Annotated in this window: 51 protein-coding genes and 3 tRNA genes; 2 read left to right on the forward strand and 52 right to left on the reverse strand. The window is 49.7% G+C overall.

Translation table 11 applies throughout. The features are described from left to right. Positions 1 to 90: 90 nt before the first annotated feature. The 37 genes from PHH49_00905 to PHH49_01085 form a co-directional block, all read right to left on the reverse strand. A complete protein-coding gene (locus PHH49_00905; protein MDD5487511.1) occupies positions 91 to 519 on the reverse strand; it encodes a hypothetical protein in 429 nt (142 codons plus the stop codon). A 116-nt stretch (positions 520 to 635) separates the two neighbouring features. Beyond that, positions 636 to 1547: a TIGR01212 family radical SAM protein gene (locus PHH49_00910; GenBank protein ID MDD5487512.1), complete on the reverse strand. Its 912-nt coding sequence runs from the start codon at positions 1545 to 1547 to the stop codon at positions 636 to 638. Positions 1548 to 1554: 7 nt separating this feature from the next. After that, positions 1555 to 3441: a tRNA uridine-5-carboxymethylaminomethyl(34) synthesis enzyme MnmG gene (gene mnmG, locus PHH49_00915; GenBank protein MDD5487513.1), complete on the reverse strand. Its 1887-nt coding sequence runs from the start codon at positions 3439 to 3441 to the stop codon at positions 1555 to 1557. Between the two features lie 78 nt (positions 3442 to 3519). Then, positions 3520 to 3714, reverse strand: a complete 195-nt coding sequence (locus tag PHH49_00920; GenBank protein ID MDD5487514.1) for a DUF6485 family protein — start codon at positions 3712 to 3714, stop codon at positions 3520 to 3522. A gap of 35 nt (positions 3715 to 3749) precedes the next feature. Then, the gene (locus PHH49_00925; protein MDD5487515.1) at positions 3750 to 7127 is read right to left on the reverse strand and encodes a homocysteine S-methyltransferase family protein; all 3378 of its coding nucleotides are present in this window, start codon (positions 7125 to 7127) and stop codon (positions 3750 to 3752) included. After that, on the reverse strand, positions 7124 to 7882 hold the full coding sequence (locus PHH49_00930; protein MDD5487516.1) for a tetratricopeptide repeat protein: 759 nt from the start codon (positions 7880 to 7882) through the stop codon (positions 7124 to 7126). The genes PHH49_00925 and PHH49_00930 overlap by 4 nt, the downstream gene beginning before the upstream one ends. Continuing rightward, entirely contained in the window at positions 7879 to 9726 is a 1848-nt protein-coding gene (locus PHH49_00935; GenBank protein MDD5487517.1) for a BatD family protein, read from the reverse strand. The genes PHH49_00930 and PHH49_00935 overlap by 4 nt, the downstream gene beginning before the upstream one ends. Positions 9727 to 9782: 56 nt before the next feature. Beyond that, the gene (locus PHH49_00940; GenBank protein MDD5487518.1) at positions 9783 to 10748 is read right to left on the reverse strand and encodes a tetratricopeptide repeat protein; all 966 of its coding nucleotides are present in this window, start codon (positions 10746 to 10748) and stop codon (positions 9783 to 9785) included. Between the two features lie 16 nt (positions 10749 to 10764). After that, on the reverse strand, positions 10765 to 11778 hold the full coding sequence (locus tag PHH49_00945; protein MDD5487519.1) for a VWA domain-containing protein: 1014 nt from the start codon (positions 11776 to 11778) through the stop codon (positions 10765 to 10767). A gap of 1 nt (position 11779) precedes the next feature. Continuing rightward, entirely contained in the window at positions 11780 to 12784 is a 1005-nt protein-coding gene (locus PHH49_00950; GenBank protein ID MDD5487520.1) for a VWA domain-containing protein, read from the reverse strand. Next, positions 12781 to 13746 carry a hypothetical protein gene (locus tag PHH49_00955; protein ID MDD5487521.1) on the reverse strand — a complete coding sequence of 322 codons (966 nt, stop codon included), beginning with the start codon at positions 13744 to 13746 and terminating at the stop codon, positions 12781 to 12783. The genes PHH49_00950 and PHH49_00955 overlap by 4 nt, the downstream gene beginning before the upstream one ends. A gap of 15 nt (positions 13747 to 13761) precedes the next feature. Beyond that, positions 13762 to 14646 (reverse strand): DUF58 domain-containing protein, encoded by an 885-nt coding sequence (locus PHH49_00960; GenBank protein ID MDD5487522.1) that lies wholly within the window; start codon positions 14644 to 14646, stop codon positions 13762 to 13764. 51 nt (positions 14647 to 14697) lie between these two features. Next, entirely contained in the window at positions 14698 to 15690 is a 993-nt protein-coding gene (locus tag PHH49_00965; protein MDD5487523.1) for a MoxR family ATPase, read from the reverse strand. Positions 15691 to 15796: 106 nt separating this feature from the next. Next, a complete protein-coding gene (locus tag PHH49_00970; GenBank protein MDD5487524.1) occupies positions 15797 to 17803 on the reverse strand; it encodes an ATP-dependent DNA helicase in 2007 nt (668 codons plus the stop codon). 95 nt (positions 17804 to 17898) lie between these two features. After that, positions 17899 to 18387: a nucleoside deaminase gene (locus PHH49_00975; GenBank protein MDD5487525.1), complete on the reverse strand. Its 489-nt coding sequence runs from the start codon at positions 18385 to 18387 to the stop codon at positions 17899 to 17901. Continuing rightward, the gene (locus tag PHH49_00980) at positions 18384 to 18761 is read right to left on the reverse strand and encodes a hypothetical protein (GenBank protein ID MDD5487526.1); all 378 of its coding nucleotides are present in this window, start codon (positions 18759 to 18761) and stop codon (positions 18384 to 18386) included. The genes PHH49_00975 and PHH49_00980 overlap by 4 nt, the downstream gene beginning before the upstream one ends. 16 nt (positions 18762 to 18777) lie before the next feature. Further along, positions 18778 to 18957, reverse strand: a complete 180-nt coding sequence (locus PHH49_00985) for a hypothetical protein (protein ID MDD5487527.1) — start codon at positions 18955 to 18957, stop codon at positions 18778 to 18780. A gap of 11 nt (positions 18958 to 18968) precedes the next feature. Beyond that, positions 18969 to 20648: a VWA domain-containing protein gene (locus PHH49_00990; GenBank protein ID MDD5487528.1), complete on the reverse strand. Its 1680-nt coding sequence runs from the start codon at positions 20646 to 20648 to the stop codon at positions 18969 to 18971. Further along, on the reverse strand, positions 20632 to 22986 hold the full coding sequence (locus tag PHH49_00995) for a tetratricopeptide repeat protein (GenBank protein MDD5487529.1): 2355 nt from the start codon (positions 22984 to 22986) through the stop codon (positions 20632 to 20634). The genes PHH49_00990 and PHH49_00995 overlap by 17 nt, the downstream gene beginning before the upstream one ends. After that, complete coding sequence (locus PHH49_01000; GenBank protein MDD5487530.1) at positions 22983 to 23411, reverse strand: biopolymer transporter ExbD; 429 nt, start codon at positions 23409 to 23411, stop codon at positions 22983 to 22985. Before PHH49_01000 ends, PHH49_00995 begins: the two co-directional genes overlap by 4 nt. Before the next feature lie 22 nt (positions 23412 to 23433). Continuing rightward, positions 23434 to 24180, reverse strand: a complete 747-nt coding sequence (locus PHH49_01005; GenBank protein MDD5487531.1) for a MotA/TolQ/ExbB proton channel family protein — start codon at positions 24178 to 24180, stop codon at positions 23434 to 23436. A gap of 141 nt (positions 24181 to 24321) precedes the next feature. Then, entirely contained in the window at positions 24322 to 25020 is a 699-nt protein-coding gene (locus PHH49_01010; GenBank protein MDD5487532.1) for a hypothetical protein, read from the reverse strand. Between the two features lie 24 nt (positions 25021 to 25044). Further along, positions 25045 to 26142, reverse strand: coding sequence for a radical SAM protein (locus PHH49_01015; GenBank protein ID MDD5487533.1), 1098 nt, complete (start codon positions 26140 to 26142; stop codon positions 25045 to 25047). Further along, positions 26129 to 26722 (reverse strand): Maf family protein, encoded by a 594-nt coding sequence (locus tag PHH49_01020; protein ID MDD5487534.1) that lies wholly within the window; start codon positions 26720 to 26722, stop codon positions 26129 to 26131. Before PHH49_01020 ends, PHH49_01015 begins: the two co-directional genes overlap by 14 nt. 13 nt (positions 26723 to 26735) lie before the next feature. Next, positions 26736 to 27731, reverse strand: a complete 996-nt coding sequence (dusB, locus tag PHH49_01025) for a tRNA dihydrouridine synthase DusB (GenBank protein ID MDD5487535.1) — start codon at positions 27729 to 27731, stop codon at positions 26736 to 26738. Positions 27732 to 27768: 37 nt separating this feature from the next. After that, positions 27769 to 28263 (reverse strand): NYN domain-containing protein, encoded by a 495-nt coding sequence (locus PHH49_01030; GenBank protein MDD5487536.1) that lies wholly within the window; start codon positions 28261 to 28263, stop codon positions 27769 to 27771. Further along, positions 28260 to 28562, reverse strand: a complete 303-nt coding sequence (locus PHH49_01035) for a metalloregulator ArsR/SmtB family transcription factor (protein MDD5487537.1) — start codon at positions 28560 to 28562, stop codon at positions 28260 to 28262. The genes PHH49_01030 and PHH49_01035 overlap by 4 nt, the downstream gene beginning before the upstream one ends. 24 nt (positions 28563 to 28586) lie before the next feature. Then, entirely contained in the window at positions 28587 to 29243 is a 657-nt protein-coding gene (locus tag PHH49_01040) for a DnaJ domain-containing protein (protein ID MDD5487538.1), read from the reverse strand. Between the two features lie 12 nt (positions 29244 to 29255). Beyond that, entirely contained in the window at positions 29256 to 31862 is a 2607-nt protein-coding gene (gene clpB, locus PHH49_01045) for an ATP-dependent chaperone ClpB (protein MDD5487539.1), read from the reverse strand. 109 nt (positions 31863 to 31971) lie between these two features. After that, entirely contained in the window at positions 31972 to 32526 is a 555-nt protein-coding gene (locus PHH49_01050; GenBank protein MDD5487540.1) for a hypothetical protein, read from the reverse strand. 1 nt (position 32527) lies between these two features. Then, on the reverse strand, positions 32528 to 34999 hold the full coding sequence (locus tag PHH49_01055) for an AAA family ATPase (protein MDD5487541.1): 2472 nt from the start codon (positions 34997 to 34999) through the stop codon (positions 32528 to 32530). 45 nt (positions 35000 to 35044) lie between these two features. Further along, on the reverse strand, positions 35045 to 35230 hold the full coding sequence (locus tag PHH49_01060; protein MDD5487542.1) for a hypothetical protein: 186 nt from the start codon (positions 35228 to 35230) through the stop codon (positions 35045 to 35047). A 101-nt stretch (positions 35231 to 35331) separates the two neighbouring features. Beyond that, complete coding sequence (locus tag PHH49_01065) at positions 35332 to 36288, reverse strand: AEC family transporter (GenBank protein MDD5487543.1); 957 nt, start codon at positions 36286 to 36288, stop codon at positions 35332 to 35334. A gap of 25 nt (positions 36289 to 36313) precedes the next feature. Beyond that, positions 36314 to 37603 (reverse strand): glucose-6-phosphate isomerase, encoded by a 1290-nt coding sequence (locus PHH49_01070; GenBank protein ID MDD5487544.1) that lies wholly within the window; start codon positions 37601 to 37603, stop codon positions 36314 to 36316. A gap of 25 nt (positions 37604 to 37628) precedes the next feature. Continuing rightward, positions 37629 to 38420 (reverse strand): polysaccharide deacetylase family protein, encoded by a 792-nt coding sequence (locus PHH49_01075; protein MDD5487545.1) that lies wholly within the window; start codon positions 38418 to 38420, stop codon positions 37629 to 37631. A 36-nt stretch (positions 38421 to 38456) separates the two neighbouring features. Beyond that, positions 38457 to 38642 carry a ferredoxin gene (locus PHH49_01080; GenBank protein ID MDD5487546.1) on the reverse strand — a complete coding sequence of 62 codons (186 nt, stop codon included), beginning with the start codon at positions 38640 to 38642 and terminating at the stop codon, positions 38457 to 38459. A gap of 64 nt (positions 38643 to 38706) precedes the next feature. Next, positions 38707 to 39114, reverse strand: coding sequence for a DoxX family protein (locus tag PHH49_01085; protein ID MDD5487547.1), 408 nt, complete (start codon positions 39112 to 39114; stop codon positions 38707 to 38709). 113 nt (positions 39115 to 39227) lie between these two features. On the opposite strand from PHH49_01085, the gene PHH49_01090 reads away from it, so the two are divergent. Then, on the forward strand, positions 39228 to 39893 hold the full coding sequence (locus PHH49_01090; protein ID MDD5487548.1) for a phosphoribosyltransferase family protein: 666 nt from the start codon (positions 39228 to 39230) through the stop codon (positions 39891 to 39893). On the opposite strand, the gene PHH49_01095 is transcribed toward PHH49_01090, so the two are convergent. From PHH49_01095 to PHH49_01165, 15 genes are all read right to left on the reverse strand, one after another. After that, positions 39894 to 40985: an LptF/LptG family permease gene (locus tag PHH49_01095; protein ID MDD5487549.1), complete on the reverse strand. Its 1092-nt coding sequence runs from the start codon at positions 40983 to 40985 to the stop codon at positions 39894 to 39896. A gap of 15 nt (positions 40986 to 41000) precedes the next feature. After that, positions 41001 to 42095: an LptF/LptG family permease gene (locus PHH49_01100; protein MDD5487550.1), complete on the reverse strand. Its 1095-nt coding sequence runs from the start codon at positions 42093 to 42095 to the stop codon at positions 41001 to 41003. Between the two features lie 53 nt (positions 42096 to 42148). Next, on the reverse strand, positions 42149 to 43132 hold the full coding sequence (gene pfkA, locus PHH49_01105) for a 6-phosphofructokinase (GenBank protein ID MDD5487551.1): 984 nt from the start codon (positions 43130 to 43132) through the stop codon (positions 42149 to 42151). A gap of 42 nt (positions 43133 to 43174) precedes the next feature. Next, positions 43175 to 44578, reverse strand: coding sequence for an adenosylhomocysteinase (gene ahcY, locus PHH49_01110; GenBank protein MDD5487552.1), 1404 nt, complete (start codon positions 44576 to 44578; stop codon positions 43175 to 43177). 21 nt (positions 44579 to 44599) lie between these two features. Continuing rightward, positions 44600 to 45745 carry a methionine adenosyltransferase gene (gene metK, locus PHH49_01115; protein MDD5487553.1) on the reverse strand — a complete coding sequence of 382 codons (1146 nt, stop codon included), beginning with the start codon at positions 45743 to 45745 and terminating at the stop codon, positions 44600 to 44602. A gap of 45 nt (positions 45746 to 45790) precedes the next feature. Continuing rightward, positions 45791 to 46543 carry a nucleotidyltransferase family protein gene (locus tag PHH49_01120; GenBank protein ID MDD5487554.1) on the reverse strand — a complete coding sequence of 251 codons (753 nt, stop codon included), beginning with the start codon at positions 46541 to 46543 and terminating at the stop codon, positions 45791 to 45793. 27 nt (positions 46544 to 46570) lie between these two features. Beyond that, positions 46571 to 48409, reverse strand: a complete 1839-nt coding sequence (gene ptsP, locus PHH49_01125; protein MDD5487555.1) for a phosphoenolpyruvate--protein phosphotransferase — start codon at positions 48407 to 48409, stop codon at positions 46571 to 46573. Between the two features lie 8 nt (positions 48410 to 48417). Beyond that, a complete protein-coding gene (locus PHH49_01130) occupies positions 48418 to 48690 on the reverse strand; it encodes an HPr family phosphocarrier protein (protein ID MDD5487556.1) in 273 nt (90 codons plus the stop codon). Position 48691: 1 nt separating this feature from the next. Continuing rightward, on the reverse strand, positions 48692 to 50719 hold the full coding sequence (locus tag PHH49_01135) for a DUF1926 domain-containing protein (protein MDD5487557.1): 2028 nt from the start codon (positions 50717 to 50719) through the stop codon (positions 48692 to 48694). Position 50720: 1 nt separating this feature from the next. Further along, a complete protein-coding gene (locus PHH49_01140) occupies positions 50721 to 51947 on the reverse strand; it encodes a YvcK family protein (GenBank protein ID MDD5487558.1) in 1227 nt (408 codons plus the stop codon). An 86-nt stretch (positions 51948 to 52033) separates the two neighbouring features. Continuing rightward, positions 52034 to 52504 (reverse strand): PTS sugar transporter subunit IIA, encoded by a 471-nt coding sequence (locus PHH49_01145; protein MDD5487559.1) that lies wholly within the window; start codon positions 52502 to 52504, stop codon positions 52034 to 52036. Between the two features lie 119 nt (positions 52505 to 52623). After that, positions 52624 to 52699 (reverse strand) — tRNA-Gly (locus tag PHH49_01150). A gap of 36 nt (positions 52700 to 52735) precedes the next feature. After that, positions 52736 to 52811, reverse strand: a tRNA-Lys gene (locus PHH49_01155). A 100-nt stretch (positions 52812 to 52911) separates the two neighbouring features. Further along, the gene (locus PHH49_01160) at positions 52912 to 53838 is read right to left on the reverse strand and encodes a glycoside hydrolase family 130 protein (GenBank protein MDD5487560.1); all 927 of its coding nucleotides are present in this window, start codon (positions 53836 to 53838) and stop codon (positions 52912 to 52914) included. Between the two features lie 108 nt (positions 53839 to 53946). Then, entirely contained in the window at positions 53947 to 55599 is a 1653-nt protein-coding gene (locus PHH49_01165; protein ID MDD5487561.1) for an NAD+ synthase, read from the reverse strand. Positions 55600 to 55773: 174 nt separating this feature from the next. Here PHH49_01165 and PHH49_01170 point away from each other — a divergent pair. Next, a tRNA-Arg gene (locus tag PHH49_01170) sits at positions 55774 to 55850 on the forward strand. Positions 55851 to 56163 lie beyond the last annotated feature (313 nt).

Raw genomic sequence — 56163 nt, forward strand, 5'->3', positions numbered from 1 at the left:
TTTTCCTTGCCTTCCCGGCTTTTTTAAAAAAAAGTAGGGAGCCTTCTCAGGGCAGGCTCCCTACTTACGGAAATAAGACCATATTTTGTATCAGTTGCCTTTAACGCCTTCTTTCAATCCTTCTTTATACCCGTCGGTATAACCTTTCTTATATCCATTAGAGTATCCGGCCTCATAACCATCGGAATAAGCGTTACTGGGCTCTCTGTAGGTCTGTTGTTGCTGGTACACAGGCTGCTGTTGCTGGTATGCGGGCTGCTGTTGCTGGTACGCGGGTTGGCTGCTCTTAGGCTCTTCCGTAAGACTGTCCAGAAGAGCTCCGCCAAGTATATTCACTCCCGCTCCCACCAACGCTCCCGTTCCAGCGTTACCTCCACCAGCAGCGCTTCCCGCGGCACCAGCGCCGGCACCAAGAAGCCCCTGTTTAAGGATATCCCTGCTGTCCGTAAAAGCCTCCTGACTGAACAACGTTAACGCGAATAATATCAACACTAAACAAATAAGAGACTTTCTCCCCATAAACTACCCTCCTTTAAGACCTGTAAGACCCATGGCTATTATACCTGTTTGGACATAACTATATTATCAAAAAAGCTCCATACGGGCAACTTAAAATGATTTGCGCCCCTACCCGGCTAGCACAGGATACCCTGACGTGTCCCCCTGTTCCTGAACTCACTGTTTATACGCTCTATCACACCGGATTTATCGTCAACCCACGTCGGAGCGATCAGGTATCCCTTCTTTACGTCCGGGGCGAGCCTCAAAACAACGATATCGGGTCTTGTTCTTTCAAGAAAATCGCACACTGACAAAGCGTATTCATCTTTCTCCATGATGTGTACGCGTCCTTCAATATAATCTTTCTCCATAGGTGACCCTTTAAGCACATGTAACACATGCAATTTTATACCGTTCACCGGCAATGTGGATAACTGCCCGGCTGTGGCCATAATATCTTCCCTGGACTCCCCCGGCAGCCCCAGGATGACATGTACACCTGTGTTTATGCCGCGTTCGGCCGTTCTTATTATGGCAGTGGCGGCCTGCGCGAAATCGTGACCCCGATTGATCCGGCCGAGGGTCCTGTCATGGGACGTCTGCACGCCGTATTCCAGCCACACATCATAATCTTTCAAGTATCCGGCGATAAGGTCCAGTTTCTCCTCATCCACACAATCCGGCCGTGTAGAAATGGACAGCCCCACTATGTCCTTGTAAGGCCTTATCACGTCATATATCCCTTTCAATTCACGCACAGGAGCGTTAGTATTACTGGCGTTCTGGAAATAGGCGATGAATTTGATCGAGCCATACTTCGCTTTCATCCTGGAAATGGACAGTTCTATCTGACCTGAAAGGCTCAGTTCCGTGGTAGCGAACTCACTGTAGCCGGATTCATTACAGAAACTGCATCCTTTGCCGTCAGCCGATCTGTGTGGACATTCCAATCCGGCGTTAAGCCCGATCTTCCGCACTTTTGTTCCGAATCTTTTTTTCAGGTAACTGTTGAAGGAGTAATAATACATGGCGGTGGCCGCGCGCACTCGCGACCTATCCTCCGTTCCTGTTCTTTTTCGAGCTCATCCCCCGCGTCTTCAGCATGATCATGAGGATAGAAACAGCCGCGGGTGTTACTCCGGATATACGCGATGCCTGCCCCAGAGAACGTGGTCTTATAGTTGACAGTTTCTCCCTTATCTCGTTCGAAAGTCCCTGAACGGAACCGTAATCCAGGTCAGGGGGCAGCAAAACGGTCTCCAGCTCGGAGAACCTCCGTATACGGGTATTCTCCCGGTCAATGTATCCCCGGTACTTAATATCCACCTCAAGAGCTACTTTTTCATAATATGAGAGCGCCGGCTCTCCGTCAGAAACACGGCATACGTCATCATAACCAACTCCCGGCCTTTTCAACAGGTCATATAGCGATATCCTGCATTCCGGTGACGCCTGTCCTTTTTCCGAAAGGAACATCTTGAGCTTATCATCGGGTAACACGTATGCGGTTCTTAGTCTTTCTTTTTCCTTTTCCACTTTTTCCCGGCGGGCTTCTACCCGATCCATATATGCTGCCGGGACCAGCCCCAATCGCGCGCCGACAGGTGAAAGACGTTCATCAGCGTTATCCTCCCGTACCGTTATGCGGTATTCCACACGCGAAGTGAACATTCTGTAAGGTTCTTTTGTCCCCTTGGTAACGAGATCATCTATCAATACCCCAATATACGCCTGGGAGCGTTCAAGCACCAGTGGCCCGCGGCCCAAGACCTTTAGCGCGGCGTTTATCCCGGCCATAAGGCCCAAAGCGGCCGCTTCCTCATATCCGGTGGTGCCATTTATCTGGCCGGCCATAAAAAGTCCGGGAACAAGCTTTGTCTCAAGCGAGGACAGAAGCTGTGTCGGGTCCACATAATCATATTCGATACCATACGCCGGCCTTATCATCCTGGCGTTCTCGAGTCCTTTTATACTGTGTAGCATGAGTTCCTGCGCGTCTACCGGAAGGCTCGTGGATATTCCATTTGGGTAGTACTCATCGACCCCGAGACCTTCAGGCTCGATGAAAACAATATGTGAATCCCTGTCCGGGAACCTTACCACCTTGTCCTCTATGGACGGACAATACCTCACCCCGGTGGACTTGATCTTGCCAGAATATAAGGGGGACCTGTCCAGGCTTTCCCGTATTATCCTATGCGTATCACCATTCGTTCGCGTCATGTAACAAGGTCTCTGCGGAAGAACTACCGTATCGGTCGAGAACGAGAACGGGACCACGTCCTTATCCGGGTCCTGCCGCTGCATCCGCGAAAGATCCAGACTTTTTCCGTCAAGGCGAGCAGGCGTACCGGTCTTGAAGGAATGGACCATGAAACCGTATCGCCGTAGTTCGTCAGAAAGCCCCATCGACGGCGCTTCTCCTATCCTTCCTCCCGGAAAATGTTCCAACCCTATGTGTATCAACGCGTTCATGAACGTTCCCGGTGTCAGAACAACGCTCTTCGCCCTCACTTCCCCGCCTGAACGTGTGACCACACCCCCGCACACGCCATCGTCAACGATCACACCGACGACTTCATCTTCAATGACATCAAGCCTTTTCTGGGAAAGTACATGTTCTCGCATGTAGCGGTTATAAAGTTCCCTGTCTATCTGCATACGGGAAGACCTTGCGGCGTACCCTTTGGAAGAATTAAGCATCCTGAATTGTATACAACTAGCGTCCGCGGCTTTGCCCATCTCTCCACCAAGGGCGTCTACCTCTTTGACCAATTGCCCTTTGCCAACGCCCCCTATCGACGGGTTGCAGGAAGTATACCCTATCTTTTCACGGCTGAACGTCAAAAGAAGGGTATCCGCCCCCAAACGCGCCGAGACAAGCGCCGCCTCACATCCGGCATGCCCGCCACCGACCACTATAACATCATATAACCCCATACATACCTCGAAGAACAAAACGGGTTCCGGGACCAGGCACCGTACACCTACCGCGGATCTCCTTGTTCACTTTATTTTTCAGCCCTTATACATCCTGATAAAATTCTCGATACTGCGATCATACGTTTTTTCCGCCGCAGCGTCAAAGTAACAGGCGGGAAGCTCTCCGTTCTTCCTGTGGTAATGGACACATTCACAACACATACCCTTCCTGGAGCACGGATCATAAGAACAGTTACATATATCAAGATTCCTGTCTTTATTGCATTGCATGATCAAGCCTCCTTAACTTAACGTTCCCGGCAAGTTCAATACTCGGCTTTCGGATTATGCACGATAATGGCTGTGGTAGATTGTTCCGGCACCATCAGACAAGCTTCGGTAAGGTGTATATCCAGGTTCCTCTCTATCTCCAGGAGTTTGAATATCTTCTTCTGGTCTTCCAGCTCCGGCCACAAAGCATATCCCGGGCTGTACCGCCTCCCTTGATCTTCGGACAATCCCAGTTCCTTCCTAATCCGGCTATGCACATATTCCGCCAGAGCCTCCGCCAGATGTACGCTCATCCCATGGAGAAGAAAAGACCTGGTACCATCACCGGAATCCTGCATGGCCTTTATGGCCTCGCTGATCTTACTCCCGAGAGTGACGGCCTGGAAAGCGACTATATCCCGCGGGTGGAAATATCCCGCTATTGACCTGCCTCCAGCTACACTAAAATCGATTTTTTCCGCCGGTCGTCCCAGGCCGTCCATGACATCCATAACAGTACCGTTAACGACACATTCAAAGTAGCCGTAGACGGCCTTCATATCAAGCCACCCCTTGCGCACGCTCTCTTCTTTAAGCTCTTTGAGCATGGAACGGTATTCCTTGTCCAAAAGTTCATTTCTCCTGCCCTTGTCCGCCAGATAACTCCCCCAAGCCGCGTTAAATACCATTTTCTCATCGAGATACGTGAACACTTCGTCCAGGGGTATGTTCGCCAATACCCGTGTGCCATAGAACGGTGGTTCCGGGATATCGTTCCCGGTCAGGACTTCGGGGGCCTTCTTTCCCTCAACCTCGGCGCGAGGCACACCTGTTGATGGTACCGTAGTCGACCTTCCCGGGCTAGTGCGCCCCTTTACGTCCGCGGAAAGCTCCATGCCCCCGTCCATCAAAGCCCGTACGATACGAAGTCCCGTAAAGGCGTCCCTCGAGTAAAAAACCCCACCCGGGTACCTGGTGCCGTCGCTCAGGACCTCTATCTCCCTGGCGAACTTTTCGTTTGTCGGAGCGCCCCCGATCATGACCGGATAATGCAAACCAGCGTCATGCATAGCCTGGACACATGTACGCATATAACGCGCTGTGGACACAAGAAGCGCGCTAAGACCTACGGCGTCCACTTTGTTCTTTACTGCCTCCCTTATTATGACATCGACAGGGACTTGTTTTCCCAGGTCGATCACGGTAAAACCATTATTCTCAAGTATCATCTTCACCAGGTTCTTACCGATATCGTGCACGTCCCCGAAAACCGTGGCCAGAAGTATCTTCCCCTTTTCCCCGGACGTGCCTTTCGGCATATACACCTTAAGGTGTTCTATGGCCTTCCTCATGACCTCCGCGGATTGGAGAACGAACGGAAGCACGGTGTCCCCGCGGTCCAAGGCCTCACCAACCTTTCTCATAGCTTCCATAAGCGTACCGTTCAAGATCTCCTCGGCACTTTTTTCCTTTAACGCTTCTTCGAGAGCGGGTATGATATTTACCTTGTCCCTGTCAAAGACGCATTTTTCTACGGATACCCGACAGGCAAGATCGGAAGAGGATACTGATCTTTCGGATCCCTTCCTATCCTGGTAACGCTCTAGTAACCTCTGCAAGGCGTCTTCCTTCTTCATGAAGATGAGGTCCTCGCAAATAGCGGCATCGTCCTTATCGATATCTTCGTACTTTACGTATTCCATGGGGTTGACAATAGCGTAATCCAGCCCCGCCTGGACCGCATGGTGAAGGAATACCATATTAAGCTTTTTCCGCGCCTCTTTAGGGAGCCCAAATGATATGTTGCTGACACCTAATATGGTAGCGGCTCCGGGACACTTCTTTTTAAAGACCCTTATCGCCTCGATAGTATCCATAGCGGAACTCGCGTATTCTTTTTCTCCCGTCCCCAGCGTGAACGTCAAGAGATCATAAAGCAGCCTACGGGGATGTATCCCGTGTCCGTTGACCGCCATATCATACAACCTCGAAGCCACGGATACTTTCTTCTCCACGGTCTTTGCCATACCATCTTTGTCGATGGACAGGTTAACGACAAAGGCACCGTGCTTCTGGGCCAGGCTAAAAACACGATCCGCTCTCCCCCCTCCATCCTCAAGGTTCACGGAATTTATAAAAGCCGTGCCGGGATACGATTCGAGCGCACCCTTAAGGACATCCTCATCCGTCGAATCTATCATAAGCGGTGTATCCACGCTTTCGGCAAGACGCTTTACTATGCGAGAAGCGTCTTCTTTTTCCGTATCCCGCTCGGTAAGCACGGCGCATACATCCAATATATCGGCGCCGGACCTTTCCTGCGACTTGCCAAGTTCGACCAGCCCGTCCATATCCTTCTCAATGAACATCCTTTTGGCGGCTTTCGAGCCCTGGGTATTTATCCTTTCCCCGACTTTTATAGGCCGATCCATCATGTCAACATCATAGCCACGGTAGGACCCCGCGCAGAACACGCGTGTCCGCGTATCCTTCGGTTTACGTCTTTTCAACTCTTTGCGAATGGCCTTTATGTGAAGCGGGGTCGTTCCACAACACCCGCCTATCAGGTCTATCCTGTACTTTTCGAGGAATCCCGCCAATATCGCGGCCATCTCGTCCGGGCCAAGAGGATAAACAGTACACCCGTCACGTTCCACGGGCAGGCCCGCGTTCGGTATACATGATATACTTACCGGACAGTTGTCGCTGAGGAACTTGATATGCGATTCCATTTCCACCGGCCCCGTACTACAGTTTATACCTACTGACGCTGCTCCGAGAGCGCTCATTACGGCCATGACCGCGGACACCTCGGTACCCAGCAGCATCCGCCCGTTGTTCGACAACGTACATTGCGCCAATATCGGAAGGTCTTTCCTCCTATCGCTCAATGCCGTGCGTATCCCAGCATAAGCGGCCTTCATCTCCAGGAGGTCCTGGGATGTCTCGATAAGAACGGCATCCGCGCCACCGTCAATTATTCCCCGGGCCTGTTCGGCAAAAACTTCCGCCAGCCGCGCGTAACTGATGTTCCCTATTGTCGGATCACTCGACGATGGGAGTTTGCCCGTCGGTCCGATAGACCCTACGACAAACCTGCCATGGGAAGGCGACGAATGTTCATCTGCGGCTTTACGCGCCAGAAGCGTGGCGCTCCTATTTATATCATAAACTTCTTTTTCCAGGCCATAATCGGCGAGCTTAAGGTAGTTGGCCCCGAAAGTGTTGGTTTCCACAGCGTCGGCCCCTGACGCGAAATAATCATTATGTATACGGGATACCAACCCGGGGCTGGATATTGAAAGATAGTCCATACACCCGGTCCTTCCTCCGAACATGGCCTCATCCAGCCCGATCGAAGCCGCGTATGTGCCGAACGCCCCATCCAGGAGAATGATCTCTCTCCTCATCTTATCCGCGAACGTAATGCTCATTTTTTTAATACTCTTTCTACCGCGGAGTCTTTTATCCACGCGGATTTCCCGTCAGAACGCCTTGCCCTGACCCATCCGTCCTTACTGTTGATTATATTCACCTTCATACCTTCGTTCAGGGTGAAGAATTTGGTGGCCGAATCAAATGGCCCGTATAGCGCCTCTACCGCCGGGACCATGACAATAGCGGACGTTCTCTCGTTCACCGCTTTATGCCAGGCCAGGAAGACATTAAAAACAAGTATTATGGAGAAACATATCAAAATTGTCCTGTGATATCGTGTAACCATCCTCCCCGTTACACCTATAGCCAAAAGAACAAGGATCACTATCATGGAAACGGACGCCACAATGGTCATCTGGTCCACGCTTAATGTTCTCTCATACACCCGTAAAGGCGTCCAGTTCCACACTCCTTTTTCCGGCACTACCTTAGCTTTTATATCGGACCTGGCGAACCTGTAATTTGCTCGTATATCAGCATCTCTTGGATCCAACGCTAACGCCCTCTCATAGTTAAGGATGGCCTTGCCCAGATTTCCCGATTTGAAATATGCCCCCGCCAGGTTGTAATATATGTTAGGGCTTTTCTTCCCGGAGGACAGTATCTTCTCGTATCCGGCTATCGCCCCGGACCAATCAGCCTGTTCATACTTATCGTTAGCGGACGAGAAAAGTTCGGCCGTTGTCTCCGCCAGGCCTCTACCGGCGGTCAACATCAAAATAGCCAGAGATAGTACGATCATCTTCTTCATATCTTTATCTTCTCCAGATATACCAGTAATTTTTTGGTTTTTTCAAGTGTTTCCCGGCCATCCTTTTTATCCGGATCGAACGCCGCGTATCTGGCCATTTCGCACTTGGCTAGCACCTCTCCGAGCATGGATATTATTTCGCCACCCTTTTGAGTTCCTTCCACCCTGGCCCTCACGGCATCGACCGTTACATTACCCTTAGGCAGGTCAAGCTTACCCGACACGTATTCTCCAAGCGCCTTGGTAAGAGTATCATAGAACAACTCCATATCGCCTTTCTTCAGATAGGATTCGGCTTTCGAGATACCTTTCTTGGCTTTTCCCGGGGCCTTGGTAAAACGGGCATATTTCTTGTCGGTACGCATTTTCTCGCTTTTGCGGTATGCCCCAAAAAATATACCGAACAGGACAAGCACAAGTAAGTGCCCGGGCAAAAATAATGGGTTCCTGTATAGATATCCGCCTATCGGGCTTACTTCCCCGGTATCATCCTTGATATGTATGATATCCTGCCCTATTTTTTCCTGCGGGTAGAATACCTGTTCTTTACCCGAAAGCGTTACCATCTTTACACTGTTCTCGGTCCCGGACGGTTTCATTACCGAGATCGGGAAAGGTCCCTTCTTTATGGTCTTGTATCTGCCTGAAGCGGGATTAAAAAAGCTGAAAGAGACCTCGGGTATTTCAGTTACTTTGTCGCTCTTAGGTATTATTACTTGTTCGTATACTTTCTTGTTCGTTTCCCTGGAAACATCCGGTTCATATGTCTTAAGGTCGTCCGTAATGTTAACACTGGGAGAAGTGACCGTATCCATGTTCCCGGAACCGGAGATAATGGTCTTTAATACCACGGGATCCCCGACATTGACTTTGATGGGATCTATGGACGCATCCATATCGAAATACCCTACAGCGCCCTTAAAGTCCAACGGCTTACCTTCAGACGGGAAAGGTAATACCGACACATTAAGCCCTTTCGACTCGAGTTCCACTGGATAAACATCATATCCGCCAAAAGCACTATCGAAGAAATCGTCATTAAAAACGCTCATGCCGAACAGGGAGGATCTTCTGCGCGAGACCTGTTTCCTCACCAGCATTTTGCAATTAAGCCTGGCCGGACCGATCTCATATTCCCCTTCTTTTATGGCGAAGATGTTCTGCCTGAAAACAAGTACTTCATATCTACGTCCGCCCACTGTCTCCTGGGTCCTTTGCGGCTCATTGAAATCCTCCCCGGAAAAACCTTCATGAGCATAAGCCGGGAATTCTATATCCCTCAGGCCCACTCCATCCACGTAAAGTTTTATGGTGAGTATCGCCGATTCGTTGACATAAAGGCTGTTCTTGTCTATGCTCATGGAAAGGAATATATTATCACCGGTATAAGCGGGTACGGAGGTAGCGTCCGGGACACTGGACATCGGGGGTTGTCCGGCCTGCTGGGTCACGGCGGGTTTACCCGTTATGGAGAGGTCGAGCGCCGGAGCTTCATATACCTTACCTCCCTGTTCGGCCCGGAACGGGCCTATTTTATAAGTGCCTTCCCTGCGTGGAAAGACCAGATACGTATGTGTGATCGATCGTGACATCTTCCCGTTCACAATGGTCATGCTGGTGGTCGGTCCTATGTACTTTATGTTAAGACCATCCACCTGCGGGATATCAGGCGCGTCCACATCCTGCGCTCCCCTGAACTCCAGGTAAAGGTATAGGGGGTTACCGACCGAAGCCGTGCTTCTCTCTATCCTGGCGTTGAAGGCCATTCCCTCTTGTGCCCATCCCGGCAGGACATGGCCCAACAGAAAAACGAATATCAGCGATAATAACCGTGCTTTTTTCATCACACCTCTTGATCCACCGTAAGTATTCTCCTATCCAAGACCCTCTTATATCATCGCTACCAATCCCTGACGACCGGAGGGCTCCCGGACCTGCGTGCTTTCTTTTCCTCCGCCCGCATCCTGGACTCTTCTTCTTCCTGTGACCTGAGCAGCATCTCGGCCTCGTCCCTGGTCATCCTGCCTTCGGACCCAAATCCTTCCGAGGACTGCTCTTGCTGGTCTTGCCCGTTATCATTACCCGACCCAGCTCCGGGCTGGGGGCCTTCTTCTTCATCCCGGTTTTCCTCATTTTTATTCTGCTGTTGCCCACCGGACTGTCGCTGGTCTTCCTGGTCCTTCTGCTGTTGCTGGTCCTGCTGATCCTGCTGCTCTTCCTGGTCCTTCTGCTGTTGCTGGTCCTGCTGATCCTTCTGCTTTTCCTGGTTCTTCTGCTGTTGCTGGTCCTGCTGATCGTTCTGCTTTTCCTGGTTCTTCTTCTGTTGCTGGTCCTGCTGATCCTGCTGCTTTTCCTGGTCCTTCTGCTGTTGCTGATCCTGTTGCTGGCTCTCTAACGTTTCTATTTTTTTACGTGTATACTCAAAATTGAATTTAGCGTCCATATCCTCCGGAGCCAGTTCAACAGCTCTTTTAAAATATTCCAGGGATTCCTTATACCCGGCTATAGCCTTTGCCGGCGAGCTTTTTTCGGCCTTCTCCGCCTGGCGATATCGTGAATTTCCTATGTTGTATATAGCCTTGTCCTCTATCTTTTCATCTCCGGCTGACATGGATCCAAGGAACGCTTTTTCCGCCTCCCCGTATTTACCCTCTTTATACAAGACCGCGCCACGGTTGTACTCTATACCAGGCTGGTCCTTCCCGCTTGAAATAGCTTTATCGTATTCCTTGAGCGCTTCTTCATATTTCTCATCTTTATATAACCGGTCAGCCCTGCCCAGATCACCGCCGGCAAAACACAACCCCGCGTGCATACACACCATAAGCGCGCACAGGTATATGGTGGACGTAATAGACCTTCTCATTTTACCCTCTATATCTTCAATTGACGATGTTTTTTCTTCTGTCTCCCAGGAACACCTCTATCAAAAGCAGGAACCCGGCGATAAATAACGGCAGCTGGAACCTTTCATAATAGCGTTTTTCCATCCTACTCTTGAATTCCTCTTTTTCAAGCCCGGCAAGTTTTTTCTCGTATATAAGGTCCAGCCCGAACTCCGCCCCGGTAGCTCTTACATACATACCTCCCGTCTGAAGGGCTATTGACTGAAGCACGTCCTCCCTGAGACGGGTCTTGACCACATTACCTTCCATATCCTTAAGAAAAGATGTCTTGCCCGTACCCGCGTCCCGGACAGGAACAAGTTCCCCTTCTTCCGAGCCGATACCCACACAATATATGTTGATCCCGGCCACCTTGGCTTTTTGCACGGCTTTATCGACACCACCCTCAAGGTCCTCTCCGTCGGTTATGATTATCAGTATCTTATTCTCTTTTTTCTCCTTCTCATAACTTTCGATGGCTTTATATATCGCCTCCGAGATGGATGTTCCCCCCATCGGTATCGTATCTACACTTATATCATCAAGCGCCAGCAGGAACCCGTCATAGTCAATGGTCAAAGGGCATTGAAGAAAAGCCGACCCTGAAAAAGCTATAAGCCCCAACCTGTCACCCTTGAGTTTCTTGACCATATCCTTGACAGCCAGTTTGGCACGCTCCAACCGGTTAGGCCTTACGTCTTCAGCGAGCATACTTTTCGAGGTATCCAGCGCTATTATTATATCTATGCCCTGTTTTTTCACTTCCTTCCATTCGAATCCCCATTGGGGACGCATAAGCGCCATCGCGATGAAAAATAACGCGGCAAGTTTTATGATATCCTTTCTTTTCCGGCGCGAATTGTCATATGAAGCGGCTATTTCAGCTAAAAGACCTTTTTCGGCGAAACGTTCCAGCGTGCTCTTCCTGCGGCCGGAAGAAAGAATAAAGAACACCGCTACCGCCGGTAACAGCCATAAAAGAACACTCATTTGCGGCGCGCCGAACATCATGTTAAGGTAACCTCCTGAATAAAGTATCGGACAATATTATCTCCGCCAGGAAGAGCGCCAAAGCCGGGACCAGTAGATACGGGAACAACTCCTTGAAAATGTTGAACCCGGTCTCTTCTATCGGGGTCTTCTCCAGCTTATCTATCTCATCATATATGCGTTCCAGTGATTCCGTATCGGTCGCCCTGTAATATTTACCGCCGGTAACATCCGCTATTTCCCCGAGAAGCTCTTCATCTATCTCGACCTCCATAGGTCGTAAGACCGTATTCCCGAACCTGTCTTCCACAGGATAGGGGGCCATCCCCCTGGTCCCGGCGCCTATCGTGTACACCCTGACACCTAATGCCTTGGCGGCTTCAGCGGCTACCATCGGGGATATTGTCCCGGCGTTGTTCCGTCCATCGGTAAGCAATATCACGATCTTCTGCTTTGTCTTGGTATCCTTCAACCGGTTAAGCGCGGCGCTTATAGCCGAACCTATCGCGGTACCGTCCTTCATCATGCCTATCTGTACCCTGTCCAGGTTCTCCTCAAGCCAATTATGGTCGAGTGTAAGAGGACAGACCGTGTACGCCAGGCCCGCGAAAGCGACCAGGCCTATCCTGTCGTTCGGCCTTCTCTGCACAAAAGAATCAACTACCTTTTTGACCACTTCAAGCCGGTCAACCCGGCGCTTGTTGATCTCGAAATCCATAGCGCGCATACTCGTTGAGGTATCCACCGCCAGCACGATATCGATACCTTCCACGTATATATGTGTCTCTTCCAGTATGGTTTGGGGCCGGGAACCGGCGGCTAGCACAAGTATTATGGCCAGGAGTCTGAGATGCCGGACCTTAGCGCTTAATCTGCTCCTCAGCGTGGGCTTTATCCCGCCGATCACCGTGTTGTTGGAGAACCTGATAAAGCTCCTTTTCCCGGAACGCATATGGTCAAGCACCAGATACAGGGCTATGACCGGGGGTATGGATAAAAGGACAAGGGGAGAAGCCAGACGCATCATGCCGTTCCCCTTTCTTCTTCCTCACCCTTTTTTGTCTGGTCCACAAGGTCCATGGCTGACTTGAAACTGTCTATTATATCGATAGGCCTAGGGGCGAATTTCGCGAACTTTACCATATCACAATGCGAAAGGAACTCCTTTAGAAGACGCTTGTGTTCCGGGAACAGGTCATCCGTATTTTTCAAGAATGAAAGGAACTCTTCCGTTGTCATTTCAGGGGCCTTGTACGAGAAACGCGCCTCCAGGTACCGCCTTATTATATCGGATAACTCGGTATAATATTCGTCCACGAATCCCTTCGATGGAAGCTCCTTTGCTTTCAGTTCCTCCAGCCTCTTATACGCTCTCTCATGCGGAGGCATGATATTGTCCAAACTGGCCTCACGCAATACGACCCGGAAGCGCCTTATTGCTGCGCGTAGCGCCAATGCCGCGAGTACTGATACAACGAGCAATACCGATACAAGAAGAAAATAGTTCCTGAACACGATAAGTCCCTTGATATCCCGTATATCCTTGCTGTCCGGCAGTAGTGTGGTCTGGACATCAATATCCAGACCGGCGGATGAGGTCTCATTCCACTTGTCAGCACCCTTTGCCCGGTATCTTACTTTTACGGAAGGGATATGGTACTTACCCGCGGCAAAGCTCCTGAGCACATAAACATATCCGGGGACTTTGCCCCATAAAGGACCTTCTTTTTCCGGATATGCCCTTACGAGCTCCATACCTTCCGGCATACCAATCTTCTCGGGGAATTCCACATCCATCTTTTTCCCTCCGGGAAAGAAGACCTCGAGCCTGACATCGTCCCCGATGAATATATCCTCTTTCGAGAGCCTGACATCAAGATCCGTACCGGTCTTCCCCTGGCAAAAAGATATCCCGCAGCATAAAACGACCAACAGGCTCATGACCCCGCGTATAATGGCTTTACTACTCAGGCTTCCTATTTTTATCACGCTTACATACCTCTTTTATCGTCTGATAAACCGTTTTTCACGTGTCCTGAAAAACCTTATCAAAGGCTCAACATACGACCTGTCCGTGGACAACTCTATGTGGTCCACGTTCACCGACCTGAAAAGCCGGCGCGCGCGCTCCCTTATCTCACGGTTCTCCCTGCGGAACATATCCCTGACAGCGGGCGAAGACGTGTCTACGACCGCCCTTAGTCCGGTTTCGGCGTCCCGGAGCTCCAACAAGCCCGCGTTCGTAAGCTCGGCTTCCGACGGGTCTTCTACCGTAACGGCTATTACATCATGTTTTTTATTGGTTATCGAAAGTGTTTTCCGGAAATCATCTGAGTAGAAATCAGACACAAGAAAGACTATCGCCCGCCGGTGAGCCACTTTATTAAGATGGTTCAGGACCTTGTTTATATCGGTATGGGTCCCTGCTGGTCTATTATGCAATGCCTCCCTTATCACACGAAGCACGTGTTTCATTCCCTTACGGGGCGGCACGAACTTTTCGACCCTGTCCGTGAACGTGAGCATACCTACCTTGTCGTTGTTCTTTATGGCGGAGAATGCTATGACCGAACAAAGTTCCGCGGCAAGCTCACTTTTCATGCGTCCCCTTGTCCCGAACCGGCAGGACATGGACACATCAAGAAGGATCATTATGGTAAGTTCCCTCTCCTCCACGAATTTCTTGATATAAGGATGCCCCATGCGCGCCGTGACGTTCCAGTCTATTGAACGTATCTCGTCTCCCGGAGTGTATTCCCTGACCTCGTCGAACTCCATCCCCACGCCCTTGAACACACTCTGGTACTGACCAGCGAACACATCCGTTACTTTTCTCGAGGTAGTTATCTGTATCCGTCTTATCTTGCGTATGGTCTCTTTAGGTATCATAATGAGCTCCCCGCGCAAAAATGATCACTTTATGGTCCGATACGCGGACCGTTATGGTACTTCTATCTCGTCGAATATCTTTTTTACTATGTCTTCCGCGGTCTTGTCTTCCGCTTCGGCCTCATAACTCGGTATGACCCTGTGGCGCAGGACATCCGGCCCTATCGACTTAACATCCTGTGGGGTCACATATCCCCTGCGCTGCACGAAAGCGTAAGCTTTTGCCGCTATAGCCAGGTTTATACTGGCTCTCGGCGAAGCACCGTAATCGATCAGTCCCTCAAGGTCCTTGATCCCGTATTCGCCCGGGGTACGGGTAGCGAAGACTATATCAACGATGTATCTTTCTATTTTTTCGTCCATATATATCTCATTCACTACCTTTCTGGCCTCAAGTATCCTTTCCGGCGATACTACGGGCTTTACGTCTATATGCCTGTCCGTGTTGGCCATCCGTTTGAGTATCTTATGCTCCTCCTCTTTGGAGGGGTAGCCGATATTTATCTTCAGCATGAACCTGTCTACCTGGGCCTCGGGCAAGGGATATGTACCCTCCTGCTCTATCGGGTTCTGTGTGGCCAGCACCAGGAAAGGTTCTTCAAGTTTGTACGTGTTCTCACCTATGGTCACCTGCTTTTCCTGCATAGCTTCCAGAAGTGCGCTTTGGACTTTCGCGGGCGCCCTGTTTATCTCATCGGCAAGTATTATGTTAGAGAATATAGGGCCTTTTTTAGTGGTGAAAGTACCGTCCTTGGGACTATAGACCAATGTACCGATAAGGTCCGCGGGCAAAAGGTCCGGCGTGAATTGGAGTCTCTGGAACTTTGTGCTTATGGCGGAGGACAGCACCCTCACCGAGAGGGTCTTGGCCAGTCCAGGGACCCCTTCTATCAATACATGGCCGTTGGCGAGAAGCCCGACCATTAACCTCTGTATGAGGTAATCCTGTCCGACTATCACTTTACGTATCTCGGCAAGTAGTTCATCAACAAAAAGACTTTCATTCTGTACTTTTTCGTTTATTGCTGTTATGCCCTGGGACATCTCAACCTCCTTGCTTATATTTTTACAGTATAATATTGATACTATACAACAAATAAAAACCTTTTTCAAGAAGACGTGTTAACGACTATTTTTATTTACGTTAATATTATTGAGAGAAGAAGTTACGGACTTCAGAGGCATCCCGTACCAGCCGGCAACCGGGTATGCCGTTAAGGAACCTCGACCCATAAGGCCGGGTAAGTATCCTCGGATCCAACACGACCACTACACCACGATCACTCTCCGACCTTATCAACCGTCCAAAGCCTTGCTTGAACATCATTACAGCCCTGGGGACCTGATAAGCGTAAAAAGGGTCCTGCCCTTCCTGCCTGATACGATCCATCCGGGCAAGAGCGACAGGCTCATTAGGAACGGGGAACGGCAAACGGGTCAGGACGACACATTCCAACGCTCTTCCGGGGACATCCACCCCTTGCCAGAAAGTCGAAGTTCCCATCAAGATCGAGTCCCTTACCTGCTTGAACACGTCGAGCAATACATATCGCGGCAGTTCGCCTTGTTTAAGTATCTTTACGTCCTCCCTCTCCTCCCTTATGGCGCCTGAAATCTGGTTCAGCATTTCATAACTCGTAAAGAGTACGAACATCCTCCCCTTCAATATGTCATAGATCTCCAGGACATGGTCCTTGACCTGTTCCCGAAATTTTCCGGCGGCGTCATTCGGGTCACTGATATTCCGCGGAACATATAAAAGCACCTGGTTCTCGTGGTCGAACGGGGAGTTCAATACAAGTTCCGCCGCGTCGCTTATCCCCAATCTTGAGCGGATAAACCCGAAATCGGCCTTTCCGTGACCATCCGGGCTCGTAAGTGTTGCTGATGTAAGGACCACGGGCGCTACCCTGCTAAAAAAAGCCCTTTCCATCTCTTCGCCCACATCGATCGGAGCACTTCTGAAAAAAACCTCTATAACGCCTTTTTTTTCGCGTGTTTCGGCCCAATACACATGTCTTATGTCCTCCTGGCCCGTTATGAACACCATATCCGTGGCCAGTCCGGCGCACTCCGCGCTGAGCGCGCTCGCCCTTTCAGGCATTTCTTCCAGAAAAGATATCCTGGCGCTATCCCTCCCATAAAATATCATGTCACAGGCCCGCCTTAATCCGTCGGCAAGGTCGACAAGACCGTCACGTAACTCACTAACGCTGAACATCTCAGGAGAGAACGAATATGGCCCGCTTCCCCTGCCGGTGAACATGCCGGCCGCGTGCGCGAAGAAACGTTCCGCGTATTTTTCCGTCATGGCCAGGCCCTCTTCAAGCTCCGTCACGTTCTCGAAAGAGTCTTTTAATATCCCCTTGCCTTCCTTGATGAAGTTCTTTATCTCCTTGAATAACCGTTCTGCGGTAACGCTTCCGGTACTGTGTGAAAAATGTGATGTGGCTACATCTTCCAGCATATGGGCCTCATCAAAGACCAGGGCATCATATTCGGGAAGTATCCTGCCGGACGCGGCATCATCGGAAAAGACCAGGGCGTGATTAGCCACCAGTATATGGGAATTCTCCTGCTCTATCCTGGCTTTTCGATAAGAACAGGAATCAGCGAACTGGCAGGCCCTCTGATGGCAGAGGCCGGACACCCGGCAAAATTCCGCCCAGACAGATGTGGTCGGCTGAAAGTCCAGGTCAGTTACCAGGCCGGAACGGGTATGTCTGGCCCACTCGATTATTCTTTCGGCTTCCTCCCTCTTTTTTCTGGACCTTGAGAACCTTGAACCGTCATATCCCTGGACTCTTCTGGCGCAGACATAGTTCTCTGATCCCATACATAAAGCGTACCGCAGGCGATCATTTATCGTATCCCTGAGAAAAGGCAGGTCTTTGACATATAACTGTGCCTGCAAGGCCTTCGTATATGTAGACACCACTACTTTTTTATTCTCACGTACGGCCCACTCCGTAAAAGGCACAAGATATGCCAGGCTCTTCCCGACCCCGGTACCAGCTTCCACTATCAGGTTATTCCCGAGCGATATCGCCTCTTCTATGGCGGACGCCATTTCCAGCTGTTGAGGCCTTAACTGGTAATTCTTCAAGGATCCGGACAGGGACCCTTTTTCGGAAAATACGGATTCACTATAATTCATTGGTTTCTTTCAGCAAGACATACGGAACATGTTCCAAAATATTAATGGGCCGATGATAACACTTTCCGGGATACGGTTCAGGGGCGTTTGACGGCTCAATATACGATCGTCCCCGGGGTGTTCTTCCATTCCACCAGTATAGCCATGCATTCTTCCCGCATGAAACCCGGTTCGATACGGACGGGTGAAAGACCTTTTTCCTTCATGTGCATCGACGATATACACAATTCATTGAAACCCAGCTTCTTCACGTCCTCTATGTCTGTCCCATAAACAAGGCGTTCTATCCTGGCCCAGTGTATGGCCGCGAAACACATTGGACATGGTTCGGTCGTGGAATATATGACACATCCGGACAGGTCGTGGCTACCTATTTCCCCGGCGGCCAGGGATATCGCGTTGATCTCGGCGTGCCGTGTAGGGTCTTTTTGCTCAAGTACGGAGTTATGCGCGGAAGCTATGATCTTCCCGTCCTTTACCAGTACCGCGCCGAAAGGCCCGCCACTGCCACCTCTTATCCCATTAAGCGCTTCCTGTATCGCCACATTCATGGCTTTGTGGTCATCCACTTCGTTCCTTCTCATTTCTCCAGTTTGCTCCTTATATCCTTAAGCACTTTATCTATCCTGTCTATTCTCCACTCAAGGGACGACAATATCCAGAACTGGAAATGGTTGAGCCTCATATAAGATTCCAGGAAGTATACGAGCTTTAGCGACAAGAGCAATATGCCAAGCTCTATCATGAAAAAACGTATCTTGCCGCCGTACAATATCGATAGGGCGAATATCACGAGTACAAGGGTTATGAATATTACGTTTATCAGGCGGGCCCGGTCCGAAGGAACGCCCCCGATCTTTCCTATTATCTTCCTTACGTTCTCTTTCTCCTGCTCAAAACTGCGTATAGCGTCTTCCAGCTCCGTTTCCTGGTCCGTCTTGCTGTAATGTTCTTTCATGATGTCCTTCCATTCCTTATTTTGTTTTTTTCTCGGTCGTGGACACGTCGTGTTTCTTATCGTTCTCGGTGGCCACAAGGACAGTGGCCGCGGCCCCCGCCCCGGCCAGGAACCAGAGCGGAGCGCATCCCGCGCTTGTCATGACATATGAAATAAGGACCAAACCTCCCACGAATATCCTTGCTCTCGTCACCATTATCCCCTTTCTCAGTCCTTCCCCGTATCGTCGAGGTCATAGGAAGTATTTATCCCGAATCTTTCGCAAAGTGCGCTTATCTCGTTCTTGAGCCCTACCGGATCCCCCAGCCCCATGCTATCCCGGCTTATGAGGTAATATATCCTGCGAAAAGCCCATTGCCTGGCGATATCCTTATCCCCCGGGGAAGCGTCTTTCAACGATTTGGCGAAAATGAACTCTTTCGTCGCGCCTTTTATCTCTCCCAGTAGCTGCATGGAAAATATGTCCTCTTCCCCGTAGCGGCCATATATGGCGAACGGCTTTCCCATGTAAAAATCAGTAAGATATTTCGGGAAGATCTCATCTTGACGCAGGCCGTTGGACCTATAACGTACGTTTATCAGCAGCGGGTCCTTGATCTCCCTGTAGAACCCCACAAAAGCCGTGTCAATGTCGGCGTTCGACGACGCGAATCCGCTCCAGGCCCTGTTCTGGTAAGATATGAACTCCAGAAGATATCGATTGACCCGGCTGCCGCCGCCGAAACAGAAAATCGGTCTTTTCATATCGTTAGACCGCGTTATCTCCTGTATGATATTACGCGAATCGACAAGACCTGTCGTGGGTCGTCCGTCGCTTATAAGTATAACATATGATGGAACGGACCGCATTGGTTCCTGTGTAATATCCAGAAGGGCCCTTTCCACATTGGTCTGCCCGGTGGATTCCAGGTCCCTTATGAACGACCTGGCGCTTTCGACCGTCCTTTCCGTACACCTTAACGGGGTCTCACTGAACTTTATCACGTTGCCCTTGAACGATAATATGTTGAACGTATCTCCCGGATTGAATATCTGGATAGCGTTCCATAGCCCTTTTTTTATCTCCGCTAGTTTCTGCTCGGTTATGCTCTTCGAAGAATCAACAAGGAAAAGCACTTCTTTTGGCATGACCTGCAGGTCCCCTGTCCTTTTTACGTTTATAAGAACGCGGAAAAAATTCTCTCCCGTACCCGGGTCATGATACGTCTTGAGGTCAACGTCAAGATACGGGCTTATGTCCCCGTAATCCCCTATACGCGACGGCCCCTTGCTGGCGGACACTTCTTTGGATACAGGATCGGGAGAGGTCTTTAGCAGTGGCTCCGGCAATGGTGTGGACATGCCTTTCCCCGGGGGAGAAATGCTTGAGATCTCCGATGATCTGAGCTCACCTGGGACCCCGTCTTCCCCTGCCGGGGCTTTTACCATGCCTCCTGAGACAAATTCACCGGCAATATGTCTTCTTTCCGATGTTATGCGTCTACTGGACTTCTTGGCCTCGGCCTTTATCACGTCCGGCAATTCCATCTTTCTGCTCAAACTTCCCGACACATCCTCCCTGTCGGCCGCCTTCATTTCATGCTTTTTCTTTTCTATGGCCTCACCCTCCAACTTCGCCACTGGCATGACCTTCTCGAACAGTACTTCATCGATACCTGTTGTCTCATGCGACATCTTAATGGCAGGCTGGGTATCATCTTCTTCCCGCGCTATGGAAATATCCCCGGCGCGGCCCTCCAATCCGCGGATACGGAAAAGTTTCTGCGACGCGATGATCGCGTGTTTAACCCCGGCAAGTCTTATATACGGGCTTACCGCCACGAATATGACGTGCAGCAGTATGGACGCTATCAAGGCAAGATAAAGGGTCCTAGTTCTTCTTGTCATCTATCTCTTCTATTCTCTTCTTTGCGTTGGAGGAAAAAGAGCTGTCCGGATATCTACCTATCAGCTCCTTCAGCACTTTCACCGCCTCTACCTCGTCACCCGCTTCATAAAAAGCTTCCCCTGCCCGGAACAAGGCTTCCGAGCATAGTCCCTTATCTTCGTACAATATGGCCACCATCATGTAGTTTTTCGCGGCTTCCCTGTTATCCTTCTTAGCGGCGTATATCCTTCCCATTTCGAACCGTACGAGCGCCCCGGTCTTGTTGTCCCTGTCCGATGTAAGGGCTTTCTCGAGCTCTACAATGGCCTTGTCCATTTCCCCCTTATTGTACAGGGCCTTACCCATGCCGAGATAAGCTCGCCCGGCATATGGCGTACCTTCACCTTTTTCGGATATATCCTTATATAGCTTGAACGCCTTGTCATTCTCCCCGGAACACAGGAATACCTGGGCCCTTAGGTAAGCTATACCCGTATCGGAGGCCCGTCCCGGATATTCTTCTACGAGCCTGTCCAGGGCCGTCATGGCCTTTTCCCGATCACATTCTTCGGCGTAAAATTCCGCCACCCACTGGTATATGCCTTCAGGCATCCTGTACGCGGTCCGGGTGGAGATCAGCCCATAATACACGTCTGCCGCCCCGGCATGGTCACCTTCCTGGAAAAGGGAATACGCCTTTGCTTCGGCGGCCTTGTCCGCCAGGTCGGATGTATCCTTTATCGTATCGAAATTCTCTACCGACAGGGCCCATTCCTTCTTTGCTTGATACGCTTTCCCCATAGCGTACATGACCGCGTCGCCGACCCGGGTATCGGGATACTCCGCCAGGAGCCCCTTGTAACACTCTATGCTCTTGTCATATTCCTGGGCACCTAGATACGCTTTGCCCATCTGGTAAAGCACGTTCTCCCGGAGAGGACTGTCCTTGTACCTGTTCAAAAAATCCTCACAATCCCGCGCGGCGTCATTAAAAAGCTCGAGGGAGATCTTCTCTTCCACCGATCTCAATATAGCCACAGGCGCTCTTTCTTCCGATGGGTCGTTCTTGGCGAAAAGATCCAGGTATTTCGTGGCTTTTTCATGGTCATTGAGCTCGGAAGATAACCACCCGGCCTCATAAAGCGCGTCGCCATAATACCTGCTGGATGGATATCCCGATAACACTTTCTCGAAACTCGAGAGAGCTTCTTTCTTGTCCCCTTTCCGGGTAAGGATCTTACCCTTGAGATACAATGCCTCACTCAAGTCCTCATCCCCTGTCCCAGGAAAACTCCCGACCTTCAACAGGGCTTCCGGGTCTTTATCCATGCGATAAAGGACCCATGCCAGATCTAGCGTAGATCTTTTGCCGGACACGGTCTCGGGATATTCCTTTTCGTTCTTCGAGAAAAAACGCGCCGCCTCCACGTACCTGTCATCGTTGAAACAGCTCACGCCAGCCGCGTAGATCATTTTTGAGCGGATGTCCCTGTCTGAAACCCTGTCAAGGGCGCCATCAACGAACGCCGCTGTCTCAGCCCCATTACCTTCCCGGCTGATACAGGAAACCAAGCCCAAAGCCGCCCTGTCAAGGACCGTGGGCGGCATTTCCTCCCCCTCCATAAGTTCGTTATATATCTGTCCGGCCAGGGAAGTCTTGTCCATCGCGTAATACGCCCCGGCAGCGTAGAGTTTGGCCTGGTATTTAGACTCGCTTTCGGGAAAAAGTCCCGCTGCCGATAGATAAGCCTCCGCCTCTTTCCCGTATTCTTTCCTTCCGTCGTATATCCCTCCCAGGGACATGTATGCATATGGAGCATATTCACTGTCTCCGTACCTTGACACAAAACCTTCTAGGGCCGTCATGGCCTTTTCGGTCTTTCCCTGTTTATCATATCCGGACGCGAGATAGAACCTGGCGGACTCTTCGACATCATCCTCCTCTCCCGAAGATATGAGGCGTGAGAATACCCTTTCGGAATCCGCGTAATCCCCCTTCATGTAGTATGACTGCCCCTTACGCAGGACCATTTCCCTTGAGAACGCGCTCCCAGGGCTGGCGTTCAGGATCTCGTCACAATATGACAGGGTCTCGTCATATTGCCCGGACAGAAAATAGCTCTCTACGATCCTGTACTCGGCCAGATCCTTGTGGGCCGACCCCGGATATTCCGACAAGAACCCCTTATACCCTTCTATGGCCATATCATACATGCCCCGAGAGAAAAGACCGTTAGCGAAATCCAGTTCCTCCACCTCGTTCCCTGCCCTGTCGCCCGCGGCATAACCCGTGTATTGCGCCATGACCGGGAACAAAAAGATCGCGGCCACCAGATACAGTCGTCCTATTCTTCTCATTTCTTGTCCTTTTCACGTATAGTAGCGAAAGAAACGTTCCATATCCCGCTGGAAGCGCAAATGTCCAATACTTTTATGACGTCCTTATGAAGAGTGTCCCTGTCCGCCCTGATTATCACGGGCTGGTTCTTATAAAGCTCCGCCACCCGTACCAGCATGTCCCGGAGCGCGGCGTGGTCCAGCTCCCTCTGGTTAACGACTATCGTGCCATCCTGACGTATGTTTATTATTATTTCACCTGCCGTACGTTTCATATCCGTGGACTTTTCGGCGACCGGTACGGTGATGTTTATCTCACTCTCAAGCTGGTAAAATACCGACGCGGACATGAAAAAGATGAGAAGAAGGAATACGATATCTATGAGCGGAGCCATTTGTATCTGGGGGCCCGTCTGCTTTGCTTCCTTTACGGACGAAAGATCCATCTATGTCTCCTTTTCTGCCGTATCAGCGTTTAATGTTCTTCTTTACCAGAAGGTGGTACAGGTCTCCTGACACGTCTTCAAGCCGGGCTATGACCCCTTGGACCTTTCCCCTGAAAAAAGAATAAAAGATCATCGACGGTATCGCTATCATAAGTCCCGCGGCTGTGGTAACCATAGCTTTTGATATCCCGCTGGCAAGTAGTATGGGTTTAACTGACCCGGTCTGGAACGCGATAACATTGAAAGCCTGTATCATACCTATGACCGTACCCAGGAGGCCCACCATGGGAGCTATAGACGCTATATCTGCCAGGTAACTTATCTTCTGCCACAGGTCTTCCACGGCCCGCCGGCCCGCGTCCTGTATGGCCTCTTTTATTATAGGCTCTTCCTTTCCTACACGGGTAAGTCCCGCCAGAAGCACATCCGATATAAGGTTGTTATTATTCTCGCATATCATCTTTGCCTCCTGGAACCCGCTCCTTTCGATGACCGATACGGTCTTCTCGAAAAATGTGTCCGGGATAAGTTTTTCTTTCTTGATCATTACCGTGTAATATATGATGAGCCCGACCGCGGCTATCGATAAAAATCCCAGCACCACCATCACCCATCCCCCGGACTGGATTATCTGCCACAAGGTCATCCCGTTCTCCGCGTCGGACGCGTCGGGGATATATTGCGAGACGGCTCCCTGGGCTGTTGCTTCCATTGTCATTATTACGTTCATTAAGCAGAAAAATACGGCGGTTCTCTTACGGATATTCATCCCCTGACCTCCTGTTTGATCTTTGGCGGGATACATAACAAGGCAAAAAGACATATCATGGTCATGCAGTCCTTCCTGGTATATTTCATAGAATTATACATTTTTGTAAGGCTATGTGTAAAGGAATAACTGGCTCATGTATCATACGAAGATCACAGTGCCGGCGTCAAAAAGCGGCGCGCTATGGACCTCAAGGCTGATGACCCCGGCCCGGGAGAACATTTCCTTGATGCGGAGGCCGTCAGGGTGGGTCAGGAGGTCCCCCGCGATAAAGACCCTGCCGTCCGGGAGCGTTCCACTGGCGCCTCCGATCAGACCATACTTCTCTCCAGGCAGTTCTACCCCGCCCGCGGATACCAACCCGGCCGTAATGCCCCTTTTTTGGGCCTCAAGGTATATTCCTTTATCCGAAGTCACTATATGCCGGTCGTCAAGGACAAGAGTGGAACATCTCGCGTACCCCTGAGGTACATGTACGAAGTCCAACCCCGCTTCCAGGCCGAGTTCTTTTATTACCGGGTCCGTGTGTTCCAGGTTGTGGAACATGAACCTCCCTATCTTTACCGCGTTATATGAACATGTGCGGGGATACTTCCCGTCAGGCACCTTGCTCCCAGGGACCGTCCTTATCCCGTTACGCCTGAAAATATCCGTATATGTGTGGTCTATACCCGGGGCGTGTACAACAAGGTCTTCCCTTAACTTGAAAAAGAATATATCCGGGTGCCCGGATATTGAGGCATAGACCGTTTCCCTGCCAAATGCTTTTGACGAAGAGAACTCTACGGGGTCGACATCCGGCAGCCCGGCGGACATCCCGGAAATATAAACTCCCGGCATACGTTCGTCATATAGCGCTTTCATTCAACGCAGGCCTTTCATAAGTCCTTCCGGGAGCACAGCCGATGCCAGGTGTTCCCGGTCCAGACAACGTGTGCCGTTACGGCCCACAATGTTCATGGACCCTCTCGCTAAAGAGGGATCTTTTCTGAGCGTGACCCCTTTATCCGAGACAAGGCTTTTCAGCACAGCCGCGTTCTGGCCCATATATCCGTATAGATAAGGCTCATCCGACGGGTTGAAGCATAATTCGTGTATGTCGGGCATCTCCTTGAACGTGTATCTCAAGGCATATCCATATAGTAGACTTTCAGCCTTGGCCCTGAACGACTCATGGAACGGTCCAGCGACAAGCTCCGCCCCGGAAAGCAGGTCCTCTGAAGGGTGCAGGCCGCATCTTATCACTTTCATCCCGCTCGCCTCGAAAAAGAGAATAAGGTGCGCCGCCCGCATGACCGCCTCATCTTCGGGCAATGGGCAGTAAGAACCTTCCCTGAACAGCCTTTCCATCTCTGTACCTTTTATCACTACGGCCGGATATATACGGACTTCATCCGCCCCGGCCTTACGGGCATATACAGCGGAATGGTATTCTTCTTCCCTTCCGCTCTCGGGAAGTCCCAGCATCAATTGATGGGTAAGGCCAAGTCCCGCTTTTTTCACGATCTTTGAGGCGACTTCCGAATCATGCGCGGTATGGCCTCTCTGGCATGCCTTGAGGACCCTGTCCGACATTGACTGCACTCCAAGCTCCACGCGTATTACTCCCATGTTCCCGAGAAACGAGGTCTTTCCCTCATCTATATTGTCCGGGCGGGTGGAAACCCTTATGCCTTTTATCCTTCCGCTGTCCAAAAAACCCTTAACACTGACCAGGAGGTGTTCCTGCAGGTCTACCGGCAGAGCGGTGAACGTCCCACCGAAAAAACCTACCTCTATCCAGGCATCGCGTTCTCTTATCGTGGACAGGTATTTTTCCACTACGGCAGGTATATCAGGGACCTTTGTCTCTTCCTGACCCGATATCTTGTCCTGGTCACAAAAAATACACTTACACGGGCATCCCTTATGCGGGATAAAGAACGGGATCGTGTATCGTTTTTTCCGTCTATCGCTCGACATACTCAAGGATATCCTCGCCTATTTTGCCGAACAACTCACGCAGCTTTATCATTGGCAGTCCCAGGACATTGAAAAAGGACCCTTTTATGTCATCGAAAAGCATGGACCCTGCCCCTTCTATAGTGAACCCTCCGGCCTTATCATACGGGCCTAGTATATCGAAGAACATATCCGCATCCTTTTTATTCAATTTTACGGTGCGTATGGTGGTCCTTTCAACCCCTGACGCCATCTTACCGGTCGTAGTATCCATTACACACAGGCCGGTATACACATCCACGCGCCTGCCGGAGAAACCAAGGAGAAGTCTCTTGGCTTCCACCTTGTTCCCGGGTTTTCCGATAAGCCTGTCTCCACACACCACAAGTGTATCCGCCCCGATGACCACAGTACCGTGGGCCATACTCGAAGCTACGGCTTTTGTCTTCCTCTTTGCGTTCTCGATAACTATCTTTCTGACCCCGGATGCTTTCCCGGATATTTCCGGCACATGGCTCGGAACGACCCTACACCTGATACCGCACTCCGACAATATGTTCTTCCGCCGCTTCGAGGCGGATGCCAGGACTATTTTTCTCATTCTCCTCCAGTGATCATTGTTCTTTTATATACAGTTTCCGGCCATCCAGGGATAATGCCTCCAGGAACCCACGCAAAGCTTCCTTCCCCGGGGATATCCGGCCGTATCTTTTCATGACAAAGTCAATGTTCTTATACCGCCTGAGGTACCAGGTAATGTATTTGTACATGCGGCTCTTCGCCAGGGCGCTGTCATAATGTTCCAGGGACAGGAGGTAATGCTCGGCTATGATATTCTTCAGTTTCCTGAACCCGGGATCGGGTCTTTCCTCTTTACCGGATAGAACGCGCCTTATGTCATCGAATATCCATGGCTTTCCTAATGCCCCTCGCGCTACATATACCCCGTCGCACCCCGTCAATGATATGGTTTCCATCGCGCTCTGGGCCGAAAAGATGTTTCCACTCGCGAAAACCGGGATAGACACCGCCTCCTTGACCTCTTTCACAATATTGTGGTCGGCACCCCCCCGGTACATCTGCTCCCTGGTCCGTGGATGCACACATATGGCCCTGGCACCGGCTTCCTCCACCATACGCGCGACCTTAAGGTAGTTCATCTCTGATGGGCCCCATCCGCTCCTGATCTTCACCGTGACCGGGATGTTGACCGCGCCGACCACATGTCCCACCATTTTCGCCAGTTTTTCCGGCTCCTTAAGAAGCGCTGACCCTTTCCCCCCTTTTATGACCTTGCGCGCGGGACATCCTGCGTTTATATCTATCACGGGAAAGCCCTTCTCCTCGCACAATCTGGCCACATCCACCATTTTTGTTATATCCTGCCCGACAAGCTGGACCCCGATCGGCCTGTCTTCCGGCAGTATATCCAGCATCTTGAATGATTTTTTGTTCCGGTATACTATGCCGTTCACGTCTATCATCTCAGTAAAGGCGAATTTACAACCGTATTTGCGTGATATCAAACGGAAAGGTACATCCGTGATCCCGGACATGGGCGCCAATACGGCTTTTGCTTTTATCATCTCGCTGATAATGTTCTTTTTCACTCTTACCGGTCTTCCTTTTCGGCCCGTGGCCACGGATTCACAGACCCAGTTCCTTTTTCATCGCCCTGTTAATGTCTTCCCGGGCCTTACTGCTTATCCTCTTACCTTCCACTGGCGGCCCCTGTTCCTTTCGCTTTATGCGCGAATATAGCTCTTCGACAGACAGCCTGTTGGCGCCGTATACACGTGAGTGATTTATTATATAGTTGTCATTAGATACTACCGTAACGTTCCCGGTCGAAGAGTGTCTCCTGATCATCTCGATCACCTTATCGTCGCCTTTGCCCGTGGACGAAAAGACAGAAACCCCTCCGCTGGACATGTTCATCCGGTCAAGGTATCTGTACCGGTCATCCCCGTCAAAGACCACTTTCACCTGATGGATATCGCCCCTTGACCCCGCGAATTCACGACTAAGCCTGACAACAGCGTTCCTCGCCCCTTCCAGGTCTTTTTCGGCCATACGGCGCGTTGCATGTAAGGCATGTATCACGTTATAACCGTCAACCACCAGGGTGTTCTTCTTCTTCACTTTTCTTTTTCTCCATCCCTTACGATATCTATACGCATCTTCCGTATCACGTTCCCGAAAACATCGTTGATGATCTCACGGCGCACATAATAGTATATATGTTTGCCCTGTTTCCGGTAATCGACCAGGTCGCAGTTCTTAAGTATATGAAGGTGGTGTGATATGGTAGGCTGGGATATATTGAACTCGGCACATATATCATTTACGCTCTTCTCGTCCGCCCCCAGCATATCCAGTATCTCCTGCCTGGTCTTATCCGCAAGCGCTTTGAATATCTTCACGAGATCATATTCCGTCATATCCACGCCCCTTTTCGAAGTACATCACTTGATCGCTATCCTGACTATAAGATCCCCCTTGTGCCTGCAACACGGACATTCCTTCCCCTGTCCCCGTAGCCTCATCTTCTGTCCCGCCTTTGTCCCCGGAGGTATGGATAATGTTATGTTCTTTCCGCTGGACATCTTGAATTTCGCCTCCCCGCCTTTTTTGGCCAGGTCCGACGGTATCGGAAGGTCCGCCATAACATCACTGTCGAACTCCTCCCTGCCGCCGGAAAACCCCCGGGCATTCGCCGCGCCACCGCCTGAGTAGAAGAACGTCCTTGTCTGTCCGCCGCGACGCCGAGACCCGGAAGAGAATATATCCCCGAAAATATCACTGAAAATGGAATCCGACGAAAAACCGCCTCCCTGCGAAAAATGCCTGGAAAATTCGGAGAAATCAAACCCCTGTGAAGAGGAAAAATTTCCCGTATAGGCACCCATTTTCCTGAGCTGGTCGTATTCTTTCCGCCGTTTAGGATCCCCCAACGCGTAATATGCTTCTGAAATGCTTTTGAACCTCTCCTCAGCCTGCTTATCACCCGGGTTCTTGTCTGGATGGTATTTCAGCGCGAGTTTCCTGTACACCTTTTTTATCTCGGCGTCACTCGCCTTCTCGTCCACCCCAAGCACTTTGTAATAATCTTCTGAGCTCATGCAACGTCTCCTTTATGAAGCGTTCTCCCTCTTATGTTCGAAAGTGAACACCGCTCTTTTCACATCGTACCCTATATGCAATTCGTCGCCGTCCTTTATGTTCCCGCTCAACATCTCGAGCGCTATTCTATCCTGTATCTCTCTTTGTATCAACCGTTTTAACGGACGTGCCCCGTTATCCGGGTCATACCCGCGTAACGCCAGTTCTTTTTTTGCCTCCAGATCGAAGAACGCCTTAATGTCCCTTCCAGCCAACCGCTGGACCACTGTATGTAGCTCGAGATCCACGATATTAAGTATGTCCTCTTCCGAAAGTTTATTGAAGATCACCACCTCGTCCAGACGGTTAAGGAATTCCGGTCTGAAATGCTTCTTGAGCTGTTCCATGACCGACCTTTCAATATCCGCCTGGGAGTTGCTTTTATCGGAATAATACTGCCATCCTATATTGGACGTCATTATGATGATAGCGTTCTTGAAATCCACCAAATGGCCTTGATTATCGGTCAATCTGCCGTCATCCAGTATCTGCAACAAGACATTGAAAACATCATGATGGGCCTTTTCTATCTCATCCAGGAGAATAACACAATATGGACGTCTTCTGACCTTTTCCGTCAGCTGTCCGCCTTCCTCGTACCCCACATATCCCGGAGGCGCCCCAATAAGCCGTGAGACCGAATGCTTTTCCATATATTCCGACATATCTATCCTTATCATAGCCTCGGTATCGTTGAAAAGGAACCATGCCAGTGTCCTGGCCATATGTGTTTTTCCTACCCCCGTAGGCCCCAGGAAGATGAAGGACCCTATGGGCTTGTCGGGATCGGCCAACCCGCTCCTGGAACGCCTCACAGCGTTGGATATCCTGTTTACAGCGTCGTCCTGGCCTATGATCCTTTCTTTCAGGGCATCTTCCATATGTACGAGCTTTTCCACCTCTGATTCCAGGAGCTTGGAGACCGGTATGCCCGTCCACTGAGCGACCACCCGGGCTATATCCTCGCCATCCACTTCCTCCTTTAGCATAATATTATCTTTCTGTACTTTCGCCAAGGTCTCCGTCTCGTCCTTGAGTTCTTTTTCAAGGGTTACAAGTGTCCCGTACCTTATTTCGGACACTTTTGCCAGGTTGTTCTCTTTTTCCGCGGCGGACTCCTGCGCTTTTGCCAGATCTATCTGTTCTTTTACCCTCCTTATCCGGCTGATGCTCTCCTTTTCTTTCTCCCAGTGTTTTTTCTTGATAGCCAGATCATCTCTGAGCCGGGTAAGTTCGTTATTAACGGCGTCTATCTTGTTCTGCCCACCGGAGCTTTTTTTCTCTTTTTTGAGCGCCTGAGCCTCTATCTCAAGCTGCATTATCCGGCGTTGTATCTGGTCTATTTCCGTAGGAACGCTATCGATCTCTATGCGGAGCTTGGACGCGGCCTCGTCCACCAGGTCTATCGCTTTATCCGGCAGGAACCTCGATGTTATATACCTGTCGGAAAGCTTAGCGGCCGCTACGATCGCCGAATCGGCTATTCGTACACCATGGTGGACCTCATATTTCTCCTTCAGCCCGCGCAATATCGCTATCGTATTATCTACTGACGGTTCTCCGATGAATATCTGCTGGAACCTTCGCTCGAGGGCCTTATCTTTCTCCACATACTTCCTGTATTCATCAAGCGTTGTGGCCCCTATACACCTGAGTTCTCCACGCGCCAGGGCGGGTTTAAGCATATTCGACGCGTCCATAGCCCCTTCGGCCCCACCGGCACCCACCAGCGTATGCAGTTCATCAATGAAAAGAATGACCTCTCCCTCTTTCCTTTTTATCTCGCTCAAGACCGCTTTTAGCCTGTCTTCGAACTCTCCCCGGAACTTTGCCCCCGCTATCAAAGCGCCTAGGTCAAGCGCGATTATCCTTTTATCCCTGAGCTTGGTCGGCACATCCCCGGAGGATATCCTGCTGGCAAGACCCTCTACCACGGCCGTCTTGCCGGTACCGGGGTCACCTATAAGAACAGGGTTGTTCTTGGTCCTGCGTGAAAGAACATGTATCATACGGCGTATTTCCTCGTCCCTTCCTATGACCGGGTCAAGTTTCCCGAGATCGGCAAGTTCTACCAGGTCCCGGCCATATTTTTCCAGGGCCTGGTATTTACCTTCAGGGTCCTCATCATTCACCGTATGCCCACCTCTTATCGACTCGAGGGTCCTGAGTACATTATCCCGTGTGATATGGAATGATGCCAACAGGCCAGAGATACCCGATGGCGCGTTTTCCACAATGGCCAGGAGCAAATGCTCCACGCTTACATAGGCGTCCTTCATTTTTCCAGCTTCTTTCTCCGCTGAAGAAATCACCTCATTCATCTCCCTTGAAAAATACGGTTGGGAAGCGGCTCCACTTATACGTGGTTTACCCGCTAGGAGACTGTCCAGCTCTTTCCTTATGTTATATGGATCGCTCCCTATCTTACTTATAACGCTAACACAGGTCCCTGTATCATCGCTCAAAAGCGCGTATAATAGATGCTCCGGACCTACTTCCTGGTGTCCTCTTTCGACCGCTTCATTCAGCGCACCCCTGAGCGCTTCCTGGGCTTTTACCGTGAATTTATCCGTTTTCATATATATCTTCCCCTTTCTAGAATATATAGACATATTTACATCTATCTATATGATACATCAAAAAACGCTTTTTGTCAATACGATCTCGAAAATATCAGGAAAGAGGTCTTTAGTGGTTCTTGCTGAAGCAATCCCTCATGAACACTTTTACTATACGATCATTGACCATGGAAATGCTGTCATTCTGGCCCATCTCTTTGGAGGTAACGGTGGCCTTGATACGTCTTGACCACAGTTCCTTCCCAGAAGGACCGTCCCATACGGTAAAAACCGCCGTCATGCGCGCGTAGTTCTCGTTAGTTACCATATCCAGGACGATAGGACCTATACCGGCAATATTATCAACCGGGTCCTTGTCGGTCCAGAACATCTCATCTATCGAGCTTTCTATCACGATATCGGCAGATGCCTTGTCTTCAATGACCTTGAAGTTTATGGTCATCCTGGTGGTTAAAGCGTTCTCCAATGTCCTTTTCAGGTTTTTCTCGTCCGCTATACTGGTCGCGGTCAGGTCTTTTATATCATCAACGTATACCTTGACCTGATCTTTTTCGGTCAACACATTATACAAGTTCCCAACCGCCCTTCGCGCCAAAGCTTCTCCGGTCATACATGTAAGCATGAACATGGCAGAAACCGCTATTGCAAAGGACCTCATCATCATATCACCTCCGCTTACGGTTAGGGCTTTTCTCTTCTTTTTTTTCCTTACGTTTTTTCGCCTTCTTCCCAGCGGAACCTGTGGAACCGGAAGTTTTAGCGAACTTCCTGTTATAATCAGTAAGTTTCTTATTTACAAGATAGAATATGCTGCCGCGTGAATATTTACCGTCCTTGTCCTTTTTTCCGGCCGGTTTCCCGGTAAGTATCTCTATCCCCTCCTCTACGGTCGCCACCGCCCAGATATTGAACCTGCCCTTCTTTACGGCGTCCACCACCTCATCTTTCAGCATCAGGTGTTTTACGTTGGATTCCGGGATTATCACACCCGGGCCGTCTTTCAGGCCCTTTAATTTACACACATGGTAGAACCCTTCTATCTTCTCGTTTATCCCTCCGACCGGCTGTATGAAGCCATGCTGGTTCATGGAACCTGTAACGGCTATGCTCTGCTTTATCGGCACTCCCGACAGGGATGACAGGATGCAATACGCCTCGGTACTGGACGCGGAATCCCCGTCCACTCCATCATAATTCTGCTCAAAACATATACTGGCGCTTAACGTAAGCGGTGCATCTTGCGCGAATTTTTCACCCAGGTACCCGCTAAGTATCAACACTCCCTTAGAATGTATGCTCCCGCCCATTTTCACCTGACGCTCTATATCTACCACGCCGGATTTACCCATATATGTACTAACCGTTATCCTGGACGGTTTCCCGAACATATACTCACCCATATCATATACAGCAAGACCGTTCACCTGCCCGACCACGGCTTTTTCGGTATCTATCATGATGATATTACGGTTTATAAGCTCTCCTATCTTCTCCTCTATAAGGTTGGAACGATACACTTTCTCATGGATCGCCTTCTCAACATGATGTGAATCCACGCATTTTGCGCCATCTTTTCCCGCCCAGTAATCGGCCTCTCTCAATATGTCCGCTATATCCAGGAACCTGGCGCTCAATTTTTCCTGGTCGCTGGTAAGTCTTGAACCATATTCGACTATCCTGGCTACCGCTTTCCTGTCAAAAGATCTTAGCCCCTCTTCTTCGCACCGCACCTTGATAAAAGCGGCGTATTTGTTTATCTTCTCGGCATCTCGCCCCATTTGCACGTCAAAATCCGCCTTGACCTTGAACATCTTCCTGAAATCCTCGTCGAACATGTACAAAAGCTGATATAGCCTGGAAGAGCCTATCATTATTATCTTAATGTCACATGGTATGGGTTTGGGTTTAAGGCTGGTAGTACTTATCAGGCGGAACTGCTCGTTTATGTCCTCGACCTTTATCTCGCTGTTCCTGATAACACGCTTTAGCGCGTCCCACGCCATGAAACTCGTGAGCACATCCATCGCCTGGAGTATCAAATATCCACCGTTAGCCTTATGCAGGGCCCCGGGAGCTATCATGGTAAAATCCGTTGTCATGGAACCGAACTGGGAAACATATTCTATTCGTCCCAGCAGGTTATAATAATTGGGGTTCGCCTCCAGTATCACCGGCGCCCCTTTCGAATGCCGGTGATCCACGAGCAGATTGACATCATATTGCTGGAAAACGTTCTTCTTGGACTGGCTCTTCCCCGGCACCCCCCCGAAAATCTGGAACTGGGAATCCTGTTCCTCTTCCTTGAAAATATCGATATGTTTTACGATATCCTCCTGTACATGGTTGAGATATTCGGTTATGTCCTCGAATTCACGATACTTGAACCTTAACTCATCCATCACGTGTTTCACGGCAAAAAGCGCGACCTCTCTCTCCAGGTCCTTTATCTGGCTCTTCGCCGCTTTTTCCATGGTCCTCACTTCGGCAAGCACCTGTTCAATCTTTATATGCAGCTCGTTCTTTTTCTTGTCGATCTTCTCTTTTTTCTTGTCCGTAAGCTGTTCAAACTCTTCGGTGCTCATCGCCCTTTCGCCCACCCGCGGGACCAGAATGACCCCGGTGGCGGATTGTTTCAACACGAATCCCTCCTCATAGGCGCCATTCTCTATCTCCTCGATCGTGGTATCCCGCCGCTTTTTATACTCCTTAAGGAGTTCCTGCTTCCGTGTCTCATAGTCTTCGCTCTCAAAAGCGCGCGGTATCTCCACTTTCAGCTCATCCACAAGTTCTTCCATGTCTTTCTTGAAGATTATCCCACGTCCCGCGGGCAATCGTATGGCTATCGGCTCATACTCGTTTATAAAATTATATATATATATCCAGTCATCCGGCGGGGCCTGTTTACCCGCTATATCGTTGACCGCTTTCTTTACAAGCGTATTCCGTCCTGTCCCGGTGGCTCCACAAACAAATATATTGTACCCTTTGGACCTTATATTAAGCCCGAAGTCCACCGAGTTAACCCCTCTCTCCTGGTGTACCGGCTCATGTTCAAAATCAAAATCTTCCGTGCTTTTGAACGGGAACTCGGACGGGTCACACATCTTCTTAAGGTCGCTCGACTTGAGTTTTCTCATGCCATTCTCTCCTTCATATGTTCTTTGGCCTGGCGGCGAATTCAATTAAAGTTTCATAAAAAAATCGAAGAACGGGTCCTCGGACCTTTTTGACATCTTTTTGTACCTGTAGCTCATGAGTGTTATGGTCACACCGGCAAAGATCAGGAGCAACGCCACAATAAGCGAAAGCAATGGAGGGTACAATGCTATCAATACGCCGCTCACCAGTATCAATATCCCTAATGCCATATCGCCCCTTCCCGGAATAAGTATATTCCATAAGTTAAAAATATCTTATTTTGCCGCCTATTACAAGTATACCCAAAGTTATTAAGTATGGAAGTGATATCTCAGGCCGGGAACATATTGAACGCGGCCACCCACAGCGGGATGGTCACCAGCGAAAGAACATGGGTATAGAACACGGTACCTGAAAGGAATTCGTTATCCGCGCCCGTAAAACTCCCTATGGCCACAAGGGACACCGCGGACGGCATCATACTTTCCAGGAGCAGAAAGAACTTCATGTCCCGCGGGAACCCGACCAGCATAAGTACCGGGAAGATGACAGCGGGCACTACCAACAGTTTGACCAGGCTGGCTACCAGCATTACCCGCTTCCTCTTCGGGGCAAACACCTTATAACGACACAGATAGAACCCCAAAAGGAGCATAGCTACAGGATATGACGCGGCCCCCAGCTTGAGAAGAGGATCGGCCACGATATCCGGGACCGCCCCCTTGCCGACCACCGCTACCCATATAAGAGAGAGGACCGTAGCCATCACTGGCGGGTTGAGTATGTTATGTATTTTTACTTTTCCGCCATTACCTCCGGAGAGGAAGACCGGTATCACGGACCATATTATGAGGTTGAACCCCTGTATGAACAGGAACGTGTATATAAGCAGTTTTTCCGACATCATGCCGGCAAAAGAGAATGTGATAAGGGTTATCGGGAGGTACCCGCAGTTCTGGAACCCGGTAACACATACGAATTCTCTCCACGGGACGCCCTTGCCCATGAACAATAGCGTTATCCTGCCTGAGACCATGCCCACGAAGCAGAACACTACGGACACCAAAGGAAATATCCACCACAGGGGGTATTCGGCAAAACTAAAATGAGATGTGGTCTTTGATATTATAAGCGCCGGAAAGAATATCCATATGAGGAGCAGGCTCATCCTGTCGGTGAAATTATCATCCACCAGCTTGAAAAAATACATGGCGTAACCCGTAAAAGCCAGCAGGAATATCTTGGTTATAGTGGACGCTACTACGCCAAATGAGATATCAAATTCCATCTAAAATTCACCTGTACTTGCGCTGTTAAGAACCGGGCTTACCTAGTAGCCGGAACATCTTCTTTTTGTAGGCCTCCACCCCGGGCTGATCGAAGGGGTTAACACCCAGCATATATCCGGAGACCGCTACCGCCTTTTCAAAAAAATAGAATAGTTGTCCGAGATAATAAGCGTTCTTTTCCGGCATGGCGATAGTAAGATTAGGTACGCCGCCTTCAAAATGCGCTTCGGCCGTGGCTTCATACGCTTTCCTGTTTATGAAACCCAGGTCCCTGCCTTCGAGATAATTCAGGCCGTCCAGGTCCTCATCGTCATGTGGTATGGCACATCCCGTGTTTTCCGTCTCTACGGTCAGGAATGTTTCGAAAATATTACGCTCCCCCTCTTGTATAAGCTGTCCCATTGAATGCAGATCAGTGGAGAAGTCACACGCGGCCGGGAATATACCGTGGCCGGACTTGCCCTCACTTTCGCCAAAAAGCTGCTTCCACCACTCCGAGACATAATGCAGATATGTATGGAAGGACGAAAGTATCTCTATTTTTTTTTCTCTGTCATAAAGCACTTTACGTATAACGGCATACCGGTAACTAAGGTTCCTGTCAATATCACATGTAGAGGTAATATCCGCCATGTCCGCGGCACCCTTGATCATTTTGCTGATATCTATCCCGGCGAAAGCCATGGGTAGAAGTCCTACCGGGGTCAGGACCGAGAACCTTCCGCCGACATCGTCCGGAATAACGAATGTCTTATACCCTTCTCTATCCGCCAGTTTCTTGAGAGCCCCTCTGGCCGAATCCGTGGTGCATACCACCCTGTCCCTCAGGCCTGAATGCCCGTATTTCTTCCGCAGGGCCTCCTGCAGGCACCTGAAGGCTATAGCGGGCTCTGTAGTGGTCCCGGATTTGGATATGACATTAATGGACACTTCCGCGTTCTCGAGCCTCTCCAGTATTTTCAGCAGATGTTCGCCCGAGATATTGTTCCCCGCGAACATGACGTTCTTCCATACACTGGATGGGGATAAAGCCCCGATAGCAGCCCTTGCCCCCAGATACGATCCACCTATACCAACGACGACCATTACACTGGAGATCTTTTTCAGCGCGCTCGCGGTCGTGACTATATCTTCAACAAGACATTCGGGAGTGTTTTTCGGCAGGTCCATCCACCCCAGGAAACCGTTCCCTGGACCGTTACGGCCCTCAAGCATTGAATGGGCTCTATCAAGAAGAGGGACGACTTTTTCCATGTCTTTCCCGGAAACCGCTCCTTCCAGAAAATGAGTATCAAGCACGAGCGTTCTTTCCATTATTCCCTCCTACCCGGAATGAAAGTTATTCTCCTTCTTTAAGCCTCCTGAACACATTATAGAACCCGGATAGCTTTGCCTCAAAATGAAGCGGTTGCACCGTATCTGAGTTCGTCACCTTAACGCGTTTAAGCTCATAGACATCCTCATTGGCCGTTGAAAGCCCCCGGTTGGTGGTGCAGGCACCTTTATACCCGGCCTTTTTCACCATGTCCTTTATGCCATCATTGAACCCGCCGGTCGGATAACAGAAGAAGTCAACCTCCCGCCCTGTCATCCTCTGGATATCGTCCTTAGCCCCATAGATCTCCTCTTTTAACTTAGCGTTATCCTTTATCGAGGGTAGATACACATTGTTGCGCGTATGCGCCCCGAAAGAGATATCGTTCCTCATCATGAGCCTTATCTGTTCCCAGGTCAAATAGCCTTCCCGTTTGTCCACATATCCGCTTATCATGAAAATAGTGGCTGGCATACCATATTGCGACAGGACCGGAAAAGCATATAGATAATTATCCTCGAAACCATCATCGAACGTGACCACTACCGTCCTGGGGACATATCTCTCCCCCTTGTTTATGTGTGCCACGAGATCCTTCAGGGATATTACGCTGTATCCTTTATCGCGAAGATACTGCATCTGTCTCGCGAAATTCTTAGGCGTCACGTTAAGGGTGCTGGCCTTATCCTTGCTCACAGAATGGTACATAAGTATCGGCGTGGTCCTACGGGGAGACATGTAGGCGAAATAGAATATCACGGCCAAAATAGCCGTAAAGACCGGTATAGCCACGAGAACTTTAGTTATTTTACGCATAAACCCCTCTTCTCGCGTCACGCGAATGTGAACATATCATGATATGCTTATAGCGTTGACCGGGCATTGTTCCGCGGCCCGTCCAGCGATATCCAGCATATCATCCTGAACATCCTCCACTAAAGCTACGGCCTTATCCCCTTCCATGCGAAAGACCTCCGGGGATATCCCGACACACAACCCGCAACCTATGCATATATCGTGATCGACCTTTGCCTTCATACCTTATCCTCTTTGTTCATTCTATCAGAAGCCCCTTACACTGTCCACGCATTACAACACCCCGCTACAGGTCCCATACCGACCAACTGCCCCCGCCAAGGGAAACTATCGTGACACATGCCCCGAAAAGAACAGCCCTGTATTCAAGGAGATTGCTCTGGAGAAAAACACCATATCCCAGGTCTATTTTCCAGAATTGGACCACCACTATGATAAGCAGCAATGTCGCCGCATAACGGGAAAAAATACCGAAAACCAGGAACATACCGGCGATGAGCTCAATGCCGCCCCACACCACGGCCACCATATACGCCTGCGAAAGCCCCAATCCCTCCACAAGTTTTACCGTGCCTTCCAATCCGACACCATCGAACATGCCAAAAAGTTTCTGCGCGCCGTGATAAAAGAAGATCACGCCCACTACCGATCTTAATACGAATAATGAAAAATTCAATAATGTCTCTTTTTTCATGAAAACCTCTCATATGTTATATCTTATAATTTTATTCCAAATCACACGAAAAGCAAATTCTTTAATGCGTGACCAATGCAGCAGATCCGGCAGAACAGTTGTCTTATATACATATGTCGATATTCCCGCATATGCTTATCAATATACTGTTCGATAGCGCCTGCCATATATGCGGCGCGCGCCTTTACCAGGAAAAGGACCCCGTGTGCTCAAAATGCCTTGCCACGCTCAACTCGTCCGCCTTCTTGCCGCCATTACACACACAACACACAGAATATGTATTGTCACGTTTTGCCTATAGGGGCATATCCGCTAAATATGTAAAACTCTTCAAGTACCACATTGGCCAAAAAATGACCGGGTCAATGAGGTCTTGCATCCGGGGATCAGCCATTCTTAAGGAACTTATGAGGATACACCCGGATATCATCGTAAGCGTCCCCCCCAGCCCGATAAAACGCCTGAAAGGCGTCTTCGACCCCGTTAGCTGCTTTTCAGGGATAGTATCCGACCTTTTGGGTGTTCCTGTAGCAGCCCATGCCCTGGTAAAAAAACGAATGACCGCGCATCAGACACGGTTAGGAAGATCTCGCAGGATCTCGAACCTTTACGGTGCCTTCTCCGTTATTGATAAAAACCTGATAGACAGTAAGAGAATATTGCTTGTTGACGACGTTATAACCACTGGCACCACTATGGATACATGCGCCAGTGAGCTTTTGAAACATGGGGCCTTATCCATTCACGGGTTCACACTTGCCCGGGCCGGACATTATTGATCAACTACGCTTGTTTATCATATAGATACCGAACAGGGCAAAAATGATATTACTCGCCCATGCGGCCACGGGGGGAGAAAGAGCGCCTCCCTTACCCAACGCCAGGGATACGGCCATCAGGGGCAGAGAGAGCATGGCCACGGCTATCCCACGCGCCATGCCTATAAGCGCGCTGGACCTGCCTGTGTCTATACTGAAAGGCACTCCCACTAGTACTGTTATCATGGCCATGAACGGAAAAGAAAGTTTATAATTGAGGTCTACGCGGAGCCGTCTCAGGGTAAGGGACCCTTTATGGGTAAAAGCCTTTATGTAACTCTTGAGCTTAGCGTACCCCATGAACCTCGGATCCCATTGATTTACCACAAAGTCCTTTGGGGATTCCTCAATGGGCAGTTTCCTTATTTTCTGCACTCTGGGATTACCTATGAAATTCCCGTCCGGTCCCACTTCGAACGATACAACGTCCTCCCCAAGCCAGTATCCTTCGCTGCGCCATCTTACCACGCGGGCGCTTATCTTCTCGGTTATGTTCTGGTCATTGTCCTGCCTGTGTATTATGACATTATTGAACATCTTTGATGCCGGGTAAAAGGCCTCGGCGTATATTATCTGGTCGCCCCTTCCATAAACAGCTATATTCTCTATTTTATTCTTCTCCCTTTTCGCGTCAGAACTTTCAAGCTCCTCTTTCCTTATTATATTCGCTTTCTGCATATTGGACGGTACGAACCGGTCATTCACTATGAACGTTGCTATGCAGACTACGAATGTTACCGCGACCACCGGCCTGACCATCCTCCATAGGCTTATGCCGCTGGTTATGACAGCTGTCACCTCGTGGTTCTTGCTTAACGTATTGAAGACATACACAGAGGAGAGAAGGGCCGCGAATGGCACCATATTCACGAAAGCGAAAGGCGCTAGATAAAAATAGAAAGCAAGTATGCTTCCGAGCGGGATGTTATGCTTGAAAATGTCGTCTATGAACCCCAGTATATCCCCTATTATGCCGAGTATTATCAACAGGAGTATACAGAACATGAAAGCGCTGAGGAAACTTTTGATTATGTATTTTTCTATTATACGCATTGATCGTCCCGCGCCTTAGCGTGTAGATATCTTGTAGAACAAAACTATCCCCAGGGAAGCCAGGATTATATCGGATGACCAGACTCCCGCCCACGGAGGTATTATGCCTCTTATGGCCAGCGCTATTCCGCTAAGCATGATGCTCCAGTATACCAGAAAAAGACCTATGGCCAGCCCAAAACCTATGAATTTCTCCCGCCTATGCGTAGTTATGGCCAGCGGCATGCCCACTATGACAAAAACAAGATTAGAGAAGGCAAGCGCTATCTTCTTGTGCATCTCTATACGCAACGGGATCACGTCTATGGAATCCCTTTCAAGGGTATTGATCTCATCCTTCAGCTCTTTGATGCTCTTTTCTCGTGATTTCTTCTGTATATCATCCGGATCCGTCACATCACCCAGATTCAATGTCATGTAATAATCCTTGAAGGATATTTTATAGAACTCATCGGGATTATTAGCGGATATTTCGTCCGCCGTACCGTCTGAAAGCCACAATTTTACACTGCCCTGTTCAGGCATCGATATGACCTTCCCCCTCTTAGCTATTATGGTCCTGGTCGGCTTATCTTTCTGCGGCTGGTATATCCTTATGTTCCTAAGCGTGTCCCCTTCCACTTCATGTATGAAAATTATGTAATCCTGGAAACCTTTGACAAAGACTCCGGGTTCCAACATGGCCGTGGGGTGTTTTATCCCTATGGTCTTGAGGAGCTTTCTCGCCTCGAATTCCGCCTGCGGCAACATCTTATCATTAAGGGGCATGCTCATGAGGCTGATAATGAACCCGCATATCACCACGGGGATCACTACCTTGTAGAGATTTACCCCGCTAGTCCTCAGGGTAGTGATCTCGTTATCGCCTGAAAGCCTGCCAAACCCCAGAAGGACTGCGGACAGTACCGATATCGGTATGGTAAAAATAAGCACATATGGTAGGAAATAGAGGAATACCCTGGCCACCTGGGACGCTTCTACCCCCTTGTTCATGACCATATCCACGGTCTGAACGATGTTACCCGCCGCAAGTATCACGGTAGATATGAATAGCGACGCTATGAACGGGCCGCCGAGCTCTCTTAACGTGTATCTTGTTATTATCCTCATATTATACCGGGTATGTCCCGAAGTATCCGTCGTCACGCCCCTTCAGCGTACCATCATATTGAAAGCATCCTGGTAAGTGTATACAGATAAGAATTGCGTTCCATATCGGTGTCCCTGTCAAAACAGGCTTTTTCATACGGAATAAGCTTCAGCTTGTTGCCCTGTATACCTACCATTTTGCCCGTATGTCCTTTGATAAGCGCTTCTACCGCAAAAGCTCCCATCTCCGAGGCCAGGACCCTGTCCGGAGCGTTCGGGGACCCTCCACGCTGGACATGACCTAGAGTTATCCCCCGGGTCTCGTAACCTGTCGCTTTTTTGATCTTTTTAGAGATGGTCTGGGCATCCGAGTACCCTTCTGAAACGACTATGATCCAGCTCCTCTTTCCCTTTTTCTCGGCTTTTCTGATATCAGCGGCTATCTGCTTGATCGTGACCTTGCTCCCCGGGTATAGGACCTCCTCCGCCCCGCCTGCCAAGCCGGCCATAACGGCAATATACGGTTCCCGCCTCCCCATGACCTCCACCACGAAAATACGTTCCATACTCGTCACGGTATCCCTTATCTTGTCGATCGCGTCCAGAACGGTATCCACGGATGTATGTGCCCCTATCGTATAATCCGTGTGCCCCAGGTCATTATCAATAGTACCTGGAAGACCTATACTGCGTATTTTCCATTTTTCCTGGAGAACAAGCGCTCCCTGCAAGGACCCGTTCCCGCCATTGATAACAAGTGCGTCTATGCCATTATCCTGGATGACCTTTACCGCCTTCGCCTGGCCTTTCCCGGTCATGAATTCCTTTGAACGTGACGTTTTTAATATAGTACCTCCCAGGCCAAGGATATTACTTACGCTGCGGGAATTCATCTGCATGAGCTCTCCGCTCATAAGCCCCTCGTACCCCCTCATTATCCCGACCACTTCAAGGCCTTCATAAACGGCTTTACGCACGACACTGCGGGTCGCCGCGTTCATGCCAGGGGAATCCCCCCCTGAAGTAAGTACCCCGATCTTTTTTATCTTGCCCCGCATATTTCTATCCTCCTTAAAAGGCGAAAGGACCTCCGCTTATGGTCAATATCTGTAATGATCCGGCTTGTACGGTCCGGCCTCAGGGACACCGATATACTCTGCCTGTGATCTCGTGAGCCTGGTAAGCTTGACCCCTATCCTGTCCAGGTGAAGCCTTGCGACCTCTTCATCAAGGTGTTTCGGCAGACGATATACTTCTTTACGGTACTTATCCCGATTGTTCCACAATTCTATCTGCGCCAGCACTTGGTTAGTAAAAGAGTTCGACATGACAAAGGACGGGTGCCCCATAGCGCACCCGAGGTTCACAAGGCGTCCTTCCGCGAGAAGGAAGATCTCTTTCCCGTCCGGAAAGATATATTTATCAACTTGCGGCTTAATGTTCACCTTCTTGATAGCCGGGTATTTCTCCAGTTTATCGACCTGTATCTCATTGTCAAAATGCCCTATATTACATATTATGGCCTGGTCTTTCATTCTCTTCATATGCTCAATGGTTATTACGTCCTTGTTGCCCGTAGCCGTGACATAAATATCCGCTTGCCCGAGCGTGTCCTCGACCGTAGCGACCTCAAAACCTTCCATAGCGGCCTGCAACGCGCAGATAGGGTCGATCTCCGTAACTATGACCCTCGCGCCAAAAGCCTTCAGGGAGTGGCTTGAACCTTTCCCGACATCACCATACCCGCATACAACGGCCACTTTCCCGGCGACCATGACATCCATGGCCCTTTTGAGCCCATCACCCAGGGATTCACGGCATCCGTACAGATTATCGAATTTTGATTTGGTCACCGAGTCGTTCACGTTCATGGCCGGCACCAGGAGTTCCCCTTTTTCCATCATCTGATAAAGCCGGTGTACACCGGTGGTCGTTTCTTCCGACACACCCTTCCATTCACTGGTCATAGCCGTCCATTTGCCAGGCGTAGCTTTGAGGGATCTTTTCAATGCCTTGTAAAGCTCCACCTCGTCCGCCCCGTGGGCCTCTCTATCCAGTACGGAGGCGTCTTCTTCCGCCCTTTTCCCCAGATGTAACATCAACGTAGCGTCCCCCCCGTCATCCACAATAAGCTGGGGACCTTTCCCCCCGGGAAAAGTAAGCGCCTGTTCCGTACACCACCAGTATTCCTCCAGCGTCTCCCCCTTCCAGGCAAAAACGGGGACACCCGACGCGGCTATCGCCGCTGCGGCATGGTCCTGTGTAGAAAAGATATTGCAACTTGCCCAGCGCACATCCGCCCCAAGCGCGGTAAGGGTTTCTATAAGGACCGCTGTCTGTATGGTCATATGCAGCGAACCACTTATCCTCACCCCGGCAAGAGGACGTTCTTTTGAGTATTTTTCACGTACCGCCATAAGGCCCGGCATCTCATGCTGCGCTATCTCTATCTCTTTCCTGCCGAACCCGGCAAGCCCCATGTCCTTCACTTTGTTATCCGGCATCGCTCTCCCCTCTATATATCGCTACTTAGCCGCTTTTTTTACCGCGCCCGCCATATCCGTCTCTTCCCATGTAAAGCCTTGCTCTTTTCGCCCAAAATGTCCATAAGCGGCGGTCTTCAGGTATATAGGACGGCGCAACTTCAGTTTTTCGATTATCCCTCCCGGAGTAAGGTCAAAGGTCTTACGTACGATCTTCACGATCTCTTCCTCCGATATCTTTCCCGTACCGAACGTGTTCACCATCACACTGACAGGCTCCGCTACCCCTATGGCATAAGCGAACTGTATCTCGCATTTACCCGCTATCCCGGAGGCCACGATATTCTTGGCCACGTATCTGGCCATATAAGACGCCGACCTGTCGACCTTTGACGGGTCCTTGCCGCTGAAAGCGCCACCACCATGGCTTCCAACACCACCATAAGTATCTACTATTATCTTCCTGCCGGTCACACCTGTATCCCCATGCGGACCGCCGACCTCAAACCTGCCTGTCGGGTTTATGAATATCTTGGTGTTCTTATCCATAAGTTTCGCCGGGACCACGCGCTTTATCACAAGCTCCTTCATGTCACGGTGTATCTTGCTCATCTTGGTCTTTTCATCATGATGCGCGCTTACCACTATGGCTTCTATCCTTTTTGGTTTCCCGTCGTGGTATTCCACGGTTACCTGGCTCTTTCCGTCCGGCCTCAGATAATCCACAAGTTTTTCCTTCCGTATCTTGGAAAGCTGCCTGGTAAGCTCATGGGCCAGGGTTATCGGCATGGGCATCAGCTCTTTCGTCTCATCGGTGGCATAACCGAACATCATACCCTGGTCACCCGCGCCTCCGACATCCACACCCATGGCGATATCGGGGGACTGCTCCTGTATGGACGTTATTACCCCACTTGTAAGATAATCAAAGCCATAGTTCGCGTTGGTATATCCTATATCTTTTATCGTCTGCCTCACTATCCTGGGGATATCAACATAACTTGACGTCGTTATCTCTCCCGCGACCACGGTAAGCCCGGTAGTGACCATAGTCTCACACGCGACCCTGCCCGATGGGTCCTCCTTCATTATGCTGTCAAGTATGGCATCGGATATCTGATCGCATACTTTATCTGGATGTCCCTCGGTAACGCTTTCAGAAGTAAAAAGATATTTGCTGCTCTTCATGTCGTGATCTCTCCTTTTTTATAGTTACGCCGCTCCTCCGCGGGCCTATTCGCCCGACAGCTCCCTCTGCCGGTACTCAATATCAGCTTTCTCAAGTGAATTCTTATCGCCTATATCATACCATCCTTCAGTAAAAACAAAACCATAAACCTCATCCTTTTCGGAGACCCATTTCACGAAATTACCAGGGGCGTCTTTTACCAGACCCGTACCCATATACTCCTCGAGCATAGGCAGCTTATCCTTGGGAAAATAATATATACCCGTAGAAGCCAGGGTACTCTTCGGAGAGGCCGGTTTTTCCTCAAAGGCCACCACTTTACTCTCTCCGTCGAGGGACACTATCCCGTACCTTTGCGCCATTTTCAAGTCTTTTACGTCAAAAAGCGCTACACAAAGTTTTTTCTTCTCGCGGGCGAAAGATATGAAATCATGTATCGCGAATTCGAAAAGATTGTCCCCGGCCACTATGACCACGTCCTCATCAGGCTTCTGCCCGCTCACAACGAGGTTTATGTCGCCAATAGCCCCCAGCCTATCCTCATTGCTTTTCGTCATGTCATCTATTACGGTGATCTTAACCGAGAAATTGCGGCCGGCCACCCATTGGTTCACCATACTATGGAATTTATCGTTGGTCACGATATATATCTCATCGCAACCATGCATGCTCTCCATTTTACGTAAAAGCCTTTCAAGTATGGTCTTTCCTCCGACCTTCACCAGGGGTTTGGGCCTGTCAAGCGTCAAGGGGTACAACCTCGTACCGTACCCGGCAGCCAGTATTAATCCTTTCATCGCGTCCCTTTCGTCATATGTTATACATCAATCCTTATCTTCCTGTCCGATCTCCTCTTGTCCGGCAGAAAAACCTATGGCCATTTCCGGCACGAACTCCCGGAGTTTTTTTTGCGCGAATTCGGCGACTTCCTTACCGGTCTGGAACGTAAGGGCTTTATCCGCCAGTTCCTTCATGTCCTTATAAGAAACTGACCTCACGATCTTTTTTATCTCCGGTACCGCGATAGGCGATGTGCTGAACTCATCGAGCCCCATCCCCAGAAGTACCATTGTAAGACTTATATCACCCGCCATTTCGCCGCACATCCCTACCTCTATGTTCTCTTTATGTCCGTTATCGATTATGGTCTTGATCAAGCTGAGAACAGCCGGATGTGAAGGCTCATATAAATACGCTATTTTTTCGTTAACTCGATCGACAGCCAGCGAATATTGTATCAGGTCATTGGTACCTATGCTAAAGAAATCCACTTCTTTTGCCAACGCGTCACTTGTTATCGCCGCGGAAGGCACCTCTATCATGGCTCCTACGGGCATGTTCTCGTTGAATTTTACGCCTTCCTTCCGAAGCTCACGTTTTACCTCTTCCAATACTTCATTCGCCTGCCGTAACTCCATCACTCCGGATATCATGGGATACATGAGCTTAAGGTTACCGAAAACAGAAGCACGTAATATGGCCCTTAACTGGCTCTTGAAAATATCCGGCCGCGCAAGGCAGAACCGTATGGCCCTCCACCCAAGGAAAGGGTTCATCTCTTTCGGCACATCCAGTTGTGAAAGGAATTTATCCCCGCCCAGGTCCAGCGTACGTACTATCACATAACTCGGCTTCATCCTCATGACCACGGATTTATATGCCCGGAATTGTTCCTCCTCCGTCGGTATGTCCATGCGGTTCATATAAAAATACTCTGTCCTATATAGTCCTATGCCCTCGGCTCCATGGGAAATGACGCTCGAGACATCATCCGGAAGCTCGATATTGCCGGCGATCTTCACTTTTCTGCCGTCGGACGTTTCGCTGGGAAGGGACTTAAGTTCTATCAAGTCCCTCTCCATTGTCTCATATTTCTCTTTTTCCACCTCGTACTTATCTATGAACCTTTTTGTGGGGTTCACTATAACAACGCCACGAAGCCCATCAAGTATCACGATATCGCCGGTCTTGACCTTATCCGTAACCGTCTCCAGCCCGACCACAGCCGGTATTTCCAGGGATTTCGCCATAATAGCCGTATGCGACGTGCGACCACCTATATCGGTAGCGAAGCCCGCTATATTCCCTTTATGCATCATAGCGGTATCTGAAGGAGAAAGGTCGTAAGATATTATTATGGTCCCTTTTGCCAACTCGCCCAAGTCCCTTGTCTCTGCCCCGATCAGGTTCCTCAAGATACGCTTTCCCACATCGGTTATATCGCTTATCCTATCACGCAGATATTCATCCCTGGCTTCCGAAAGCACGCTCACATACCTGTCCAATACTTCATAGAATACCATTTCAATGTTATTTTTCTTTTTCTTGAGCTGGGCTATGACCTCCTGGACAAGTACACTATCCTCGAGCACGAGGAGATGGGCACTGAATATCCTGCCATGCTCGATACCCATTTCCCGGGATATCTTCTTTTCAATAGCAAGGATCTCATTCCTCGTCTTCTTAAGCGCTTCTCTGAATTTCTCGATCTCACCGGGAATATCCTTTTCCGTTATGACCTTTTTTACCGGCGATACATCCTCGGTACCGATCACATAGGCCTTGCCTATGGCGAATCCCGCGGCGGCAGGTATCCCCTTAAGCTGCAATTGCATCTTTTTAGGCGCAACGCTCTTTCTTTTTCCCGATTCCCGTTTCATCATACCACCCATCACTGTTCTGGTTCCATGTCCCCGGTTAGAAGATCGGATAATTCCTTTACGGCAGATTCCGCGTCCTTCCCTTTGGCGATTATGGTTATTTTTGACCCCTTTTCCGCGGCAAGCATAAGTATACCCATAATAGACTTACCGTTGACTTCCTGGTCTTCTTTTATAATAACGATATCGCTCTCAAACTTGTTGGCGACCTGCACGAACAATGCCGCGGGCCTGGCGTGAAGGCCCGTTCTGTTCTTGATCACTATTTCTCCCCTGGCTTCCATATCACCCCAATGTAACAGTTATGTTCATCTCGTCCAACTTGGTCCCCGCCGCGACATCGGAACATACGAATACCGATAATCCCTGATAGGTCTTTTTCAAGCCGGATTCCGTTTCGTTCACCGAATATATCGGACAAATAAAAACATGATGTTTCTTCTCAAAGAAAATATCCACCGCAAGACCGGAATACATATCAGATACGGACAGTTGCTCCGCGTGAAAAGACCTTGTCCTGGAAGCATATCTTTTATCAAAGACCATAAAGTTGAATTCCAGAGCATATCTCATGGCCAAGTCCTTGTCAGACCGTTCTTTTATCGTATGGATGAAATTTATGGCCGGTCCGGCGCCTATGCGTACCTTCTTGACGACATCCAGGTCCACGACCTCACCCTTGCCCAGGAAGACCTTATCCCGCCGGCGCATCTTATGCGTAACGAACTCATCCGAGACATACAGGGTCGAATCGTATGGCTTTTTCAAGAACCCCCCGTGGCTCTGGGCATTTTTTATCATATCTTCCCATGGATCCGTACCGGTAAAGATATGCGTAAGAAAACACCCCTTCTGGTACCGGTCATAAAAGAGGAGCTTTTTCAGCCCCCTGTCACATACTCCGAGAACATCGTGTATATCGGTCATATCCCCGCTCATTGCCGCTTTTCTCGCCTGTTTTATCCGGCCGGTGTATTTCCTGTCAAGTTTCTTATGATAGTCCTCCCTGGACCTGGATAGCGTATTGGTCACGTTCATATGGAGCGGCCTGTAGTCTATCTCGCTTATCATACCGCCGCTATCGGGCGTGGAATATATATCCAACAACCTGTTCCCTATTGACACTTCCTTATAACCGGTATCGCTGTCTTGTTCTATCGACCATATACGTCTATCCTTGCGCTTGAGTATGCCATCGATTATGTTCTGCGCCTTGATAAGATGCTCATAAACCCCATCCCTGAGATGTGGTAAATAGACCCCGCCGAAAGTCCCGTGCCAATACGTACATCCGGTCTGAGCCTTAAAAAGTTCTTTTTTGGCCAACTCGACCTCATTATTATACGAAGTATCCGTATCGCCTTTTTCGATCCCATATATCGCGTCGCTTACGGACAACATCCTGTTGTACATATGAGCGACCTCCGGGTATTTTCCCAGAAAATTACGGAACCCGCCGTTACTCCACTGCATCATTTCCGCATAACTGGCCTCCGGGATGCCTTCTACCACATTGGGAGCCACTTCCCTCGCGGCTTCCGAATAAGTGGATGTGCTGAGCCACCCGGAATTCTCCGAAAGCATCTCGAAAAAATCTCTCAACCATCCCTTTCCATAGACCCATTTGTGTGTATGCGGCCAGGCCCCGAACTTCTCACAATCATCCGCGAAAAAGAAACAAGTTTCCTCCGATAAACTCGAAGTTGTCTTGTCCTTGATGTATCTCAGCGTAGCCTCCGGCGGCAGGAAAGGCATGGAATATCTTAACTTGGCAAGTGAGGGGAAAAGCAGCATATCCCCATTCTCACCTTTTATGCTACAGGGCTTGTACAGATGCCCTTCGGGCAGACCCGCCTTTATGAAATGGTTGTCATCGACTATGGTATATGTCATGCCCGCGCCGGCCAATGTATCCGCCAGGGCCGGTTCCCATACACGTTCCGCTATCCAGGCCCCTACCGGTCTGTGCCCTGTCGTCCTTTCCAGAAGATCGCTGTTCAACCTAAGCTGTGACACCCGGTCCCGTTCAGGGAGAAGCGTCATTATGGGTTCAAAATATCCTCCGCCTATAAGCTCAATCTGCCCGCTCCCCTGTAACTTTTTGAGCGTATCCACATACTCGGGATGTTTACGTACAAGCCACTCGAACAGGTTCCCGGAAAAATGAAATGATGCCTTGATACCGGGGTGCTCTTCTAGTTCCCGGACAAAAGGCAAATATGCCAGCCCATAAGCCTTGTCGAACTCGGATTCAAAATTGAATACCGGTTGATGACAATGCAGGGCCATTACCAATCTGGCTTTATCACCCATTTTATTTTTTCCTGCTCTCGTTCACTATGTTCATTATGACATCACTCAGTTTATCAGGGTCATGGCGAACGAACTCCTTCATGCCGGCGATGTGCGCCTTGACCAGGTCTATTTTTTCCCGCGCGAGCCACCCTTCATCCTTTTCGTCGAGCTTGACCGGGAACTTGTTCTCCGTCTCATACTTTTCGTATAGTCCTCGAGGAATAATGGACACGTTCGCGATACAATGGTTCACGATACCTTCTCCTGTATGCCTGATGATCGCCCTTACATGATCGCTCACGGAATAATCATCCGTCTCGCCAGGCTCTGTCATCACGTTACATATATATACTTTGATCGCGTTGGCTTTTAATATTTCCGCCTTTATCCCTTCTATCAACAGGTTAGGCATAACACTCGTATAAAGACTTCCAGGCCCGAGCACTATGCAATCCGCCTGTCTTATAGCTTCAACCGATTCTTTTGTAGCCTTGCAATCCGGAGGGAGCAGGGACAACCTGTCTATAGGGCTACCCGCGTCATCCCGTATTTTGCACTCTCCTATCGTTTCTTTCCCGTCCTTACGCCGCGCCACCAATCTTACTATCTGTAGCGTAGCGGGAACAACATTCCCCTTTATCGCCAGCACTTTGCTCGATTCACGTATGGCTTTAGTGAAATCCCCAGTTACCTGGGAAAGCGCGGTTATGAAGAGATTACCGAAACTATGCCCTTCCAGCCCCCGGCCTTCCGTGAACCTGAACTGGAAAAGAGCCCTCAGCAGGTCCCCTGAATCGGATAAGGCGACAAGGCAGTTACGAATATCCCCCGGAGGCAGTACCCCGAACTCTTCCCTGAGCCTGCCGGACGATCCTCCATCATCCGCTACTGTCACTATAGCCGTCAGATTACTGGTCTTTTGCTTCAACCCCGTAAGCAACGTGGAAAGACCTGTGCCCCCCCCGACAACCACTATTTTGGGTCCCTTTTCAAGTATCCTTCTCGCGTATACCCTGTCCACCAGGGCGTCATCTTCTTTTATCGCGCCGGGTACAAGCACCGCCATGAACGACTTAAGTATACGCTTAACGGCCAATATCACGCAAAGTATACCGAAAATTATTACAAGGCCGGCCAATGCCTTACTGTCCGGATCGCTCTCTCTTTCAAAGATCGCTATCACGAACCCCATAGATATCATAAGAATGCCGAAAACAGAAAGGAATATCCATCTTTTTATCAGCATTCCCGGATATAACCATTTTAATCTTTTAAAAACCATGTCGGTTCCATTTAGCAACGAGGGGCATTTGGTCTCCCGCTCGCCACTAGTTATATCTTTTTTTGCTCTTCTTCTTTGATTATCTTATATATTTCCTGAGGGCTCTTTGCGCCACGCAGTCTTTCCCGTACGAATCTATCGTCCAGTAATCTTGATATCTTGGCCAAAGCTTTTAAATGAGGACCGGGCGTTTCACCTGGTGCGATGAGTAGAAAAAAGATGTAAGTGGGATCTCCGTCCAGAGACTTGAAATCTACGCCTTCGGCGGAGATGCCGAAAGCTGAGATCATTTTTTTAACATTGGGGCATTTTGCATGGGGTATGGCAACACCCTTTCCTATGCCTGTCGAACCCAGGGCTTCCCTCTCCTGAAGGCGCTTGAGTATCTCTTTTTTTTCCGGTTTCTTGATCTCCCCGGATACGACAAGAAGTTCGACCATCTCTTCCAATACTTCCTCCTTGGTCTTAGCCTGAAGCGCCGAAGAGACCGAACCCTTATTTAAAAAATCCACAATATTCATAATACCCCTCTGCTATTTGCCTTATTATGTTGAACTTAATAAATAATTTAAAAGAACGCATGTATGGGCACATATTATTCGTTTTGAGAGACCTGAGATCGATTTTTCGGGTGAAAAAATGGAGCGGGTGATCGGACTCGAACCGACGACAATCACGTTGGCAACGTGATGCTCTACCAACTGAGCTACACCCGCCCGCATCTCAAACACGCATATGAATACGTTTTTAGATGGTACCCGCACAAGGACTCGAACCTTGGACCCACTGATTAAGAGTCAGTTGCTCTACCAGCTGAGCTATGCGGGCACCGTTTTTTTTCGGACCGTATTATAGCACACCCGGCAAATCATTGGCAAGCGTATTCTATATTTAAATATAATATTCATACACTTAGCACAGTAATGATCTAGAGACTGTGGGTTTTTATGAAATCCACTATCTCTCCCATATTGCCTTCGGCCATGGAGATACATGTATCGGCACACCCGTAATATAAACGTAATTTCCCTCCGGGCATAAGAACGGCCGAACTGGGGAATACCACATTGGGCACATCCCCGACCCGCTCATACGTTTCGGTCGGGGCCAGCAGGTAATCTTTGGTCCTATATAACACCTTCCACGGCTTATCCTTGTCCAGTATGGCGCCTCCGGCGTAGTAAAGGTACCCGTTACAGCTTGTCCATACCCCGTGATATATCAAAAGCCACCCGTCGTCTATCTCTATAGGCGCGGGTCCCGGTCCGATCTTGGTGGACTGCCAGCTACTGGTTACCGTACTGAACACAAAACGATGTTTTCCCCAGTACACAAGATCGGGACTTTCACTGTAGAACATGTCGCCGAACGGCGTATGACCACGATCACTTGGCCTGTGCAAAATAGCGTATTTCCCGTTTATTTTACGCGGGAATATGACACAGTTCCGGTTGGCCGGATATGTGATGTTCTCCATTTGCTCGAATCTCTTGAAATCCTTTGTGGTAGCAAGCCCTATGCATGGTCCATGCGGGGAATCGATACACCATGTGAAATAATATGTGTCATCAATGCGGGTAAGCCTGGGATCATATGTCCGCGCCTGTATAGGGACCTCCGGGTCCCTGCTCTCCATTTTCAATATATCGGGGTCTATTTCCCATTTTATTCCGTCTTTGCTCTTTCCGACATGCATAGTGAAATTGAAATCCACTTCGTCCACCCTGAAAATACCGGCATATCCATCTTCGAATGGTACAATAGCGCTATTATGTATGCTGTTCGCCCTGGGAACGGCACTGGCTGTTATTATCGGATTACCCTTGAATCTTTTTAAGACCTTTTCATTCGCCATAAATCACTCCTTAGTATTTTGCACGCTTATCCCCCGCGTATCGTATCGAAAAACTTCTTGAAATTATATCATGAAAAAGTTTTTTTTCAATCGCAACTTTCCGCCTCTTCAGTGCCCGTATCTGGCTGCTATGGGCATTCTTCTCCCGGTACCGAATGCTTTTGTGGTCACTTTTAGCCCGGGTGGAGCTTGTTTCCTCTTATACTCGTTCTTCCTTACCGCCTCGATCACCCACTTGACCGTCCCCGGGTCATATCCTTTTTCCGCTATTTCGCTGGCAGGATATCCCTCTTCCAGGTACAAAGCCAATATATCGTCAAGCACACCATACTCGGGCAAGGTGTCCTGATCCGTCTGCCCGGGTTTCAGCTCGGCGGAAGGCACTCTTTCAATTATCTCCCTGGGGATCACCTCGCCGGCCCTATTGATCTGGGCGGCAAGTCCATATACCATCGTCTTAGGGACATCTGATATTACAGCTAAGCCTCCGGCCATATCCCCGTAAAGAGTACAATATCCTACAGCCATCTCGCTCTTGTTGCCGGTCGTCAATAAAAGCCATCCATATCTATTGGAGAAAGCCATCAGTATATTGCCCCGTATCCTTGCCTGTATGTTCTGCATATACACTTCGACATCTTCCGTCCCCAGCCTATCGATCTCCTTATCCAGCAAACAGATATAATCGTTATAGATATCTTTTATCGGAATGATCCGGAGGTCAATGCCTAGATTTTCCGCGAGTTTCCGCGAATATGCCTCGCTTTCGGGAGATGAATACCCGGAAGGCATGGTCACTGCCGTAACATTACTACTGCCTATCGCTTCCGCGGCCAACGCGCATGTAACCGCCGAATCAATACCTCCGGAAAGCCCTATTACGGCCTTTTGGAAACCACATTTGCGCATATAATCCCTTATCCCGAGCACCAGCGCGTTCTTTACGGCTAGCATCTTGTCTTGAGGGATATATCGGATAATTCTTTTTTCTGTTCCCGTGTCTATGGTAAGGACTTTTTCCTCGAATGCCGGAAGGACCTCTGCCGGCACCCCGTCGCTGCCGAAGAACATGCTCCTTCCATCGAAGACCAGCTCGTCATTCCCTCCTACCTGGTTCACGAACACGAACGGGATACCATTATTCCTGGCATGCGCGCTGATTATATCGCATCGCGCCTTTTCCTTGCCGTCGCAAAACGGCGAAGCGGATATATTTACGATCATCGTCGCGCCTTTTTTTGCCAGCTCAGCGACAGGATCATCCGTATATCTTTTTCCACTCCACGCGCCAGGGATGTTCCACATATCTTCGCATATGGTCACACCTATCCGCTCCCCCTTGAACTCGATAACGTCGGGATCCCCGGAGGTATCGAAATACCGTCTCTCATCGAATACATCATATACCGGAAGTAATCTTTTATTGGCTACGCCAATGACCTTACCCGCGCAAACGAATACCGCGGAATTGTAGAGCCCGTTAAGTCCTCCATCCTTGTTCTCCGTGGGAGCCCCTACGATCATACCCGTAGTCGGATATCCCGCCGATATCTCGAATATCTGGGCTAAAGCCCGCTTTATCCTTCCCCTGAAAGATCTTTTTTCCAAGAGGTCCCTGGGGGGGTACCCGCAAATAAAAAGCTCTGGAAAAACCACAAGATCGGTCTCATTAGCGTATTTGGCCATCACGCCCCGGATGCTCTCCACCGAAGAGTCAACATCCCCTACCGTAGGGTTAAGCTGGGCCATTGTTATCCGCATTATTAATCCTCCATGAACTTTTAATACCTTTGATTATATTATTTTACAGCTTAACCGTTTTTTTACCATAGTTATTTGAATATATGTTTCTTTCTTTACTTTTGGCCCTTATACTGGTATTTTAATTTCCATATTATGTATATTGGCTGCATATGAGTTACACAATAAATAAACGCGCCTGTAGCTCAGTTGGATAGAGCAACTGGCTTCGAACCAGTAGGTCGCAGGTTCGAGTCCTGCCGGGCGCGCCATTTAATGTAAAAGGCTCCGTTAAAAACGGAGCCTTTTACATTATGGCCGGTTGAGGACAAGCTGCTTTAAGCGGCGAGTCGCGCACCTTGCGAAGGCAAGGTGTGATGCCGCGCAGAGCGTTAAATGGTCCGACGAGAAGAAGGACCATAGCCCGAGCGGCCTGCCGGGCGTGACTGAGGGGACGGCGATCCCCGATGAAATGCCGTAGGCCCAGAAAGGCTACGGCCCCCATTTAAACCGAAAACCCTGCCGATAAGGCGGGGTTTTTGGTTTTATGGCCGGTTGAGGACAAGCTGCTTTAAGCGGCGAGTC

This window comes from Candidatus Omnitrophota bacterium (assembly GCA_028715965.1).
In the GTDB taxonomy this organism is placed as follows: domain Bacteria; phylum Omnitrophota; class Gorgyraeia; order Tantalellales; family Tantalellaceae; genus JAQUQS01.

Excerpts from the sequence above, each read along its gene's own strand:
- PHH49_01120 (MDD5487554.1), bottom strand. The coding sequence starts at position 46,543 with ATGAAAGGATTAATACTGGCTGCCGGGTACGGTACGAGGTTGTACCCC.
- PHH49_01050 (MDD5487540.1), bottom strand. The coding sequence starts at position 32,526 with ATGATGATGAGGTCCTTTGCAATAGCGGTTTCTGCCATGTTCATGCTT.
- PHH49_01090 (MDD5487548.1), top strand. The coding sequence starts at position 39,228 with ATGTCGATATTCCCGCATATGCTTATCAATATACTGTTCGATAGCGCC.
- PHH49_01135 (MDD5487557.1), bottom strand. The coding sequence starts at position 50,719 with ATGGGTGATAAAGCCAGATTGGTAATGGCCCTGCATTGTCATCAACCG.
- PHH49_00960 (MDD5487522.1), bottom strand. The coding sequence starts at position 14,646 with ATGATACCTAAAGAGACCATACGCAAGATAAGACGGATACAGATAACT.
- PHH49_00975 (MDD5487525.1), bottom strand. The coding sequence starts at position 18,387 with ATGAGAAGGAACGAAGTGGATGACCACAAAGCCATGAATGTGGCGATA.
- PHH49_00950 (MDD5487520.1), bottom strand. The coding sequence starts at position 12,784 with ATGATGCGTCTGGCTTCTCCCCTTGTCCTTTTATCCATACCCCCGGTC.
- PHH49_00980 (MDD5487526.1), bottom strand. The coding sequence starts at position 18,761 with ATGAAAGAACATTACAGCAAGACGGACCAGGAAACGGAGCTGGAAGAC.
- PHH49_01100 (MDD5487550.1), bottom strand. The coding sequence starts at position 42,095 with ATGAGGATAATAACAAGATACACGTTAAGAGAGCTCGGCGGCCCGTTC.
- PHH49_01165 (MDD5487561.1), bottom strand. The coding sequence starts at position 55,599 with ATGCGGATAACAATGGCCCAGCTTAACCCTACGGTAGGGGATGTTGAC.
- PHH49_01160 (MDD5487560.1), bottom strand. The coding sequence starts at position 53,838 with ATGGCGAATGAAAAGGTCTTAAAAAGATTCAAGGGTAATCCGATAATA.
- PHH49_01085 (MDD5487547.1), bottom strand. The coding sequence starts at position 39,114 with ATGAAAAAAGAGACATTATTGAATTTTTCATTATTCGTATTAAGATCG.
- ptsP (MDD5487555.1), bottom strand. The coding sequence starts at position 48,409 with ATGATGAAACGGGAATCGGGAAAAAGAAAGAGCGTTGCGCCTAAAAAG.
- PHH49_00920 (MDD5487514.1), bottom strand. The coding sequence starts at position 3,714 with ATGCAATGCAATAAAGACAGGAATCTTGATATATGTAACTGTTCTTAT.
- PHH49_00970 (MDD5487524.1), bottom strand. The coding sequence starts at position 17,803 with ATGAATTATAGTGAATCCGTATTTTCCGAAAAAGGGTCCCTGTCCGGA.
- PHH49_01140 (MDD5487558.1), bottom strand. The coding sequence starts at position 51,947 with ATGCTGATAAAAAGATGGATATTCCTTTCTGTTTTCGGCATTCTTATG.
- PHH49_01060 (MDD5487542.1), bottom strand. The coding sequence starts at position 35,230 with ATGGCATTAGGGATATTGATACTGGTGAGCGGCGTATTGATAGCATTG.
- PHH49_01095 (MDD5487549.1), bottom strand. The coding sequence starts at position 40,985 with ATGCGTATAATAGAAAAATACATAATCAAAAGTTTCCTCAGCGCTTTC.
- PHH49_01055 (MDD5487541.1), bottom strand. The coding sequence starts at position 34,999 with ATGAGAAAACTCAAGTCGAGCGACCTTAAGAAGATGTGTGACCCGTCC.
- PHH49_00930 (MDD5487516.1), bottom strand. The coding sequence starts at position 7,882 with ATGAAGAAGATGATCGTACTATCTCTGGCTATTTTGATGTTGACCGCC.
- clpB (MDD5487539.1), bottom strand. The coding sequence starts at position 31,862 with ATGAAAACGGATAAATTCACGGTAAAAGCCCAGGAAGCGCTCAGGGGT.
- PHH49_01020 (MDD5487534.1), bottom strand. The coding sequence starts at position 26,722 with ATGAGAAAAATAGTCCTGGCATCCGCCTCGAAGCGGCGGAAGAACATA.
- PHH49_00935 (MDD5487517.1), bottom strand. The coding sequence starts at position 9,726 with ATGAAAAAAGCACGGTTATTATCGCTGATATTCGTTTTTCTGTTGGGC.
- PHH49_01070 (MDD5487544.1), bottom strand. The coding sequence starts at position 37,603 with ATGGAAAGAACGCTCGTGCTTGATACTCATTTTCTGGAAGGAGCGGTT.
- PHH49_01145 (MDD5487559.1), bottom strand. The coding sequence starts at position 52,504 with ATGAATATTGTGGATTTTTTAAATAAGGGTTCGGTCTCTTCGGCGCTT.
- PHH49_00945 (MDD5487519.1), bottom strand. The coding sequence starts at position 11,778 with ATGATGTTCGGCGCGCCGCAAATGAGTGTTCTTTTATGGCTGTTACCG.
- pfkA (MDD5487551.1), bottom strand. The coding sequence starts at position 43,132 with ATGCGGGGCAAGATAAAAAAGATCGGGGTACTTACTTCAGGGGGGGAT.
- PHH49_00990 (MDD5487528.1), bottom strand. The coding sequence starts at position 20,648 with ATGACAAGAAGAACTAGGACCCTTTATCTTGCCTTGATAGCGTCCATA.
- PHH49_01080 (MDD5487546.1), bottom strand. The coding sequence starts at position 38,642 with ATGAAGGCAAAGGTCGATCACGATATATGCATAGGTTGCGGGTTGTGT.
- PHH49_00905 (MDD5487511.1), bottom strand. The coding sequence starts at position 519 with ATGGGGAGAAAGTCTCTTATTTGTTTAGTGTTGATATTATTCGCGTTA.
- PHH49_01035 (MDD5487537.1), bottom strand. The coding sequence starts at position 28,562 with ATGACGGAATATGATCTCGTGAAGATATTCAAAGCGCTTGCGGATAAG.
- PHH49_01130 (MDD5487556.1), bottom strand. The coding sequence starts at position 48,690 with ATGGAAGCCAGGGGAGAAATAGTGATCAAGAACAGAACGGGCCTTCAC.
- PHH49_00985 (MDD5487527.1), bottom strand. The coding sequence starts at position 18,957 with ATGGTGACGAGAGCAAGGATATTCGTGGGAGGTTTGGTCCTTATTTCA.
- PHH49_00940 (MDD5487518.1), bottom strand. The coding sequence starts at position 10,748 with ATGAGAAGGTCTATTACGTCCACCATATACCTGTGCGCGCTTATGGTG.
- PHH49_01040 (MDD5487538.1), bottom strand. The coding sequence starts at position 29,243 with ATGAGCTCAGAAGATTATTACAAAGTGCTTGGGGTGGACGAGAAGGCG.
- PHH49_00965 (MDD5487523.1), bottom strand. The coding sequence starts at position 15,690 with ATGTCCCAGGGCATAACAGCAATAAACGAAAAAGTACAGAATGAAAGT.
- PHH49_01000 (MDD5487530.1), bottom strand. The coding sequence starts at position 23,411 with ATGGATCTTTCGTCCGTAAAGGAAGCAAAGCAGACGGGCCCCCAGATA.
- ahcY (MDD5487552.1), bottom strand. The coding sequence starts at position 44,578 with ATGCCGGATAACAAAGTGAAGGACATGGGGCTTGCCGGGTTCGGCAGG.
- PHH49_01075 (MDD5487545.1), bottom strand. The coding sequence starts at position 38,420 with ATGCGTAAAATAACTAAAGTTCTCGTGGCTATACCGGTCTTTACGGCT.
- mnmG (MDD5487513.1), bottom strand. The coding sequence starts at position 3,441 with ATGGGGTTATATGATGTTATAGTGGTCGGTGGCGGGCATGCCGGATGT.
- PHH49_01010 (MDD5487532.1), bottom strand. The coding sequence starts at position 25,020 with ATGCCGGGAGTTTATATTTCCGGGATGTCCGCCGGGCTGCCGGATGTC.
- PHH49_01065 (MDD5487543.1), bottom strand. The coding sequence starts at position 36,288 with ATGGAATTTGATATCTCATTTGGCGTAGTAGCGTCCACTATAACCAAG.
- PHH49_00925 (MDD5487515.1), bottom strand. The coding sequence starts at position 7,127 with ATGAGCATTACGTTCGCGGATAAGATGAGGAGAGAGATCATTCTCCTG.
- PHH49_01015 (MDD5487533.1), bottom strand. The coding sequence starts at position 26,142 with ATGTCGAGCGATAGACGGAAAAAACGATACACGATCCCGTTCTTTATC.
- PHH49_01005 (MDD5487531.1), bottom strand. The coding sequence starts at position 24,180 with ATGAATATCCGTAAGAGAACCGCCGTATTTTTCTGCTTAATGAACGTA.
- metK (MDD5487553.1), bottom strand. The coding sequence starts at position 45,745 with ATGAAGAGCAGCAAATATCTTTTTACTTCTGAAAGCGTTACCGAGGGA.
- PHH49_00995 (MDD5487529.1), bottom strand. The coding sequence starts at position 22,986 with ATGAGAAGAATAGGACGACTGTATCTGGTGGCCGCGATCTTTTTGTTC.